The sequence below is a fragment of the Propioniciclava sp. LT432 genome, assembly GCF_059515965.1.
In genome coordinates, this window is the sequence record NZ_JCAKNE010000027.1 from 1 (window position 1) to 57,671 (window position 57,671).

General features: G+C 70.6%; 47 protein-coding genes, 1 tRNA gene and 1 other RNA gene (1 of these 49 running past the window's edge). 14 read left to right on the top strand and 35 right to left on the bottom strand.

Going from position 1 to position 57,671, the window contains the following annotated elements:
- Positions 1 to 174: 174 nt before the first annotated feature.
- From istA to AC5YDV_RS15055, 3 genes are all read left to right on the top strand, one after another.
- Positions 175 to 1,713 carry an IS21 family transposase gene (istA, locus tag AC5YDV_RS15045; RefSeq protein ID WP_496181550.1) on the top strand — a complete coding sequence of 513 codons (1,539 nt, stop codon included), beginning with the start codon at positions 175 to 177 and terminating at the stop codon, positions 1,711 to 1,713.
- Positions 1,710 to 2,453, top strand: a complete 744-nt coding sequence (locus AC5YDV_RS15050; RefSeq protein WP_496181551.1) for an ATP-binding protein — start codon at positions 1,710 to 1,712, stop codon at positions 2,451 to 2,453. Before istA ends, AC5YDV_RS15050 begins: the two co-directional genes overlap by 4 nt.
- Before the next feature lie 309 nt (positions 2,454 to 2,762).
- Positions 2,763 to 3,509: an aspartate/glutamate racemase family protein gene (locus tag AC5YDV_RS15055; protein WP_496184293.1), complete on the top strand. Its 747-nt coding sequence runs from the start codon at positions 2,763 to 2,765 to the stop codon at positions 3,507 to 3,509.
- Between the two features lie 147 nt (positions 3,510 to 3,656).
- Here AC5YDV_RS15055 and nudC read toward each other — a convergent pair whose 3' ends face one another.
- Genes nudC through AC5YDV_RS15070 form a run of 3 tightly spaced genes read right to left on the bottom strand, consistent with a single transcriptional unit; the run spans position 3,657 to position 10,745 of the window.
- On the bottom strand, positions 3,657 to 4,523 hold the full coding sequence (gene nudC, locus AC5YDV_RS15060) for an NAD(+) diphosphatase (RefSeq protein ID WP_496192516.1): 867 nt from the start codon (positions 4,521 to 4,523) through the stop codon (positions 3,657 to 3,659).
- Positions 4,524 to 4,528: 5 nt separating this feature from the next.
- The gene (locus AC5YDV_RS15065; RefSeq protein WP_496184295.1) at positions 4,529 to 7,675 is read right to left on the bottom strand and encodes an ATP-dependent helicase; all 3,147 of its coding nucleotides are present in this window, start codon (positions 7,673 to 7,675) and stop codon (positions 4,529 to 4,531) included.
- 1 nt (position 7,676) lies between these two features.
- Positions 7,677 to 10,745 carry an ATP-dependent helicase gene (locus AC5YDV_RS15070; protein ID WP_496184296.1) on the bottom strand — a complete coding sequence of 1,023 codons (3,069 nt, stop codon included), beginning with the start codon at positions 10,743 to 10,745 and terminating at the stop codon, positions 7,677 to 7,679.
- A gap of 60 nt (positions 10,746 to 10,805) precedes the next feature.
- On the opposite strand from AC5YDV_RS15070, the gene ligD reads away from it, so the two are divergent.
- The 3 genes from ligD (at position 10,806) to AC5YDV_RS15085 (ending at position 13,801) form a co-directional block, all read left to right on the top strand.
- A complete protein-coding gene (gene ligD, locus AC5YDV_RS15075; protein WP_496184297.1) occupies positions 10,806 to 11,717 on the top strand; it encodes a non-homologous end-joining DNA ligase in 912 nt (303 codons plus the stop codon).
- A gap of 103 nt (positions 11,718 to 11,820) precedes the next feature.
- Complete coding sequence (locus AC5YDV_RS15080; RefSeq protein ID WP_496184298.1) at positions 11,821 to 12,051, top strand: DUF3107 domain-containing protein; 231 nt, start codon at positions 11,821 to 11,823, stop codon at positions 12,049 to 12,051.
- A 127-nt stretch (positions 12,052 to 12,178) separates the two neighbouring features.
- Positions 12,179 to 13,801 carry a DEAD/DEAH box helicase gene (locus tag AC5YDV_RS15085; RefSeq protein WP_496184343.1) on the top strand — a complete coding sequence of 541 codons (1,623 nt, stop codon included), beginning with the start codon at positions 12,179 to 12,181 and terminating at the stop codon, positions 13,799 to 13,801.
- A 58-nt stretch (positions 13,802 to 13,859) separates the two neighbouring features.
- Here the strand turns inward: AC5YDV_RS15085 and AC5YDV_RS15090 are convergent, their stop codons facing one another.
- The 5 genes from AC5YDV_RS15090 to AC5YDV_RS15110 all read right to left on the bottom strand — a co-directional run bounded on the left by AC5YDV_RS15090 (position 13,860) and on the right by AC5YDV_RS15110 (position 22,253).
- Entirely contained in the window at positions 13,860 to 14,405 is a 546-nt protein-coding gene (locus tag AC5YDV_RS15090; RefSeq protein WP_496184299.1) for a DinB family protein, read from the bottom strand.
- Positions 14,406 to 14,469: 64 nt separating this feature from the next.
- Complete coding sequence (locus AC5YDV_RS15095; protein ID WP_496184300.1) at positions 14,470 to 15,339, bottom strand: hypothetical protein; 870 nt, start codon at positions 15,337 to 15,339, stop codon at positions 14,470 to 14,472.
- Entirely contained in the window at positions 15,339 to 16,481 is a 1,143-nt protein-coding gene (gene trpS / locus AC5YDV_RS15100) for a tryptophan--tRNA ligase (protein WP_496184301.1), read from the bottom strand. The genes AC5YDV_RS15095 and trpS overlap by 1 nt, the downstream gene beginning before the upstream one ends.
- Positions 16,482 to 16,631: 150 nt before the next feature.
- Entirely contained in the window at positions 16,632 to 17,480 is an 849-nt protein-coding gene (locus AC5YDV_RS15105) for a PHP domain-containing protein (protein ID WP_496184302.1), read from the bottom strand.
- A 12-nt stretch (positions 17,481 to 17,492) separates the two neighbouring features.
- On the bottom strand, positions 17,493 to 22,253 hold the full coding sequence (locus tag AC5YDV_RS15110; protein ID WP_496184303.1) for an NAD-glutamate dehydrogenase: 4,761 nt from the start codon (positions 22,251 to 22,253) through the stop codon (positions 17,493 to 17,495).
- A gap of 114 nt (positions 22,254 to 22,367) precedes the next feature.
- Here AC5YDV_RS15110 and AC5YDV_RS15115 point away from each other — a divergent pair, with 114 nt between their 5' ends.
- Positions 22,368 to 22,838 (top strand): DUF2505 domain-containing protein, encoded by a 471-nt coding sequence (locus AC5YDV_RS15115; RefSeq protein ID WP_496184304.1) that lies wholly within the window; start codon positions 22,368 to 22,370, stop codon positions 22,836 to 22,838.
- Positions 22,839 to 22,864: 26 nt separating this feature from the next.
- On the opposite strand, the gene pruA is transcribed toward AC5YDV_RS15115, so the two are convergent.
- The 3 genes from pruA to AC5YDV_RS15130 all read right to left on the bottom strand — a co-directional run bounded on the left by pruA (position 22,865) and on the right by AC5YDV_RS15130 (position 25,925).
- Positions 22,865 to 24,466: an L-glutamate gamma-semialdehyde dehydrogenase gene (gene pruA, locus AC5YDV_RS15120; protein WP_496192517.1), complete on the bottom strand. Its 1,602-nt coding sequence runs from the start codon at positions 24,464 to 24,466 to the stop codon at positions 22,865 to 22,867.
- A 155-nt stretch (positions 24,467 to 24,621) separates the two neighbouring features.
- Positions 24,622 to 25,461 carry a non-homologous end joining protein Ku gene (gene ku, locus AC5YDV_RS15125; protein ID WP_496184306.1) on the bottom strand — a complete coding sequence of 280 codons (840 nt, stop codon included), beginning with the start codon at positions 25,459 to 25,461 and terminating at the stop codon, positions 24,622 to 24,624.
- Positions 25,462 to 25,466: 5 nt separating this feature from the next.
- Complete coding sequence (locus AC5YDV_RS15130) at positions 25,467 to 25,925, bottom strand: DUF6912 family protein (RefSeq protein ID WP_496184307.1); 459 nt, start codon at positions 25,923 to 25,925, stop codon at positions 25,467 to 25,469.
- 81 nt (positions 25,926 to 26,006) lie between these two features.
- On the opposite strand from AC5YDV_RS15130, the gene AC5YDV_RS15135 reads away from it, so the two are divergent.
- Positions 26,007 to 26,492: an Rv3235 family protein gene (locus tag AC5YDV_RS15135; RefSeq protein WP_496184308.1), complete on the top strand. Its 486-nt coding sequence runs from the start codon at positions 26,007 to 26,009 to the stop codon at positions 26,490 to 26,492.
- Between the two features lie 28 nt (positions 26,493 to 26,520).
- Here the strand turns inward: AC5YDV_RS15135 and secA are convergent, their stop codons facing one another.
- The 10 genes from secA to AC5YDV_RS15185 all read right to left on the bottom strand — a co-directional run bounded on the left by secA (position 26,521) and on the right by AC5YDV_RS15185 (position 37,621).
- Entirely contained in the window at positions 26,521 to 29,193 is a 2,673-nt protein-coding gene (secA, locus tag AC5YDV_RS15140; protein WP_496192518.1) for a preprotein translocase subunit SecA, read from the bottom strand.
- Between the two features lie 78 nt (positions 29,194 to 29,271).
- On the bottom strand, positions 29,272 to 30,474 hold the full coding sequence (locus AC5YDV_RS15145; protein ID WP_496184309.1) for a winged helix-turn-helix domain-containing protein: 1,203 nt from the start codon (positions 30,472 to 30,474) through the stop codon (positions 29,272 to 29,274).
- A gap of 40 nt (positions 30,475 to 30,514) precedes the next feature.
- Positions 30,515 to 31,120: a ribosome hibernation-promoting factor, HPF/YfiA family gene (gene hpf, locus AC5YDV_RS15150; RefSeq protein ID WP_496184310.1), complete on the bottom strand. Its 606-nt coding sequence runs from the start codon at positions 31,118 to 31,120 to the stop codon at positions 30,515 to 30,517.
- Between the two features lie 164 nt (positions 31,121 to 31,284).
- Positions 31,285 to 31,983, bottom strand: coding sequence for a ComF family protein (locus tag AC5YDV_RS15155; protein ID WP_496184311.1), 699 nt, complete (start codon positions 31,981 to 31,983; stop codon positions 31,285 to 31,287).
- Positions 31,984 to 32,007: 24 nt separating this feature from the next.
- Positions 32,008 to 33,711 carry an LpqB family beta-propeller domain-containing protein gene (locus AC5YDV_RS15160; protein ID WP_496184312.1) on the bottom strand — a complete coding sequence of 568 codons (1,704 nt, stop codon included), beginning with the start codon at positions 33,709 to 33,711 and terminating at the stop codon, positions 32,008 to 32,010.
- Entirely contained in the window at positions 33,708 to 35,261 is a 1,554-nt protein-coding gene (gene mtrB / locus AC5YDV_RS15165) for an MtrAB system histidine kinase MtrB (protein ID WP_496184313.1), read from the bottom strand. Before mtrB ends, AC5YDV_RS15160 begins: the two co-directional genes overlap by 4 nt.
- Positions 35,258 to 35,962 (bottom strand): MtrAB system response regulator MtrA, encoded by a 705-nt coding sequence (mtrA, locus tag AC5YDV_RS15170; protein ID WP_496184314.1) that lies wholly within the window; start codon positions 35,960 to 35,962, stop codon positions 35,258 to 35,260. The genes mtrB and mtrA overlap by 4 nt, the downstream gene beginning before the upstream one ends.
- A 10-nt stretch (positions 35,963 to 35,972) precedes the next feature.
- Entirely contained in the window at positions 35,973 to 36,548 is a 576-nt protein-coding gene (locus AC5YDV_RS15175) for a YqgE/AlgH family protein (RefSeq protein ID WP_496184315.1), read from the bottom strand.
- A 67-nt stretch (positions 36,549 to 36,615) separates the two neighbouring features.
- Positions 36,616 to 36,985: a transfer-messenger RNA gene (gene ssrA, locus AC5YDV_RS15180) on the bottom strand.
- 69 nt (positions 36,986 to 37,054) lie between these two features.
- Positions 37,055 to 37,621 carry a DUF1707 domain-containing protein gene (locus tag AC5YDV_RS15185; RefSeq protein ID WP_496184316.1) on the bottom strand — a complete coding sequence of 189 codons (567 nt, stop codon included), beginning with the start codon at positions 37,619 to 37,621 and terminating at the stop codon, positions 37,055 to 37,057.
- Positions 37,622 to 37,703: 82 nt separating this feature from the next.
- Here AC5YDV_RS15185 and AC5YDV_RS15190 point away from each other — a divergent pair, with 82 nt between their 5' ends.
- Entirely contained in the window at positions 37,704 to 38,072 is a 369-nt protein-coding gene (locus tag AC5YDV_RS15190) for an FKBP-type peptidyl-prolyl cis-trans isomerase (RefSeq protein ID WP_496184317.1), read from the top strand.
- 123 nt (positions 38,073 to 38,195) lie between these two features.
- Here AC5YDV_RS15190 and AC5YDV_RS15195 read toward each other — a convergent pair whose 3' ends face one another.
- The 11 genes from AC5YDV_RS15195 to AC5YDV_RS15245 form a co-directional block, all read right to left on the bottom strand.
- Positions 38,196 to 40,052: a DUF2207 domain-containing protein gene (locus AC5YDV_RS15195; RefSeq protein ID WP_496184318.1), complete on the bottom strand. Its 1,857-nt coding sequence runs from the start codon at positions 40,050 to 40,052 to the stop codon at positions 38,196 to 38,198.
- A 1-nt stretch (position 40,053) separates the two neighbouring features.
- On the bottom strand, positions 40,054 to 40,527 hold the full coding sequence (smpB, locus tag AC5YDV_RS15200) for an SsrA-binding protein SmpB (RefSeq protein ID WP_496184319.1): 474 nt from the start codon (positions 40,525 to 40,527) through the stop codon (positions 40,054 to 40,056).
- A 74-nt stretch (positions 40,528 to 40,601) separates the two neighbouring features.
- Positions 40,602 to 42,068: a peptidoglycan DD-metalloendopeptidase family protein gene (locus tag AC5YDV_RS15205; protein WP_496184320.1), complete on the bottom strand. Its 1,467-nt coding sequence runs from the start codon at positions 42,066 to 42,068 to the stop codon at positions 40,602 to 40,604.
- 87 nt (positions 42,069 to 42,155) lie between these two features.
- Positions 42,156 to 43,058 carry a permease-like cell division protein FtsX gene (gene ftsX, locus AC5YDV_RS15210; protein WP_496184321.1) on the bottom strand — a complete coding sequence of 301 codons (903 nt, stop codon included), beginning with the start codon at positions 43,056 to 43,058 and terminating at the stop codon, positions 42,156 to 42,158.
- Positions 43,059 to 43,077: 19 nt separating this feature from the next.
- Positions 43,078 to 43,764 carry a cell division ATP-binding protein FtsE gene (gene ftsE / locus AC5YDV_RS15215; protein WP_496184322.1) on the bottom strand — a complete coding sequence of 229 codons (687 nt, stop codon included), beginning with the start codon at positions 43,762 to 43,764 and terminating at the stop codon, positions 43,078 to 43,080.
- Between the two features lie 108 nt (positions 43,765 to 43,872).
- Positions 43,873 to 44,991 carry a peptide chain release factor 2 gene (gene prfB, locus AC5YDV_RS15220; protein ID WP_496184323.1) on the bottom strand — a complete coding sequence of 373 codons (1,119 nt, stop codon included), beginning with the start codon at positions 44,989 to 44,991 and terminating at the stop codon, positions 43,873 to 43,875.
- 74 nt (positions 44,992 to 45,065) lie between these two features.
- Positions 45,066 to 45,138 (bottom strand) — tRNA-Val (locus tag AC5YDV_RS15225).
- A gap of 62 nt (positions 45,139 to 45,200) precedes the next feature.
- Complete coding sequence (locus AC5YDV_RS15230) at positions 45,201 to 46,427, bottom strand: MFS transporter (RefSeq protein WP_496184324.1); 1,227 nt, start codon at positions 46,425 to 46,427, stop codon at positions 45,201 to 45,203.
- Between the two features lie 168 nt (positions 46,428 to 46,595).
- A complete protein-coding gene (locus AC5YDV_RS15235) occupies positions 46,596 to 47,015 on the bottom strand; it encodes a DUF3052 domain-containing protein (RefSeq protein ID WP_496184325.1) in 420 nt (139 codons plus the stop codon).
- Between the two features lie 142 nt (positions 47,016 to 47,157).
- The gene (gene aceE / locus AC5YDV_RS15240) at positions 47,158 to 49,920 is read right to left on the bottom strand and encodes a pyruvate dehydrogenase (acetyl-transferring), homodimeric type (protein WP_496184326.1); all 2,763 of its coding nucleotides are present in this window, start codon (positions 49,918 to 49,920) and stop codon (positions 47,158 to 47,160) included.
- Between the two features lie 106 nt (positions 49,921 to 50,026).
- The gene (locus AC5YDV_RS15245) at positions 50,027 to 51,058 is read right to left on the bottom strand and encodes a PHP domain-containing protein (RefSeq protein ID WP_496184327.1); all 1,032 of its coding nucleotides are present in this window, start codon (positions 51,056 to 51,058) and stop codon (positions 50,027 to 50,029) included.
- Between the two features lie 110 nt (positions 51,059 to 51,168).
- On the opposite strand from AC5YDV_RS15245, the gene AC5YDV_RS15250 reads away from it, so the two are divergent.
- The 5 genes from AC5YDV_RS15250 (at position 51,169) to fabF (ending at position 55,982) form a co-directional block, all read left to right on the top strand.
- Positions 51,169 to 52,299: a PucR family transcriptional regulator gene (locus tag AC5YDV_RS15250; protein WP_496184345.1), complete on the top strand. Its 1,131-nt coding sequence runs from the start codon at positions 51,169 to 51,171 to the stop codon at positions 52,297 to 52,299.
- A 109-nt stretch (positions 52,300 to 52,408) separates the two neighbouring features.
- On the top strand, positions 52,409 to 53,353 hold the full coding sequence (locus AC5YDV_RS15255) for an ACP S-malonyltransferase (protein WP_496184328.1): 945 nt from the start codon (positions 52,409 to 52,411) through the stop codon (positions 53,351 to 53,353).
- 1 nt (position 53,354) lies between these two features.
- Entirely contained in the window at positions 53,355 to 54,347 is a 993-nt protein-coding gene (locus AC5YDV_RS15260; RefSeq protein ID WP_496184329.1) for a beta-ketoacyl-ACP synthase III, read from the top strand.
- Positions 54,348 to 54,407: 60 nt separating this feature from the next.
- The gene (locus tag AC5YDV_RS15265; protein WP_182818293.1) at positions 54,408 to 54,650 is read left to right on the top strand and encodes an acyl carrier protein; all 243 of its coding nucleotides are present in this window, start codon (positions 54,408 to 54,410) and stop codon (positions 54,648 to 54,650) included.
- Between the two features lie 75 nt (positions 54,651 to 54,725).
- Positions 54,726 to 55,982, top strand: coding sequence for a beta-ketoacyl-ACP synthase II (gene fabF, locus AC5YDV_RS15270; protein ID WP_496184330.1), 1,257 nt, complete (start codon positions 54,726 to 54,728; stop codon positions 55,980 to 55,982).
- 9 nt (positions 55,983 to 55,991) lie between these two features.
- On the opposite strand, the gene AC5YDV_RS15275 is transcribed toward fabF, so the two are convergent.
- The 3 genes from AC5YDV_RS15275 to recN form a co-directional block, all read right to left on the bottom strand.
- Positions 55,992 to 56,816: a PfkB family carbohydrate kinase gene (locus tag AC5YDV_RS15275; protein ID WP_496184331.1), complete on the bottom strand. Its 825-nt coding sequence runs from the start codon at positions 56,814 to 56,816 to the stop codon at positions 55,992 to 55,994.
- Positions 56,817 to 56,903: 87 nt separating this feature from the next.
- A complete protein-coding gene (locus AC5YDV_RS15280) occupies positions 56,904 to 57,401 on the bottom strand; it encodes a DUF3145 domain-containing protein (RefSeq protein ID WP_496184332.1) in 498 nt (165 codons plus the stop codon).
- Between the two features lie 132 nt (positions 57,402 to 57,533).
- Positions 57,534 to 57,671 carry the 3' portion of a DNA repair protein RecN gene (gene recN, locus AC5YDV_RS15285; RefSeq protein WP_496184333.1) on the bottom strand. Its footprint extends 1,548 nt past the window's final position, so the window shows 138 of its 1,686 coding nt (coding positions 1,549-1,686); its start codon lies beyond the right edge, outside the window — the gene reads right to left on this strand; it ends in the stop codon at positions 57,534 to 57,536.

Sequence of the window (57,671 nt, forward strand, 5' to 3'; positions counted from 1 at the left end):
TGCATATTGCGCTCGGTGAGGGCCGGTGTTCCGTTGTGGGGTGAGCCAGTGGTCCGGTGGGCGGTGAGCCACGGCGACGGGGCGCGGTGGACCGTGGCGGCGCTCGGGTTTTCGTGTGGGACGTTCGTCGCGCCGTGCCGTTGGGGTACGGCGTGACGAGAGGAAGTCGCCTTCATGGTCGACTACAAACAGATCCTTCGGCTGCGAGCTGAGGGGGTCAGTCAGCGTGGGATCGCGGACGTGTTGGGGTGTTCCCGTAACACGGTGGCGGCGGTGTTCACTGCGGCGGACTCGGCGGGGGTCGGGTTCGAGCAGGTGACGGACCTCGGGGCTGACGAGGTCCGCCGGCTGTTGCTGCCCGAACCGGCCAAGCCGGACTCGGACCGGGCCACACCAGACTTCGAGCACGTGCACCGGGAGCTGGGACGGCCGTCGGTGACGCTGCTGGTGTTGTGGAACGAGTACGTGGCCAACTGCCGCGCCACCGGCGAGGTGCCCTACCAGTACTCGTTCTTCAACGAACAGTACCGGCGGTGGGCGAAGGCCACCGGCGCGTCGATGCGGATCCAGCGCAACCCGGGCGAGTCGATCGAGGTCGACTGGGCCGGGGACCCGATGGCCTACGCCGACCCGCTGACCGGCGAACCACGACAGGGGTGGGTGTTCGTGGCCGCACTGTCGTATTCGGCCTACACGTATGTGGAGGCGTTCCCGGACATGACGCTCGGGTCGTGGATCGACGCGCACGTGCACGCCCTGGAGGATTTCGGGGGTGCTGCCCGGCTCCTGGTGCCGGACAACCTGCGGACCGGGGTGTCCCGGTCGGACCGCTACGAGCCGGCGTTGAACCCCGCCTATGCCCGGTTGGCCGAGCATTACGGCACCGCGGTCATCCCGGCCAGGGTGAAACGTCCCCGCGACAAGGCAGTGGTCGAAGGGAGCGTCCGGTTCGTCGCGGGGCAGGTCGCGGCGGTGCTCCGCAATCGGCAGTTCGTCGGGTTGGCCGAGTTGAACGAGGCCATCTTCGCCGAAGTCGCTGCCATCAACGCGCGTCCGTTCCAGAAGCGGGAGGACTCCCGGCAGATCGTGTTCGAACGCGACGAGAAGCCACTGTTGCAACCGCTGCCGCCGGTCCGGTTCGAGTTGGCCGAGCTCCGCAAGGCCAAGGTCGGCCCGAACTACCACGTCCAGGTCGACAAGAACTTCTACTCCGTCCCTTCCCGGTTGATCGGCCAATCCCTGGATGTGCGCCTCACCACGAGCATCGTGGAGGTCTTCGACGGGATCGAGCGGGTCGCGTCCCACCCCCGCTTCCAAGGGGTGTCGGGCCGGTATGCGACCCTGCCGGCCCACATGCCCGCCACCCACCGCAGCCGACTGGTCGACTGGACGCCGGAACGATTCGAGCAGTGGGCCGCCACGGTGGGCCCGAACACCCAAGCGGCGATCGGGGCGATCCTGGCGTCCCGCCAGATCGTCGAGCAGTCCTACCGGTCCTGTCTGGGGGTGATGTCGCTGGCCACCAAGCCCGGCGGCATGGCCCGCCTGGAGGACACCTGCACGCGGGCGTTGGCGGCCACCCCCGCCCCCTCCTACACGCTCATCAAGAAGCTGTGGACCGGCTGGACCCCACCCACCCAAGCCCCGCCGGCCCCCTCCCTGGGCGACGCCGGCTATGTCCGCGGCAGCGACTACTACGGGAGCCGAGCATGATCGATGTGGAAACCCTCACCCGCTTGAAGACGATGCGATTGTCCGGGATGGCCGAGTACTTCGAGAACCTCGCCGACACCACGACCGCCGCCACCCTGACCGGTCCAGAGTTGGTCAAACAGGCCGTCGACTGGGAATACGAGAGACGCCGCGACAGCAAGCTGCACCGGCTCCGCCGCCAAGCCTGCCTCGCCCAACCCGCCGCCGACCTGACCGACCTGAAAGCCATGCCCGGCCGCAGCATGGACCTCGAGCTGATCCACCGGCTCGCGGTCGGCGCCTACCTGGTCAAGCACCAAGACGTCATCCTGCAAGGACCCACCGGCGCGGGGAAGACCTACGTCGCCTGCGCGCTGGGGAACAAGGCCTGCCAGCAGTACCGCAAGGTGCTCTACCTGCCCGCCGGGGAACTGTTCGACCGGATCACCATCGCCGAACGGACCGGGGACAAGAAGCGCTGCCTCGACACCCTGGTCAACGTCGAGTTGTTGATCATCGATGACTGGTTCCTCACCCCGCCCACCCGGGTCCAGGTCCAGCAGTTGCACACCCTGATCGACCGACGACACAAGACCGCCTCCACGATCTACTGCTCCCAGCTACCACCGGGCCAGTGGCACGACCGGATGGAAGAGAAGATCCTCGCCGACGCCATCGTCGACCGGATCACCACCAACGCGCACGCCACCGTCCTGGACTGTGACGACTCCCTGCGCAAACACTTCACTCACCTGCAGTAACCACAGCGCTGGGGCGGCCCAAGCGGCCGCCCCAGCACCATGGCAACCCATCCCGTCGACGTGGCCCACCGATCCCCGGAACACTGGCTCACCCCCCAGCGGAACACCGGCCCTCAGCAAGCGCAATATCCAGCAGGGCTCGATCGATGTCCGCCCTGGGGTCGTTCCAAGGTCGCGTGAGTCCGCAAGTGGCCCACAAAGACACGACCTCGGCGTGGAGGTTCTCAGGCAGTGCAGTGACAAGCATGCAGCCATCCTGCCGTGAAGCCTTCGGGAGCTCTCGAGCCGGGGACCCCTACTGTGGTCATCGTGAGGAGACTGGGCCTGCTGGGCGGGATGTCGTGGGAGTCGTCGATCGAGTACGAGCGCGTCATCAACGAACTCGTGCGTGATCGCCTCGGAGGGGTCGCCTCAGCGGACCTGCTCATCCGCTCATTCAACTTCGCCGACATCGAGGCACTGCAGCAGGCCGGTCGCTGGGATGACGCGGCTCGCCTGCTCGCGGACGCCGCGGTGAACCTCGTCGCGGGTGGCGCAGAGGCCATTGTCCTGTGCACCAACACGATGCACCGTCTGGCTGACCAGGTGCAGGCGGCGGCAGGAGTGCCACTCATCCACATCGCGGATGCGACCGCCACGGCCGTCACGTCAGCTGGCGTCCAGGTGGTCGCGCTGTTGGGCACCCGCTACACGATGGAGCAGGAGTTCTACGTCGGCCGTCTCCGCGAGCGATTCGGACTGACGGTCCTGGTGCCCGACGAGCCGGGTCGGACGCTGGTCCACGATGTGATCTACGACGAACTGGTGCGCGGCCTCATCAACCCGGCGTCGAAGAAGGCCTACCTCGACGTCATCGACGACCTCACCCAGAGGGGCGCGCAGGGCGTCATCGCGGGGTGCACCGAGATCGAGTTGCTCATCCACCAGTCCGACCTCACGGTTCCCCTCTTCCCGACCGCCCGGCTCCATGCCGAGGCCGCCGTCCGATTCGCGCTCACCGGCTCCGCTGACGCGGTGACCCACCCGCGGACTGGGTCTGGGCCATCCACCACGTGACCCGCTGATGGGTCCAGCCCCTCTCCTTCGCGCAGCGCCAAGTTTCTCAAACGGCGGGTCGACCGAGGCCCGGCATGCCACGCGCTGGCGACGTGGCGACCTCGTCACCCTGGCCGGTGGCGTTGGTCAACCGCCGAGCCCGTCGACTCAGACGTCGAGGGTCCCCGCCCGCCACGAGCTGATCATGCGGGAAGCGATCGATGACTTCATCGGCAGGGTCAGTTCGCCGGCATCCACGAGGCTCTCGACCTCGCTCGGCGTGTAGAAGTTCGCCCACTCGATCTCGGTGGCGTCCACCCGCAACTCGGAGCCGACGGCCCGGGCGACGAACCCGAGCATCAGCGAGCGCGGGAACGGCCACGGTTGGCTCCCGACATAGCGCAGGGTCGAGAGTTCGAGGCCCGATTCCTCGCGCATCTCCCGGTGGACGGCCATCTCCAGGGACTCCCCCGCCTCGACGAAGCCGGCCAGGATCGACACCCGGGTGCGGTCCCATCCCGCGTGGTGGCCGAGCAGCAGGCGATTCCGGTCGTCCAGGATGGCCACGATGACAGCCGGGTCGGTGCGCGGGAATCGCTGGCGATCGCAGCCCGGGCACCAGCGCATGTGGCCACCCTCGCGCACCTGCGTCCGCGTGCCGCACTGCCCGCAGTAGGGCGCCACCCGATGCCAGTTGACCAGGGCCACGGCGGTGGTGGCGATGTCGGCCTCCGTCTCTGCCAGGACTCCGCCCAACTGGCGCAGGGACGCCGACGGCCCCCCAGGCGTCGACTCCACGGCGAACCACGGTTCACCGTCGACCGCGCCGATCAGGTAGTGGTGCTCGGGGTCGTGGGGGCCGCCCGGCGTGATCCAGCGCAACGCCTCCCCCGTGTCGTCGGAGGAGACGTTCGAGCGATCGTCGACGCCGATCACGCGCGCCGACGGGTGGTTCCACAACGCGGCGATCGACGCCTCGTCGACGCGCCCGTCGAGAAACCGATCCAGCCGACTGTGCGACACCCAAGGCTCCATGGGGCTCAACCTAGCGACCCGGCCGCCAACCTGCCCACCAAAGACTCCAGTCCTTCGCGGTCGGGCAGCCCGACCGGACGGATCACCCTCCCCGTCGCGACGTCGTGGAACGCGGCGTCCACCTCGTCGACCGCCACCCCGGTCAGTTCGGCCCACGCCAGCCGATAGACGGCCAACTGCAGCGGATGGGGCCGGCCGCGTCCGGTCTTCCAGTCGACCACCTCGGGGCGTCCGCGATCGGTGAACACCGCATCGATGCGTCCCCGCACCACCTGTCCGGCGAGGAACAACGAGAAGGGCACCTCGGTGGCGTGGGGCGTCCGGTCGGCGAAGGGGCCCGATTCGAACGCCGACACCAGCCGCTGCAACTCTGAGTCGGATTCCACCTCGTCGTCCGGCTCGACCAGCAGCGTGGGCGCGGCGGTGAACCGACGCTCCAGCCACGCGTGGAACAGCTCACCAACCCGGGCGGCTCGTCGGGGCGGGGTGGGCATCGGACGGGCCAGCCCGGCGAGGTAGTTCTCGGCATCGTCCTCCAAGGCGATGAGGGCGGTCGCCGAGAGGTACGGAGGCAGCGCCAGCCCCGCGTGCACGCGCCGGAGGGACGCCTCGGCCAGCAGTTGGTCCGCCGCCGCGTCCCACGTCGCGACCGTGGCCACCTCGTCGAGGAGCAGGGGCGCGTCCTGGGCCGCATCTCCTCGAGCACGCGTCACGGCCTCGGCCGCCTCCAGTCGTCGGGCGCGAGCCGCCGCGTCCACGGGCGCCGGCCACGGGAAGCCCTGGTCCTGCCGCAGCAGCGGGTTCTCGGCGGACACCTCCTCGTGCGTCACCCCCGCGGCGAAGCGCTCCAGCGTGCGCAGGTACGGAGAGGCCGCACGGGGCTTCTTGAGGTCGCTCCAGGCGTGCGTCGTCGCGACGAGGTGCTGGCGCGCGCGCGTGACGGCGACGTAGGCGAGCCGGTCGTCGCCGCGGCGCGCCTCGGTCTTGAGTGCCTCCGCGTACTGCTTCGTGGCAGCGTCGGTCACGTCGGCCAACTGCGGCACGTTGGCCGCGTCCCCCCGCAGGTCCGCGGGCAGGACGGCCGACGCGCTCAGCCAGTTGCCCTGGATCCGGTCCGACGGGAACACCTTGTCGGCCAGGGCCGGGAGGTAGACGTGCTCCCACTCGAGCCCCTTGGACTTGTGGATCGTCAACAGCTTCACCGAGTCGGACGCCGTGGGCACGGCCTGCTCCAGGCCCACGCCGCGATCCTCCTCGGCGGCCAGCCACGCCAGCAATCCGGTCAGGGACCCATCGCCGTCGACGTCGGAGTAGCCGGCGACCTGCGCGACGAACGCGTCCAGTTGGCGCGTTCCGCCGGGGCCGCGCAGGGCGAGCTCGACCTCGAGGCCGAGCATGGTGATCACGCGGCGGACGAGGTCGTTGACCGGCCCGCCGGCGTGCGGGCGCAGGGCCGCGAACTCGGCGGCGCAGGCGGCCATCCGACGCCGGCCCTCGGCGGTGTACGGCCCCTCCCCCGGGTCGGCCAGGGCCTCGGCGAGGCTGGGAGCGTGCGCGGCCTCGGTGGTGTCGATGATGCGGGCGATCTCCTCGGCCGCGGGCACCTCGTCCCAGCTCGGCACACCGGCCAACTCGCGCGCACGGCGTCCGAGCGCGGCCAGGTCGGACGGGCCGATGGCCCACCGGGGGCCCGTGAGCACGCGCACCAGGTCGGGATTGGCGGTCGCGTCCCCCAGCACACGCAGGACGGCGACCACATCGGCCACCTCGGGAACGGCCAGCAGACCGTCCAGTCCCACGATCTCGACGGGAATGCCCCGGGCCGACAATTCGGCGTACAGCGGTCGGATGTGGGCGTTGCGCCGCGCCAGCACGGCGATGTCCGACCAGCGCGGCGCCCGTCCGGAGTCGTGCGTGGCCGCGATGTCGTCGGCGACCCAGGTGACCTCTTTCGGCCAGGTGTCGAACGTGGTCACGCGGATGTCCCCCGGCGGGGTTCCGGGGGGTGCGACGAGGTCGGTGTCGATGCCGTCCCACTGCAGTTCCTCGTCGGCGCGCAGCGGCGCCGACAGGGCGTTGGCAGCGTCGAGGATCTGCTGCCCCGAGCGCCGGTTCACGGTGAGCGCGAACGCCTTCGCCGGGCTGCCGTCGGCCCGGGGGAACTGGTCGGCGAAGGTGATGATGTTCGCCGCTGCGGCACCGCGCCACCCGTAGATGGCCTGGCACGGGTCGCCCACCGCGGTGACGGGGTGCCCCCGGCCCGAGGCGGCGTCCGGCCCGGAGAACAACGCGCGCAGGAGCTCGGCCTGGGCGCTCGAGGTGTCCTGGTACTCGTCCAGCAGGACAACGGCGAACTGCTCGCGCAACAGCTTCGGCACCGCGGGCACGCGGCGCGCGAGTTCGGCCGCCACGCCCATCTGGTCGGCGAACTCCACGGCCCCCAGTTCGCGCTTGAGCCGCTGGTAGCCGTCGACGAGCCCGGCGACCTCGACCCGCTCGGCGGCAGCGGCGGCTGCCCGCTTGAGCGAGGCGTAGAGCTCCTTGGTGCGAGACCGGGGCGACTGCTCCACCTCGGAGAGGAACTCGTGGGTGTGCTCGAGGATCGCGCCGGCGGGAACCAGGTGCGAGGACAAGTCCCCGTCGAGGGCCAGCACCTTGTCCGTCACCGATTCGGGCCGCAGGCGGGCGAGTTGCTCGAAGGGCCCGGGGGCAGCGGCCACCACGCGCGAGGCGATGCGGAACCGCGCCGCGCCCGTGAGCATGCGAGCGTCGCCCTCCACGCCGATCCGTAGGCCATGGTCGGCGACGAGCCGGGCCGCGAAGGCGTCGTAGGTCATGATCAGCTGCTCGCCGGCGTCGTCGAAACCGTCGGTGTCGACTACCCCCGCCCTGGCCAGCGCCTCACGGACACGCGAACTGAGCTCGGCGGCCGCCTTGCGGGTGAAGGTCAGGCCCAGCACCTGTTCGGGACGCACCTGACCCGTGCCCACCAGCCACACCACCCGCGCCGCCATGACGGTCGTCTTGCCGGAGCCGGCACCGGCGATGATGACACCCGGCGCCAGGGGTGCCGTGATGGCCGTGAGCTGCTGCTGCGAGAACGGGATGCCGAGCGCCTCGGAGACCTGCCGCGGATCAGTGAACAGCGTCACGTCAGACCACCTGTCCGCTGCGGGCCGGGCAGCTCGACCGGACGGCGCACCACTGGCAGTGGCTGCCGGGGCGGGCGACGAAGGCTCCGCTCGCGAGGACCCGGCGGGCCTGGGCGACCCGGTGGTGCACCCAGGTGGGGTGCTCCAGCTCCGCCGGGTCGTCGCCGAGGTGCGGCTTCTCGGTCAGCGACGGCTGCCGGAAGTCCTTGGGCCAGCCCGGGGTGGAGTCATGGCGGAGGTACACGAGGCTGGCGCCGGCCGAGTGGGCGCTCGGGGCGTGCTCGTCGAACCCGCCCGACTCGATCGCGAGTTGGTACACACCCAACTGCGGCGAGGCCGCCGCCTCGGCCTGCGTCGGGAGTGACCGTCCGGTCTTGAAGTCGACCACCCGGAGGTCGCCCGTGGGCGTCCGCTCCAATCGGTCGACCTTGCCGGCCAGGACGACCGTCTCGCCGTCTACCTCCACGCTGGCCCGGAACGGAACCTCGACGCCCACCACGTCCGCATGCTCATGCCCGGCCTGCCAGGCGACGAAGCGCTCCACCGCGGCGTCCGCCTCGGCCCGCTCGGAGGCGGACAGCCAGGCCGCGGGGAACGGGATGCCCGCCCACACCTCGTCCAGCAGTTCGGACGCCCCGGCCTGCGTCAGCTCGCCGGTCGCGGCCCGCTCGGCGACGGCGTGGATGACCGACCCGAGGATCGTCGTGCTGCTGCGCGGCGGCTCGGCCTTCACGTCGCGGTTGAGGAAGTACTGCCGGGGGCACGTCAGGACGGACTCCAGTTGGCTGGGACTGAGCCGAATGACGTCACCGGCGGGGGCCACGCGGCTCGTCGGCTCGAGCAGCCCCCACCACCGGGCTGGATGGGCATCCGGCACGAGGGGACGCCCCTCACCGTCCGTCGCGTCGGCCAGCCGGGCCAGCCGTGCCGCGGCGGCCTCGCGCAGGCCGGGCGAGGCCTCGGCGTCCTGCGCGGTGCGGCGGAGTTCCGCCACCAGGGCCCGCAGCGTGTGCAGCCGGACGGGTGACTCCATGACGTGACGGACCGGCAGGCCGAGCTCGGCCAGGAACCGCGAGGGACGATCCTCCTCACCCTCGGTGCCCTCCACGGCGGTGACCAGGAGCCGCCCCTGGCCCCGCGAGCACGCGAGGAGGAACAGCCGGCGCTCGTTGGCGACCAACTCGCGCGTGACCACGCCCTCGCCCAGACCGGCCGAGGTCAGCCGCTGGGCGTCGAACACCGACCCGCGACGCCGTACGTCAGGCCACACGCCTTCCTGGACGCCGGCCACGACGGTGAAGGCCCAGTGCCGTCCCTTAGCCCGATGCGCCGTCAGCACCCGGACGCCGCGCCCCGCCACAGCCGATTCGCGCTGGCTGTCGGCCGGGATCTGTTGCTGGGCGACCTCGGCGAGGAACCACCGGACGCCCTCGGCCCCAGGGGGAGCAGCTGACTCGTGTGCCAGCTGGAACAGCGCCACGATGGCGTCCAGGTCTCGGTTCGCCCGCGCGGCGCCGTCACCCGGCCGCAGTGCCTCGGCCCGCAGGCGGGCCGGCCAGTCGGTGCCCGACCACAGCTCCCACAACACCTCGTCGGGCCGCGCCCCGCCGGCCACCTTGGCCGTGGTCGCTGCGAGCAGGTCGCGGCGTCGCGCCAGCTCGTCCATGCCCTCGGGGACCTGCCGCAGGCCGGCCAGCGCCTCCGCGACCAGGGTCGGGGCGGGGGTGCCGCCCGTGGTGTCGTCGGCACCGCGCAGCAGCCGCCCGAGCGTGCGGATCGATACGGCGTCGAACCCACCCCACCCCGACAGCAACAGGCGGTGGGCCTCGTCGGCATCCGGCACCCCACCGCGCCCGGCGACGTCCAGCGCCAACAGCAGGGGCCGGACCGCCAGCTCCGAGGCCAGGCCGATCTCGTCGCCGGCCACCTCCACCGGGATGCCCGCGTCGGCCAGGGCCCGGGCCAACGGAGGGATCTGCCGGCGCCCGGAACGCACGAGCACCGCCATCTCACCCCACGGCAACCCGTCGTCGAGGTGGGCGGCCCGGAGCTCGCCGGCGATGTGCCGTGCCTGGGTCGCCTCGTCGGGGAACGTGCACACCTGCACCCGGCCCTGACTGCCCGGCCGGGGCGCGCGATACGCCTGCGCGTCCGTCACCTCAACGGCCGGAGCGCCGAGCCGCCTCGCCACGGACGCCAGCGCCGCGGTTTGGGCCTCGCCCTGGCCCCACGCGTCCGCGAGGACCGAGACGGCCGGCGTCACGGCCGGGCCGGCGAACAGGCGGAGGAACTCGTTGGCCGCGCGCGGGTGCGCGCCGCGGAACCGGTAGATCGACGTGTCGGGATCGGCCAGCGCCACGACGGGCATGCCGTCGGGGACCAAGCCGCGGACGAGCGCGATCTGGGCCGGGTCGAGCTCGCACCAGTCGTCGACGTAGACGGCCCCGAACTGCCGCCGCACGGAGGTCACCACCTCGTCACGCGCCAGCAGGATGCGCGTCCGGTGGACGAGTTCGGCGTAGTCGAGGGCCCCCTCGGCGTCCAACACGTCCAGGTATTCCGCCAAGTACTCCCCGAGCGCCACCCAGCCGGGTTCACCAGCGGCGGCGCCGGCGTCCGCCACCTGGTCGGGATCGAGGCCCAACTGACGCGCACGGGCGAGCACCGCCCGCACCTGCTGGGCGAAGGCACGGGTGCCCACGGCGGCCTCGAGCTCGTCGGGCCACAGCCCGTGCCAGCCGCGGAGCAGTTCGCGGATGCGGAACTCCTGCGCCGGTGCCGTGAGGAGCGTCGGTAGGGCGTCGTCCTCATCGGCCCAGCGGCGCAGCAGGGCGAGGCAGAACGCGTGGATGGTCATCACCTGCGGCGCGAGGGTGGTGCGCCCACCCAGCCGCACGATGTGGTCACGCAGCTCGGACGCAGACTGCCGACTCGCCGCGAACACCAACGCGGGCGCGGCACCGGACGCGATGCGCGCGGCCACCGCCTCGGCCACCAACGTCGTCTTGCCGGTGCCCGCCGCCCCCAGGACGAGCACCGGACCGGCCGCGTCGGCCACCACGTTTCCCATGCGCCCCATCCCAGCACACGCCCCCGACACTTTCGCCACGGTCCCCGCTACCGTGGTCGCATGGCCGACGTGTTGACCGAGGTGGAGGGCCGCTCGCTCAAGCTGTCCAACCTCGACAAGGTGCTCTACCCGAGCGGCTTCACCAAGGGCGAGGTGATCGCGTACTACCACGCGATCTCCCCCGTCATGCTGCCCCACCTGGCCGGACGCCCCGTCACCCGCATCCGCTTCCCCAACGGGACGGACCAGCCGAGCTTCTTCGAGAAGAACATCCCCAACGGGACGCCCGAGTGGGTCCGCACGCACCACGTCGTCGGCTCCAGCGAGGACATCCTCTTCCCCATCGTCGATGGGCTGCCGACCCTCATCTGGCTGGCCAACCTCGCCGCCCTCGAACTGCACACCCACCAATGGCGGGTCGCGGACGACAGCGACCGCACGACCATCGACGAGGACCTGTCGGTCGACCAACTCGTCATCGACCTCGACCCCGGCCCCGGCGTCGACATGCCCCTCATCGCCACCGCCGCCCTGCTCATCGCGGGCGAACTCGGGGACTCGGGCCTGGTGACGTACCCCAAGACGTCCGGCAGCAAGGGGCTGCAGGTCTACGCCCCCCTCGAACCGACCGCGGTCGGCCCCGTGCTGGCCTGGGTGCGTGCCTTCGGCGAGCGCCTCGTCGAGCTGCACCCGCAGCTGTTCGTCACCGAGGTCGCCAAGGCTGCACGCCCCGGGAAGATCCTCGTGGACGTGAACCAGAACCTGCCCGGCCGCACCACGGTGACCCCGTACTCGTTGCGCGCGAAGGAGGCCCCGACCGTGTCCACGCCCCTGCGTTGGGACGAGGTCGAGGCAGCGGTCGGTGGCGCGCCGCTGCGCTTCACCTCCGCTGACGTGCTGGCCCGCGTCGAGCAGCACGGCGACCTGTTCGAGCCAGTGCTCACCGGACGCCGCGGGCGGCTGCCCGCCTGACCCCGCGAGCAGTCGGGACCCCGTTCGCCCCGCGCGAAGAGCCCCGGGTTCTGTCCGATGCCCGGGTAGGGTGACGGACGCACCAACAGACAAGGGGAGCCAGATGGAAGTCAAGGTCGGCATCAACCACGTCGCGCGCGAGGTCAGCGTCGAGACGAACACCCCCGCCGCTGAGGTCGAGGCCGCCCTCACGGCGGCTCTCACCGCCAACGGCGTCTTCACGCTCACCGACGAGAAGGGCCGCAAGGTCCTCATCCCGGCGGCCCAGGTCGCCTACGTCGACCTGGGGACGGAGAGCCCCCGAACCGTTGGGTTCGGCGCTCTCATCGACTGAGCGCTACGATGGGCGGGTACGCACGGCACCTGTGCGTCCCCGCCGCCTGAGCGCACCCATGTGCGTCGCGCCTTCGCAGCGGGTGATGATGCCCGGCCTCGCGGCCGGAAAGTAGTGAGGCACGACGCTGACCGAGACGACTGACCTGCCCGTGCAGGCTGATGACACCGCCGACGAGACCACCCAAGAGACGACCGCCAAGCCCACCTTCGCCGACCTCGGCGTCCGTGCGGAGATCGTGGAGTCCCTGGCCCGCAAGGGCATCGTCCACCCGTTCCCGATCCAGGCGATGAGCCTCCCGATCGCGATGAGCGGCACCGACATGATCGGCCAGGCCCGAACGGGCACCGGCAAGACGCTCGCCTTCGGCATCAGCCTGCTGGAGCGCATCGTGGTCCCGACCGATGAGGGTTACGCCGACCTCGCGCACCCCGGCAAGCCCCAGGCCCTGGTCATGACCCCGACCCGCGAGCTCGCGCTGCAGATCACGGGCGACCTCGAGGACGCGTCGCAGGTCCGCAGGGCCCGTATCCTCACCGTCTACGGCGGCGTCGGCTACGAGTCCCAACTGGAGACGCTCGAGACGGGCGTCGACGTGGTGGTCGGCACGCCCGGCCGCCTGCTCGACCTGGCCAACCGCCGCAACCTCGACCTCGCCCACGTGAAGATCCTGGTCCTGGACGAGGCCGACGAGATGCTCGACCTGGGCTTCCTGCCGGACGTGGAGCGCCTCGTCTCCCGCACGCCGGCCTCGCGACAGACGCTGCTGTTCTCGGCCACGATGCCGTCCGCCATCATGAGCCTGTCGCGCAGCCACCTGACCCAGCCGGTCAACATCCGTGCCGAGGCGCACGACGCCGAGATGACCGTGCCGAGCACCACGCAGTTCGTCTACCAGGCGCACGACCTCGACAAGCCCGAGATCGTCGCGCGGATCATCCAGGCCGACCACGGCGGCAAGGTCATGATCTTCACCCGCACCAAGCGCGCGGCCCAGCGCCTCGCCGACGACCTGGAGGAGCGCGGCTTCTCGGCCACGAGCATCCACGGCGACCTGTCGCAGGTGCTGCGCGAGAAGGCGCTCACCAAGTTCCGTGAGGACCGGGTGAAGGTGCTCGTGGCCACGGACGTCGCGGCCCGCGGCATCGACGTCACCGACATCACCCACGTCATCAACTACGAGTGCCCCGACGATGACAAGACCTACGTGCACCGCATCGGCCGGACGGGTCGCGCCGGCGCCAAGGGCGTCGCGGTCACCTTGGTCGACTGGCAGGACATCACCCGCTGGAAGGTCATCAACAAGACCCTCGACCTGAACCATCCGGAGCCGCCGGAGACCTACTCGACGAGCCCGCACCTGTTCGCCGACCTGAACATCCCCGAGGGCACCAAGAGCCGCCTCCGCGACCCGAAGCCCCGCGAGGAGGAGCCGCGGGAGCGTGCCCCGCGTCGTCCCCGCGAGGAGCGTCCGCGCCGCGAGCGTACCCGCCGCCGCCTCCGCAACGGCGAGCCCCTCGAGGGCGATGTCACCGAGTCCGCCGCGACCGGCCAGGCAGCGACCGAGGCGCCGGTCGCTAGCGCGGAGGTCCCCCCGGCGGGCAAGGGCGCCGACTCAGGTGCCCCCGACGACCCCGGCTCCCACGCGCCCCGCCGCCGTCGGCGCCGTGGCGGTCGTGGACGTGGCCGTGGTGAGGGAGCAGCCGTCGAGGCGGGAGTGCCCGAGGCGTCCGCCGCCAGCGAGGACTGACCCTTTCCGCCCCCCGGCGGGCCCATGACCGCGCGCGGTCGGGCCCGTCAGGAACGCCCTACTCCCCCACCACTCCGTCGATGGCCTGCCGCATCAGGTCCGCGTGCCCGTTGTGGCGCGCGTACTCCTCGATCATGTGCACCAGCACCCAGCGCAGGCTCACCCGCTCGTTCCCGCGCACGTACACCTGGTCGAGGACGGTGTCCCCGTGGTCGGCGACCTCCTCGGAGATGATGGCTCGGGAGCGGTGGGCCGCCTCCTCCCAGAGGCGGCGCAGCCCGTCCCCGGCGTCCGCCCCGGCGCTGCTCCAGTCCCAATCGGGGTCGGCGCTCCAGTCGGCGGTGTCGAACGGTGGGTTCGGCGCCGTCCCGCCCACGACCACACCGAACCAGTGGTCCTCCACGAAGGCGAGGTGCTTGAGCAGCCCGCCGAGCGTCATCGTCGTGGGTGGCACCGCGCGGGACAACGCCGCGTCGTCGAGACCCCGGGTCTTCCACGCCAGCGTCGCGCGATGGAACTCCAAGAAGCCCACGAGCGTGTCCCGCTCCCCGGCCACGCAGGGTGGCTCGGGCCGTCCGTGCTCGTCGATGATCGGGTCGGTCACCCCAGCATGCTAGGGCAGCCACCAGGCCGGGGACGCTCCCGGCCCCGGCGACACCCGGGTCGGATCAGAACCGGTCCGGCTCCTCGGCGTTGAACAGGATCGGGCGCTGGCCGTCGACCCCGACGACGAGGCGATCGAAACCGGCCCCCGTCGACGTCTTCACGGTCGTGGTGTGCGGCCCGAACAACGACGCCACCTGGGTGGCCGGGTCGGCCGAGCGCTTGCGGTCCTGACGCAGCCAACGGCGTCCGGACGCCGTCAGGGCCAACGTGGTGGACTCCCGCACCACCAACTGCACGCCCTCGCCGGCGGCGTTGGTGCCGTAGTCCAGCAGGATGGCGCTGACGAGGCCCGGGTAACCGAACTCCACGCGCTCCCGGGTGACCGGCTGTCGACCCGACGTCTCAACCACGACGGACGCCGCACGCGCGGCCTCGGCCTCGACGGAGGCCCAGTGCTCCTCGCTGAGCGTGACGCCCGCGAAGCCGGCTGGTTCGACGCGCTCGCGCAGCTCCGTCACCAAGCGATCGGCGTCGGCCTCGGCGAACCCGCTGAAGGCGTCCTGTTCGGGGAGGCCCCCGGCGCCCCGCACGGCCACCACCGGGACGCGCTGGCCGCCGACCTGCCCGATCCCCACGTCCAGGACGTCCGACCACGCCCGGCGCAGCCCCATGATCGTCCCGTAGCCGTGGCCGTCCACGCGCAGGAGGCCCTGACCGAGTCCCTCCACCGCGAGCACGACCGCCATGACGAGGAACGGCAGGGCGATGAACACCAACACGCCCGAATCCACCTGCGGCGCGCGGACGAAGCCGACGATGGCCGCGACCGTGAGTGCACCGAACACCAGGACGCCGACGAGTGCCCAGAAGCCACGGCGTCCGGTGCTGCGGGAGACGATCCACGTCGGCTCGTGCGTGGTGGTGGCGGCCATCAGTAGATCATCCCCATGGCCTCGCGCACCTCGGCCAGGGTCACGTCCGCCACGGCGTTGGCGCGCTCGTTGCCCTCGCGCAGCACCGACTCGATGTGGCCGGGATCGGCCTCCAACTCCTTGCGCCGCGCCCGCACCGGTGCCAGCTTCTCGTTCAGCACCTCGGTCAGATACTTCTTCAGGCCGCCGCCACCGCCGTCGCCGATCTCCTCGGCGATCGCCACCGGGTCCCGGTCCGCGCACAACCCCGCCAGCGTGAGCAGGTTGGAGACCTCGGGCCGGTTGGCCGGGTCGAAGGTGATGTGCCGGTCGGAGTCCGTGACCGCGCGCTTGATGACCTTCGCGGTTTCATCCGCCGTCATGCGCAACTCGATCGTGTTGCCCTTGGACTTCGACATCTTCGTGCCATCCATGCCGAGGATCAGCGACCCGGAGCTGAGGAGCGCCTCGGCCTGCGGGAAGATCGGACGCGCCGGGTCCACACGGCCGTAGCGCTCGTCGAAGCGGCGGGCGATGACGCGGGTCTGCTCCAGGTGCGGGAGCTGGTCCTTGCCGACGGGCACGAGGTTGGCCCTGCAGAACAGGATGTCCGCGGCCTGGTGCACCGGGTAGGTCAGCAGGAGTCCGGACATGGGGCGTCCGGCGGTGGCCTCGTGCTCGGCCTTCACGGTCGGGTTGCGGTACAGCTCGGAGTCGGTGACCACCGAGAGGAACGGCAGCATCAACTGGTTCAACGCCGGGATCGACGAGTGCGTGAAGATCGTCGTCCGCGTCGGGTCGATTCCGACCGACAGGTAGTCGGTGACCAGCGAGAGGACCCGCTCCCGGATGGGACCCGTCGCGTCGCGGTCGGTGATGACCTGGTAGTCCGCGACGAGGACGAACGTCTCGACGCCGGCGTCCTGCAGGCGGACGCGGTTGAGGATCGAGCCGAAGTAGTGGCCGATGTGGAGGTGACCGGTGGGCCGGTCGCCGGTGAGCATGCGGAACTGCGACGGGTCCTTCGCGATCTGGGCCTCGATGGCCCGGCTGCGCTCCTCCGATCGGCGCAGGGACGCCTCCGACGTGGACGCCGCGAGGGCGTCCGCAGCGTCGGCGTCGACCTCGGCGATCTCGGACTCCCGGGTGGCCGGCTCAGTCATGGGTTCTCCTTCGTGTGTTCGGTCCCACGAGCGCGCAAAACGGCCGTCCGCAGGACGGCCGTGATGGTGGGCAGGGATCGGGGCCGTCGTTACGGCCGCCACCAACTCCCGTGCTCCATGGCAGGCAGTCTATCGCGCGCAGCAGGGGCCTCAGGCACGCCCACCTCGGGCGCGGATGCGGTCCAGGATCTCCTGGTGGACCTCCGGGTCGGTCAGGCCGGCCCCCAGGGGGTTGCGGGTCTTGCCGAGCCCGTGGTGGTCGGACGAGCCCGTGGTGAGCAGGCCCAGCCGGCCGGCCACCTTCCGCAGGTCGGCGCGGGTCTCGTCGTCGTGGTCCGGGTGGTCGACCTCGACACCGTCGAGGTGGTACTCGTGGACGAGTTCGGCGAGGTAGGACTCCGGGAGGTCGTGGCGGCGCCCCCGGCCCCACGGATGCGCCAGCACCGCGACCCCCCGGGCGCGCTGCACGAGCTCGATCGCGCGGGTGAGCTCGGTGCTGTAGCGGTCCACGTACGCCGGGCCACCGTCGTACAGCCAGTGTCGGAATGCCTCGTCCCGCGTCGCGACGTAGCCCTTGGCCACCAGGGCGTCGGCGATGTGTGGACGGCCGAGGGAGGTGCCGGAGGCGTGCTCGAGGACGTCGGCCACCGTCAGCGGCATGCCGAGTTCGGTCAGCTTGGCGACCATGCCCGGCACGCGGTCCGAGCGGCCGACGCGGACGCGGGCCAGTTCGTCCAGGAGTTCCTCGTCCTGCGGGTCGCACCCGTAGGCGACCAGGTGCACGGACTTCCCGTCCTTCTGCGTGGAGAACTCCATGCCGGCGAGCACGCCGATGCCCGCGGCGTCCGCCGCCAGCTTGGCCTCCCGCAGACCGTCGAAGGTGTCGTGGTCGGTCAGGCCGACGACGTCCAGACCGGCCTCCGCGGCCTTGCGGACGAGTTGCGTGGGCGTGTCGGTGCCATCGGAGACGAGGGTGTGGGTGTGCAGGTCGATCCGCATCGCTCCATTCAACTACACCAGCAACGCCCGGATCGCCCGCAGTGCCACCGACATGCGGGCCAGCGTGGACTCCTCCCGCACGATCTCCGTCAACTGGGCCGCCTCGTGCTGGAGCCCGCCCGCGGCGTCCACCCACGCGTCCAGCGCGGCTTGGCCGCTCGTCCCGGCGGGGGCCGCCTGCAGGACCGCTGCGACGAGGTCCGCGTGCAGCGTGCTCAGGTCGTCCCGGAGCGCGGCGCGCGCCATGGTGTCCCACTGGCTGGTGCGCGGCAATTCGCTGACGCGCTCGACGATCCTGTCCAGCCCCAGCTTGCCGGCGAGGCCGAAGTAGACCCTCTCGACCTCCTCGAGCGGCCGCCCCAGGCGCGCCGACAGGTCCGCGATGCTGAGCGCGATGTGCAGGAAGGGGGCCAGCGCCGACGTCCGGGCCAACTCCTCGGGCACGCCCGCCTCGCGCAGCAGGGCGGCCTTCTCCTCGATGCGCTGCTTCTGCAGCGCGGTGGCGAACTGGCCGAAGTGACGGCTCACCACCGCCACCGGTTCGGTGAACGCGGCCGCCTCCCCCTTGATGTCCAGCTCACCGCGCCGGTTGTGCAGCAGCCACCGCGTGGCTCGTTCGATCAGCTGCTGGAGCGCGACGCGGATGGTCAACTCCACGTCGGCCGGGAGGCCCAACCCGGGCAGGGCCAGCTCGTGCCGGGCGATGCCGAAGATGGTCCGGGCGGCCAGTTGCGCCCGGATGATGGCGGTGACGGTGGACGACGTCTCACTCGCGAGCCGGCTGAAGGCCGTGATTCCCTGCGAGTTCACGAAGCGGTTGACCGTCACCATCGTCACGATCTCCCTCCGCAGCGGATGCGCCTGCAGGGCGTCGGCGAAGCGGTCGGCCCGCAACGGCTTCGGGAAGTACGTCACGAGCCTGTCCGCGAGATAGGGGTCGTCCGGGAGCGGCGACTCCACCACCAACCGCTCGAGGTGGATCTTCGTCCACGCGAGCAACGAGGCCAGCTCCGGGCGCGTCAGCCTCCGCCCCTCGGCGATGCGGGAGGCCATCTCCCGGCGGCTCGGGAGCGCCTCCAACCCGCGGTCCAGCAGGCCGATCTCCTCCAGGGACCGCATCCATGCCTCATGGGCGGCGGCCATGCCGTCCACCTGGGCCTGCTCGGTCGAGAGCGCCAGGTTCTGGTCGATGTTGTGGGTGATCACCAGTTGGGCGACCTCGTCGGTCAGGCCGGCCAGCAGCTCGCCGCGTTCCTCGGCGCCGAGTCGCCCGGCGGCCACTTCGGGCTGGAGGAGCACCTTGATGTTGACCTCGTGGTCGGAGGTGTCGACGCCCGCGGAGTTGTCGATGAAGTCGGTGTTGATCCGCCCGCCGTTCCTGGCGAACTCGATGCGGCCGAGCTGCGTCCACCCCAGGTTGCCGCCCTCGCCCGCCACCCTCGCGCGCACCTCGGCGCCGTTGACTCGGAGGGCGTCGTTGGCCTTGTCCCCGACGTGGGCGTGGGTCTCGTCGGTCCCCTTGACGTAGGTGCCGATGCCCCCGTTCCACAGCAGGTCGACCGGAGCGCGCAGGATCGCGTGGATCAACTCGTTGGGGGTCATCGCCCGGACGTGATCCTCCAGCCCCAGCGCCGCCCGCACCTGGGGCGTGATGGTGATGGACTTCGCCGTCCGAGAGTGGACGCCGCCGCCTGGGGAGATCAACTCCTCGTCGTAGTCGGTCCACGACGAGCGGGGCAGCTCGAAGAGTCGCTTGCGTTCGGCCCAGGAGGTCGCCGGGTCCGGATCCGGGTCGAGGAAGATGTGGACGTGGTTGAAGGCAGCCACCAGGCGGGTGTGCTTCGACAGGAGCATGCCGTTGCCGAACACGTCGCCGGCCATGTCGCCGATGCCCACACAGGTGAAGTCCTCGGACTGGCAGTCGATGCCGAGCTCGTAGAAGTGCCGCTTGACCGATTCCCAGGCACCACGCGCCGTGATGCCCATGCCCTTGTGGTCGTAGCCGACCGAGCCGCCGGAGGCGAAGGCGTCCCCCAGCCAGAATCCCCGCTCCACAGAGATGCGGTTGGCGATGTCGGAGAAGGAGGCGGTGCCCTTGTCGGCCGCCACGACGAGGTAGGTGTCGTCGCCGTCGTGCCGGACGACGTCCGGCGGCGGGACGACCCGGCCGTCCACGAGGTTGTCGGTGAGCGACAGCAGCGACGAGATGAACATCTCGTAGCAGGCGACGCCCTCGGCCAGCCACGCGGCCCGGTCGACGCGGGGATCGGGCAGGTTGTTCGGGACGAAGCCGCCCTTGGCGCCCACCGGGACGATGACGGTGTTCTTCACCATCTGGGCCTTCACCAGGCCGAGCACCTCGGTGCGGAAGTCCTCCGCGCGGTCCGACCAGCGCAGGCCGCCGCGGGCGACCTTGCCGTAGCGCAGGTGCACGCCCTGGACGCGCGGGCTGTACACGAAGATCTCGTGGGCGGGTCTCGGTTCGGGCAGGAGGGGGAGTTCGGTCGGGGCGATCTTGAAGGCCAGTGCCGGACGATCGGCGGCGAACGCGTTGGTGCGCTTGATGGCCTGCAGGACAGCGATGAACATGCGCAGGATGCGGTCCTGGTCGAGGCTCTCCACGGCGTCCAGGGTCCTGAGGATGTCGGCCATCGTGCTGCCGGCGTCCTCGTCGCGGGCCTCGAGGCTGAGGCCCTCGTCGGGACGGAAGCGCGACTCGAAGGCCCGGACGAGCGCGGCCGTGATCGTCGGGTTCGCGTTGAGGGCCGCGGCCACGTAGGGCTGGCTGTAGGGAATGCCCGCCTGCTGGAGGTAGCGGGCGATGCCACGCAGCCACGTCACCTGCTCCCAGGTCAGTCCGGCAGTCATGACGAGGCGGTTGAGCTTCCCGGCGTGGGCGCGCCCCGTGTAGGTCGCCTCGAACGCCTCCGCGAACCGGGCACGGTCGTGCGGTTGCCAGTCGGCCAGGGTCTGGCCGCTCGGCAGGTGGAACCCGAAGTCGTAGACGAAGACCGGCTCGCCGCGCAGGTCCCACATGAAGGGACGTTCGTCGATGACGGTGACGCCCAAGGCGTCCAGGTGGGGCATGACGCGCGAGAGCGACATGATCGACTTCGTGAGCACCTTGAACCGCAGGTCGGCGTCATCGTCCTCGGCGTCCGGCTTGAACAGCGCGAAGCGCAGGTCGTCGGGACCGGCGAGCGTGTTGGCGAGGTGCAGGTCGGCCAGCGCCTGCTTCGGGGTGTAGGCGGCCTTGTACGCCTCTCCGAACTCGACCCCGCGCTGCTCGGCGGGCAGCGTTTCCGCCACGTCGTTGAAATCGTCGTCCCAGTTGCGGCTGGCCTTGACGACGTCCGCCTCCAGTGCGGCCCAGTCGACGTCCGGCTCGGTGTCGTCGGGCAGGCGGAGGACGAGAAGCAGCCGTGCCATCTGGCTCTCGTTGACCAGCGCGCGGAACTCGACCGACTCGGCCCCGAGGCGTTCCCCCAGCAGGCGGGTGATGCGCTCGCGGGTGATCGTGCGGTAGCGATCCCGGGGCACATAGACGAAGCAGGACCAGAACCGGCCGTGCGGCGCACGCTGCACGATGAGTCGGGCGTGGCGTTGCTCCTCGACGCCCGCGATGCGGCGCACCAGCCCGGCGAGGTCGTCGACGGTGTCCGCGAACCAGTTGTCGCGGGGCAGGGACGCCATGGCCTCGCGGGCGAGCTCACCGTTGTGCGAGGACGGATCGAGGTCCAGGGCCTCCCAGACCCACGTGGCCTTGTCCTTCACGAGGGGGATCGACTCGACCGGCTCCGAGTAGGCGCGCGAGGACCACAGGCCCAGGAAGCGCCGCTCCCCCACCAGCACCCCGTCGGGCGAATAGCTGCGCACGGACACGTAGTCGAGATTGCCGGCGCGGTGGACCGGCGAGCGACGCGAGTCCTTGGTGACGACCATCACCTCGGGATGGGCGGTGATCTGCGTCGCGTGGAACGGGTCGGGACCCGCGTCCCTGAGCAGGCCCAGCCCGGTGCCGGGCACGGCGGTGAACGTGTCGCCCTCGACCGTGTACTCGCGGTAGCCGAACAGGTCGAAGTGGTCGTCGGCCATCCAGCGCAGCAGACCGGCGATGCGGTGCACCCAGGCCTGCTCGGTCGGCTGTGGCGCGGTCTCGACGAACGTGATCGCCTCCGACAGCCTCCGGCGCAGGGCGTCCGAGTCGTCGTGGATGTCCCGCAGGTCGGCCAACCCGGCCGTCAGCACCTCGCGGGAGGCACCGGTCAGGTCGTCCGCGGCCGTGCCCAGCGGCGGGTACGCCTCCACCGTCAGCCAGGACTCCAACTCGCCCGGTTCCGAGTGCGGGCCCACGCCGGTGAGCAGGCCCGACCCATCGCGCTGCACGGACAGGATGGGGTGCCGGATGGTCCGGACCGTCCATCCCAGCTCCATGAGCTCCATGATCACGGTGTCGACGATGAACGGACGGTCGTCGGTGACCACCTGGATGACCGTCGACCCACCGGCGCTCCAGCCGTCGGCGTCCTCCTGGGGGGTCGCGATGCCGAGCAGGTCCTCCCGGGGGCGTCGGACGCGTCCGAGTTGCAGGTGGGAGTCGGCCAGTCGGGCGGCGTGGGCGAGTGAGGCCACATCATCCACGCCAACCGCGTCCTGGCCGTAGTAGGCCGCCACGAACGCGTGGGCGGGGACGGGACGGTCGGGGCGGTCGATGCCGGTGAGCTCGTCCGCCACGGTGGCGAAGTACTGGGTCATCGTGACATCGCGTGCCATGCAGCCGCTCCTTTGCGTAGCCTCGCGCCAGCCTATCGGGCGGCCCGCTTCCCCACGAGGGGCGGCCCCGCCACAACTTCGTGCCGATGAGGGACAGCCGCAATAATCGAGGGCATGCAGCTCACCAGCCGTCATGTCTTCCCGGCCGCACCCACCGACGTGTTCAGCATGTTCACCGACGAGGGCTTCCTCCGCCACGCGGCGGACCGCCTGGGCACCCCGGACGCCCGGGTGGCCGCCTCCGGCACCCGCACCGCGGTGGAGGTCACCGTCGAGTCGCCGGCCGAGGTGAGGGCCTTCATCGGCGCCACGCTGCGGGTCGTCCTCGACGTCGACTGGGGTCAGGAGAGCTCCGGCGGTGGACGCACGGGGACCTTCACGATGACGATCCCGGGCACGCCGGTGGCGGTGGAGGGTACGACGCTGCTCGCGCCCGCGGGGTCCGGCACCGAGTTGACCTACGACGGGGAGCTGACCGTCAAGGTGCCCCTCATCGGTGGCCGCATCGAGAAGGAGGCCGCCCCCGCGATCCTGGAGGCCCTGGACGACCAGGCTCGCGTGGGCCGGGAGTGGCTCGCCCGCTGACGCCCCGCCGCCAGCCGCCGGCGATCTCAGAGCATGTGCGGGTAGCCCGTCGCGGTCGGCGGGACCAAGGTTTCCTTGATCGCCCGGGGGGACGCCCAGCGGATCAGGTTCCACATCGAGCCGGCCTTGTCGTTCGTGCCGGACGCACGCGCTCCACCGAACGGCTGCTGTCCGACCACGGCTCCGGTCGGCTTGTCGTTGATGTAGAAGTTGCCCGCCGTGAACCGCAACCCGGTCAGGGCCGCCTGGACGGCAGTCCGGTCGGTGGCGAAGATCGACCCGGTCAACGCGTACGGCGCCGCGGAGTCCACCAGGTCGATCACCTGCTCGAAGTCATCATCCTCATACACGTGCACGCCCAGGATCGGACCGAAGTACTCGGTGCAGAAGATGTCCGACAGGGGGTCCGTGCCGACCACGATCGTCGGCCGCACGTACCAGCCGGTCGCGTCGTCGTACGTGCCGCCGGCGATGACGTCCATCGTGGGGTCGGCGTGGCAGGCGTCGATCACGCCGGCGAGCTTGTCGAAGGCCCGCTTGTCGATCACGGCCGAGGTGAAGTTCGCCAGGTCACGCACGTCTCCCACCGCCAGCGCCTCGGTCTGCCGCACGAGTTCGTCCTTGACCTGCTCCCAGATCGACCGCGGGAGGTAAGCCCGCGACGCCGCCGAGCACTTCTGGCCCGAGTACTCGAACGCCCCCCGCACCAACGCGGTCACCAACGCCACCGGATCAGCCGACGGGTGCGCCAGCACGAAGTCCTTCCCGCCGGTCTCCCCCACCAGGCGCGGGTACCCGCGATAGCCGGCGATGTTGGCGCCCACCTGCTGCCACAGGCCCTGGAACACGGCGGTCGACCCGGTGAAGTGGATCCCGGCCAGGTGCGGGTCGGACAGGGCCACGTCCGAGATCTCCTTGCCGTGCCCGGGCAGCATGTTGATCACACCCGGCGGCATGCCCGCCTTCTGGAGCACCTCGGCGAAGACGTGCGCCGCGAACGACTGCGTCAACGCCGGCTTCCACAACACCGGGTTGCCCATCAACGCCGCCGACGTCGGCAGGTTGCCCGCGATCGCGGTGAAGTTGAACGGCGTGATCGCGTAGACGAACCCCTCCAGGGGGCGGTACTCCATCCGGTTCCACACCCCGGGCGTACTGATCGGCTGCTCGGCCATGATCTGTTGCGCGTAGGCCACGTTGAACCGCAGGAAGTCGATCAATTCGCACGCCGCGTCGATCTCGGCCTGCTGCACCGTCTTGCCCTGCCCCAGCATCGTCGCGGCGTTCATCGTCGCGCGGTACGGTCCCGCGATCAGGTCCGCCGCCCGCAGGAAGATCGCCGCCTTCTCGTCGAACGGCAACGCCGCCCACGCCGGGGCGGCCGTCAACGCCGCGTCGATGGCCGCCCGCGCGTCCTCGGCACCCGCCTGCTGCACCGTGCCCAACACGTGCCGGTGGTCCGACGGCATCGTCACCTCGAACGAGTCCTCACCCGTCCCCGGACGCCACTCACCACCGATCCACGCGTCCAACGCCATCGGCCCCGCCCCCGCCATCTCGGCCAGGCGCACCTCCAACTCGGCCCTCTCGCGCGAGCCGGGGGCGTGACCAAGAACGGGCTCGTTCACGGGTCGGGGAACCGATGTCTGCGCATCCATGCCCGGAAGGATAGCTGCCGCACAGTGCCACCGGCAGCGAACGCAGCGACAGATGCTTGCGACGTTCGTCAGTCAGCCACTGAATCCTGCCGCAAAGCCCCCGCGCATCGATGAAAACCCGAACCTCAGCCTGCCTTCTTGACCTTCTTCGCGGGCTCGTCGGCACCCTTGGCCGCCGCCTCGCGCCTCTTCTTGGCCGCCTCGACGGACGCCTTGAGCGCGGCCACCAGGTCGACGACGTCGCCGGCACCCTCGGCCTGCTCCTCGGACGCCGTGGGTGCGGGCGCCTCTCCCAGCTTCGCCGCGACCACGGCCTCGAGCGCCTCCCGGTAGGTGTCGGTGAACTGCGTGGGGTCGTAGGGAGCGGTCAGCTGCTCGATGAACATGCCGGCCATGTCGACCTCGCCCTTCGACGCCTTGATCTCGTCCGACGGTGCGGCGAACGCACCATCGCGGAGCTCGTCCGGCCACAGCAGCGTGTGGAGGACCAGCAGGCCGTCCACGGCCCGGATGAGCGCGAGGGACTCACGGGAGCGCAACGCGACCTTCACCACGGCGACCTTCTTGGCCTTCTTCAGCGCCTCGCGCAGGAGCACATAGGGCTTCGCGCCCGGCCCCTCGGCCTCCAGGAAGTAGGACTTGTTGTAGGCCGTCGGGTCGATCTCGTCCAGCTCGACGAACTGGACGATCTCCACCTGCTTGGCGGTGGGCAACGGCAGGTCGTCGAAGTCGGACGCCTCGAGCACGACCAGGCGTCCATCCGCTGCCTCATACCCCTTCGCGATCTCCGCGTAGGGGATCTCCTGGCCGCACACCTCGCAGACGCGCTTGTACTTGATGCGCCCGCCGTCGGCGGGGTGCACCTGCCGGAACGTGACGTCCTTCTCCTCGGTGGCCGAGTACAGCTTCACCGGGATCGTGACGAGGCCGAACGAGACGGCGCCCTTCCACAAGCTACGAGGCATGTTCCCTAGTGTGACAGGCGTTCCCATTCGGAGGAACCGTGCCACAGCAGCTCGGTACCGCGCAGCAGGTCGCTGACGGCGTCCGTCTCCCAGGCACGGTCCAAGGTGGTCTCACCGATCTCGGCCCTAGCAGCGGCGGCCCGGGCGGCGCCGTCCTCGTCGTCGGTGAACAGGCTCTCGACGAACCTCCAGGGGACGTTGTCGGCCACCACGGCGCCGAACTCGGCCGGCTCCGCCCCGGAGGCGTCCGTGTCGCAGACCGCCACGAGGCGGACGCCGTGGGCCAGGAGGCCGGCGACGCCCGCGATCTCGAGCAGTGTCAGGTCCGCGTCCTCACTGTCGGGGGAGGAGAGGCCGAAGGACTCCAAGAACAGCGGCGTGCCGGCGTACCCGACCACGTCGCGTTTACCGGACCTGGCCCACTCGGCCAGGTCGGCCGGGGAAAGGGGGACGAACACGAGCATGGGCCCAGCATGGCATGAGTTGTCCACAAGCAGAGGTCGGAATGCTGGTCCCGGACCCGCCGCCACCCGCACAGTGGGTGCATGCCCACCCCCGTCGCCGTCCTTCCCGCCCCCCGCACCCGGCCCCACGTCGTGGCCCTCGCGTTCCCGTCCGACGCCGGGGTGCCACCCCAGTCACCGCTGCCGGAGGACGAGATCACCGCCGTGGCGGTCCCCGTCGTCGATGTTTCGCCGGACGCGGACCGGGTCGCCAGAACCATCACCCGGGCCCTCGCCGAGTCGCTGGCCGGACGGCGTCCGCTCGCCCAACTGCGTCCCCTCCTGGCGCCGCGTGTCGCCCTGCTCATGGAGCACCTCGTCCGGGCCGGGGCCGCCAGTGGGATGCGTCTCGTCGGCGTCCGACTGCAGAGCCCACGAGACGGCGTCGTCGAGGCGTCGGCGCGGCTGGCGTCCGCCACCCGGTGCGCGGCGCTCGCCGTCCGCATCGAACGGCGCACCACCCGCTGGGCCGTCACCACGCTGGAGGCGGCACTGGCCGCGGACGGGCGCGTGCCCGCCCGCTCGTGAGCGGACGGGCACATGCGGATGGGTCGCGCTACTTGCGCTTGTTGTTGGCGCGACGCTGCCGGCGGTTCGTCGGAGCCGGCTCCTCGGGCTCGGCCTCGACCACGTCCGGGTCACCGTGCACCTCCACGTTCCCGTCCTCGGTGGGGCCGGAGTACGTCAGCTGAGCCGCCGCCGCCACGTCGACGGGGGCGCCCGTGGCATCGCGGACGACGCCGACCTGCGGCGTGACGTTGACCTCGAGGTTGAACACGTAGCCGATGGACTCCTCCAGGAAGGCATCCATCATGGCGTTGAACATGTCGCCGCCCTCGCGCTGGTACTCCACGAGCGGGTCGCGCTGCGCCATCGACCGCAGGCCGATGCCCTCGCGCAGGTAGTCCATCTCGTAGAGGTGCTCGCGCCACTTGCGGTCCAGCACGCTGAGCACGACGCGGCGCTCGACCTCGCGCATGACCTCGTCCCCCAGCTGCTCCTCGCGGGCGTCGTAGGCGCGGGAGACGTCGGCGACGAAGTCGGACACCAGCTCGTCGGACGTCATGTCGGCATCGTGGTAGTCGGCCATGTCGAGGCCCACGGGGTAGAGCGTGCGCAACTGCGCCCACAGGGCGTCGAGGTCCCAGTCCTCCGCGAAGCCCTGGGTGTGCTCCCGGACGACCTGCTCGACGACCTTCGCCGCCGCGACGCGGAGCTGCTCGTCCACATCGGCGCCCTCGAGCACGCGCCGACGGTCGCCGTAGATCGTGTGACGCTGACGGTTCATCACGTCGTCGTACTTGAGGACGTTCTTGCGCATCTCGAAGTTCTGGCTCTCGACCATCTCCTGCGCGCTGGCCACCGAGTTGGTGACCTGCTTGTTCTCGATCGGCACGTCGTCCGGCACGTTGAGGACGAGGAGGACGCGCTCGATCAGGTCGGCCTTGAACAGGCGCATCAGGTCGTCCTGCAGCGAGAGGTAGAACCGTGACTCGCCCGGGTCGCCCTGGCGGCCAGATCGACCGCGGAGCTGGTTGTCGATGCGTCGGCTCTCGTGGCGCTCCGAACCGACGACGTACAGGCCGCCCCGCTCGACGACCTCCTCGTGCTCGGCGTTGGTCTGCTCCTCGACCTTGGGATAGAGCTCCGCCCAGGCCGCCTCGTACTCGTCCGGGTTCTCGACCGGGTCGAGGCCCCTCTCCCGGAGGGCCGCGTCGGTGAGGAACTCGGGGTTGCCGCCCAGGATGATGTCGGTGCCACGGCCGGCCATGTTGGTGGCCACGGTGACCGCACCCTTGCGTCCGGCCAGCGCAACGATCGCCGCCTCACGCGCGTGGTTCTTCGCGTTCAGCACCTCGTGCGGGACGCCCGCCTTCACCAGCCGCTTGCTGAGCACCTCGGACTTGGCCACGGAGGCCGTGCCCAGCAGCACGGGCTGCCCGGCGGCGTGCCGCTCGACCACGTCGGCGACCACGGCGTCGAACTTGGCGTCCTCGGTGCGGTAGATCAGGTCGGCCTGGTCGACGCGGATCATGGGCCGGTTCGTCGGGATCGGCAGGACGCCGAGGCCGTAGATCTTCTGGAACTCGCTCTCCTCGGTCTTGGCCGTACCGGTCATGCCGGAGAGCTTCTCGTACATGCGGAAGTAGTTCTGCAGCGTGATGGTGGCCAGCGTCTGGAACTCCTCCTTGATCTCCACGCCCTCCTTGGCCTCCAGCGCCTGGTGCAGGCCCTCGGAGTAGCGGCGCCCGACCAGCGTGCGTCCGGTGAACTCGTCGACGATGACGACCTCTCCGTCGGGCGTGACCATGTAGTCCTTGTCGCGCTTGAACAGTTCCTTGGCGCGGATCGCGTTGTTCAGGTAGCTGATCAGGGGCGTGTTGGCCGACTCGTAGAGGTTCTCGATGCCGAGGCGGTCCTCCACGAGCGCGATGCCGGGCTCCATCACGGAGATGGTCTTCTTCTTCTCGTCGACCTCGTAGTGGGTGTCGCGGATCATCCGCTTGGCGAGGCGGGAGAACACCGGGTACCAGCGCTTGTTCTCCTCGGCCGGTCCCGAGATGATCAGCGGCGTCCGCGCCTCGTCCACGAGGATCGAGTCGACCTCGTCGACGATCGCGAAGTGGTGACCGCGCTGCACGCAGTCCTCCAACGCCAGGGCCATGTTGTCGCGCAGGTAGTCGAAGCCGAACTCGTTGTTGGTGCCGTACGTGATGTCGGCGGCGTAGGCCGCGCGGCGCTCGGCCGGGGTCATGTGCTGGAGGATCACCCCGGTGCTCAGGCCGAGGAAGTGGTGGACGCGCCCCATCTGCTCCGACTGGTACTTGGCCAGGTAGTCGTTGACCGTCACGACGTGGACGCCCTTGCCGGTCAGCGCGTTGAGGTAGGACGGCAGCGTTGCGGTCAGCGTCTTCCCCTCACCGGTCTTCATCTCGGCGATGTTGGCCAGGTGCAGCGCCGCGCCACCCATCAACTGGACGTCGAAGTGCCGCTTGCCGAGCACGCGCCGTGCGGCCTCGCGCACCGTGGCGAACGCCTCGGGCAGCAGCTGGTCGAGGGTCTCGCCGTTGGCGTAGCGCGCCTTGAACTCGTCCGTCTGGGCACGGAGTTCCTCGTCGCTCATCGCCTCGAAGTCGGGCTCGATGGAGCTCACCTGCTTGGCGATCGTCTCCAGGCGCTTGATCTGGCGCCCCTCACCCAAGTGCATCAGCTTGTCCAACAGGCCCACGTGTCTGTGCTTCCTCGTCGTCCGTTCGGCGCCGGCTCGGCACCGTCCCCCATGGTAGGGGGTCGGCCACCGTGGGGGTCACACCAGGGGTGCCAAGGTGGCGGCCAAGGTCCCCCGGGGCCCCACGGCCACAGCGCCGAGCCCGAGCCAGCCGGCCATGAGGTGCAGTTCGGACGCCAACGGCGGGGCCACCTCGTCCGCCCGGCGGCCCTCCTCCAGCCACGCCGACTGCACCATCAGGACGCCGCGGGCGCGGTCGGCCTTGAGGTCGACCCGCGCGGCCGGGGAGTCACCGAGCCAGAACAGGTACACGTAGTAGCCGTACTCGCGCTGGGGTTCGGGAACGTAGATCTCGATGCGGTAGCGCGTGCCGAACAGGTTCTCCAACCGTCGTCGCTCGAACACCGACGAGTCGAACGGGCTGACCAGCGCGTGGGCGTGCAGCGAGCGCGGCATCCGGGCCTCGTGCCACAACCAGTGCGGCCCGGTCACGCCGGCCACCTCGACCTCCTCCAACTCGCCGCGGGCCACGAGCCGCCGCACGGACGCCAGCGTCTCGGCCTTGCGCAGGTGGAAGTACTCGCTCAGCGCGGTGAGATCCGACACCCCGAGGGCTCTGGCGGCCCGGGCGACCAGGAGGTCACGGGAGGTGTCGTCGTCCGGGTCCGGGGTGGCGAGCACAGCCGGCGGCAACACCCGCTCGGTGAGGTCGTACAGCCGCTCGAAGGCAGCGTTCCGGCCCGCGACGGACAACGTCCCGACGTTGAAGAGGTGTTCCAAGACGTACTTGGCCTCCGACCAGTTCCAACCCCAGTGCACCTTCCGGCGCACCTCCTCGTTCTCGATCTGCCGCGGGGTCAGCGGACCCCGCTCGGCGACGTCGGTGAGGATGCGCTCGACCAGGTCCGGCTTGTGCTCCAGGATGCGGGTGAACCGCTCCCGCTCGCGGGTGGCGAGGGACCGCTTGCGGAGGCGCAGCGCCGGCTCCAGCGTCACGTCGACGAGGCAGGCCGCGTGTCCCCAGTACTCGAACAACCGGCGCGGCGCGCGCTGCCAGGCGCGCTCCAGCAGGGCGGGGTCGTAGGCACCCAACCGCGCGAACAGGGGCATGAGGTGGGCTCGGACGGCCACGTTGACAGAATCGATCTGGAACTCGCCGACCCGGTCGATCTCGGCCTGCACGTGCCTCATGGTCACCGTGGCCGGGCGCGGGCGTCCGAACCCCTGCGCGGCCAACGCCACGCGGCGGGCCTGCGCATGGGACAGGCGACGGCCGGGCATCAGGATCGCTCCCGATGCCCGGCCGTCCGGTGTGGTTCGGTCACGCGTCGGCGTCGACGTCCAGGTGGATCACGCCATAGTCGTAGGCCTTGCGGCGGTACACCACGCTCGGAGCGCCGGAATCGGCATCCACATACAGGAAGAAGTCGTGCCCGACGAGCTCCATCTCGTCGAGGGCCTGCGCCAGGGTGAGCGGCGTGGCGGGGAAGATCTTCTCCCGGACGACCAGCGGACCGTCACCGGTGACCTCCAGGCCGGCGATGCGGCGGACGGACGGGGCGTCCTCGGCCGGTGCCGCCGGACGCGGCGGGGGAACCTCGAGGGTGTCGGAGACACGGAGTCCGCGGTGCACCTTGCGGCGGTCCTGGGCACGGCGCAGCTGCGACTTCATCTTGTCGAGGGCGTGCTCGAACGCGATCGCCTTGTCGTCCGCGGAAGCCACGGACCGGACGACCGGGCCCTTCCCGATCAGGGTGATCTCCACCTGTGTCGCTTGGTCCGGTTGCTTGTGCTGACTCGCGGACACCTGCACCTCGACGCGCTGGACACGATCCCGGAACCTCTCGATCCCGGAGATCCGTTCGGCGACCTTGTCCTTGAATTCGTCGGTGATGCTGACGCGACGGCCGGTGACGATGACGTCCATGCCAACCTCCTTGTTCGGGTAACAAAATGGCACCGGCGCCTACTCCTGAGGGTCAGGGGCTGGCGGTTGGTGCCATGTCCCCAACCTAGCGCGGAACCGCCCGACAATCACGCGTTCCCCGCAGTTAACTTGCCGTACACACGGGAGACCACCCACCTCCTCGGTCAACGCCCACGACGCAGGGGCGTGGCCGCCACCACCGCGCACGCGGACGCCGGCGTCCCGGCCTCCCGGAGGGCGCGGCAGGCCTCCCTCAAGCTCGCCCCGGTGGTGGTGAGGTCGTCCACCACCACGCGCAGCGCGCTCCCACCGGCCTCCGCCACGCCCGAACGGCGACGCGCCACCAGGGCCCCGGTCACGTTGGTCAGCCGGTCGGCCTCTCCGAGCGTGGACTGGTCAGCCACCCTCCGCCGGTGGCTCAGGTTCGCCTCGACGCGGGTGGGCACACCGGCCCCACCCAGGGCACGCGCGGCGACTCGCGCGAGGGCGAGCGTCGTGTCCAGGCCCCGTTCGCGCACGGATCGTGGCTGGGACGGCATGGGCACGAGCACGAGCCCGCCGGGACGCGTCCCCACCGCCCGTACGGCCACGGCCACCGCCAACGCCAGCGCCTCGCCCAGCGTCGCCGACAGCCACCAGCCCGTGCGCTCCTTGTAGCCCACGATGCAGCGCTGCCACACCTCGGCGTACGCGGCGGCGGCCAGGACCGGGACGTCGCACCCGGAGCTCGCCACCTCGAACGGCTCGGCACCGGCGAGCAGGAGGCTGCACGCGCGACAGAGACCGGCGCAGGGCGTCCGGCACCCGGGGCAGGCTGCCCCCAGCAACAGGGACGCGGCGGCGTCCACGAACGGTCGCGGCACGCCGGGGACACTAGGCGCCGCCCGTCAGGGGTAGAACACCGACGCGAGCTCGACGTCGTGCTGCGACCACCGGAGGTCGCTGTTGTAGCGCCACACCTTGCCGTCGACCGTCCGTACCATCGGCGGGACACCGGGGGCGACCGCCAGTTCGACCAGGTCGCTCGCCTCCGTGGGCCCGATCGGGACGATGGTGGCACCGTCCTGGGCGACCGCCTGCACCGTGCTGGTCCGGCCGTCCTTGACGAGGACGAGCAGTGAGTCCGCTCCGCGCCAGCCGACGTCCAGCGGAATGAGTTGGGCGACGGACGTCGTGGCGACGCGCAACTCGCGCCAGCCCTCGACCGCCACCTCCCCCTGGCCGCGGACGACGCGGCCGAGGCCCACGGACCGTTGCCCGCCGGGTCGCTCGACCAGCATCGCGATCCGGGCTCCGTCAGGGGCCACGCGGAACGTGCTCACGCGCCCCTCCCCCAGCCCCTCGACGCGCACGGGCGCCCAAGAACCACCCTCGACCGGCACCCGGCCCAACTCCCCGGCGTCGTTGTCGACCCAGAGGTCGCCCAGCCGGTCGAACTGCGGTCGACCGAAGCCGGTGGAGGAACCGACCTGCGTGACGACCGACTCCCCCAGCGGGGTGACCACGAGGGCGCCGCGGTCGGCGCTGACCGCCGCCGCCATGAGAGCGTCCGACCGGACGGCGGCGAGACTCACGTCGGTCACTCCCGGCGCGACAGGCAGGTGCTCGATGCCGCCCGCCCCCTCCACGACACGGACGACCTGCCCGCCGGCCACGGCGAACAACTGGCGGCTGCCTTGGCGCGCCGTGGGGTCGGCCTCGGGGAACCCGCCGACCGGGACGTCGGTCCCGTACGGCTCGACCGACCAGGGGTCGTTCTCCCCCCATCCCACGGTGACGGCCACGATCGACTCGAACGACCGGTAGCTCCAGGCGAGCTGGGTCGCGAGCGCCACCCGCTGGGCCTGCGTCAGGTCGCGTCCGGTCCGGCGGAGGCGGACCTGCGCCACCCCCGTGGCCGACACGACCACCCGTTCGAGGGCGATCCCCTCCAGGGGTGGCTCGACCGCGCCGGACAGCCACTCCGTGGCCCCGCCGACCACCGCCTCGGCCGCCCGCTCGTAGGCGCCGGCGCCTCGTGGGAAGTACCGGGGATCGGGCACGAGCCACCGTCCCCCCGGGGCCCAGAAGTACGGCGTGACGCGCGTGAAGGCACTGGTGAACAGGTACTCGGAGACGAGCAGCCCCTCGGGGGGCGACCCGATCCGCCATTGGCCGTCCTCGTCACGGAGGAGTCCGAAGTCGTGGTCGAGCGATTCCATCGACTGCCGGTAGGAGCCCGCCGAGTCGAGGGTGCCGACGACCGGGGCACGGAGCATCGCGCCCTCGTCGGTCGCGACGACCGGGTTGCCCTCGGCGTAGATGCGGACGCCGGCCTCCGGCTGCCACCGCTCGGACGCCTCGGGCGTCAGGTAGGTCCGGGCGACGGCGTAGTCGGGCTGCGAGGACGCCATCGCGTGGAGGAAGCCCTCGACGACCGTGATGGGCGACGCATTCCGACCCGGCGGCGCGGGAGCGATCACCACCCCGGGATTGAGCCTCCCCGGCGTGGCCTGCACCTGCGTCACCGGGCCCGTGGTGGGGACGCCACTGCACCCGGTCGCCACGAGGGCCAGCACGACGAGCACCACGACGAGGGGCGCGCGGTTCATGAGGACCTCCACTCGTCGGGCACCACGGGCAGGGGCGACTCCAGAGCCGCCACCCCGGGCTCCACGGGTAGCGTCAGGCGGAACTGGGCACCGTGCCCCGGGCGACCCCACGCGTTGAGCCAGCCCCCGTGCAACTGGGCGTCCTCCAGGGCGATCGAGAGCCCGAGTCCCGAGCCGCCCACCGTCCTCTGACGTGACGTGTCCGCCCGCCAGAACCGGGTGAACACCTGGTGCGCCTGCGCAGCGCTGAAGCCGACACCGTGGTCGCGGATCGTCACGGCGACGGCTTCGGCGTTGGCTGCGACGGTGAGGACGACGTCATGCCCCTCGCCGTGCTCGATGGCGTTGCTGAGCAGATTGCTGACGATGCGGCGGACGCGCCTCGGGTCGACCCGGCACCGGACGGCATCCGGCGCGCGGAGGACCAAAGACGTGGCGTACGCGTCGGCCAAGGGTTGCTGCGCGGCGATCTCGGTGGCGACGAGCTGCACCAGGTCGACGTCGTCGACCTGCAGCTCCGCGGCTCCCGCGTCGAAGCGGCTGATCTCCAGCAACTCGGTGAGCAGGTGCTCGAAGCGGTCCAGCTCCCCCTTCAGCAACTCGGTCGAACGCCGGGTCACCACGTCGAAACCGTCCCGGCCGTCGTAGAGGACGTCCGCCGCCATCCGGACGGTCGTGAGCGGGGTCCGCAGTTCGTGGCTGACGTCGGAGACGAACTGGCGCTGGACCAACGACAGGTTCTCCAGCTGCTGGATCTTGCGGCCGAGCTCGTCGGCCATGTGGTTCATGGACCGGCTCAGGCCGGCCAGGTCGTCCGACCCCCGGATCATCATGCGCTCGTCGAGGTGCCCCGCCGCGATGCGCTCGGACGTCTCGCGCGCCGCCCGGATCGGACGGAGCGCCTGCAGTGAGATCAGGTACATGAGCCCGGTCATCAGGGGGAGGAAGACCGCGGCCGCGAGCAGGGCCGACCGTTGGACGACCTCCAGCGTCTTCTGCTCCTGGTCCATGCCGAACAGGAAGTACACCGGGTAGCGGCCCGACCCCGGGGCGAGCAGGGCCCCGCCGACGACGAGGCCGGCCCGCGGCGTCCGACCGTCGGTGAACGAGATCGAGGTGGGTGTGGTGAAGAGGCCCTCCCCGCCGGCGCCGACGGCCTCGCGGATGGCCGAGGGCACCGACGACACCGAGACTCCCGCCGACGTGATGTCGGAGACGGGCCCCGAGATCACCAGGTCGTATTGGTCCCCCACATTGCCCCGGCTCGCCACGTCGCGCGCCAGCCGGGTGAGGTGCTCGTTCACGGTGGACGTCCGCAGGTCGGCGTCCCGCAGCGAGGCCTGCATGCCCTCCAGCACCGCGGACGCCTCGGACACCGACTGGTCCGTCTTCGCCTCGAGGATGCCGCGGGTCGACTGGTCGACGAGCAACCATCCGGTCACGCCGAACACCGCCAGGGCGGCCAGCACGCTGTTCGTGACGACGCGGAACGACAGCGACCGCGCCCACCAGCGGGCCGGGTACCCGAGCACGCGGCCCAGCCGGCTCATGGTGAGGTGGGCGTCGTCCCCGCGCGGTAGCCGATGCCCCGGACGGTCACGATGATCTCGGGGTGCTCGGGGTCGCGCTCGATCTTGCTGCGGAGCCGCTGGACGTGGACGTTGACCAACCGGGTGTCACCGGGGTGCCTGTACCCCCAGACCTCCTGGAGGAGCAACTCGCGGGTGAACGCCTGGCGCGGCTTCCGCGCGAGGGCCAGCAGCAGGTCGAACTCGAGCGGCGTGAGCGAGATCACCTCGTCCCCGCGGTGGACGGTGTGGGCGTCCACGTCGATCACGATGTCGCCGAGGCGCAGGACGACCGGGTCGTCCCCGGGTGGGAGGGAGCGGCGGAGGCGGGTCTTGACGCGCGCGAGCAGCTCCTGGGTCTTGAACGGCTTGGCCACGTAGTCGTCGGCGCCCGACTCCAGGCCCTCGACGACGTCGGACGTGTCGGACTTCGCGGTGAGCATGACGATGGGGACGTCGGACTCGGCCCGCAGGTCGCGGCACACGTCCACCCCGTCGCGGCCGGGCAGCATGAGGTCGAGCAGCACGAGGTCGGGGCGGAACCGGCGGAACTCGTCCACCGCCTCGTCACCACGGCCCACCCAGGCCGTCTCGAACCCGGAGGCCTGCAGGACGATCTGCAGCATCTCGGCCAGGGCCACGTCGTCATCGACCACGAGCACCTTGCTCCCCGTCAGACTCATCGTTACCCCCTCAGTTCAGTTCCGGCGTGGGCGTCCATGTTGACAACCAGCCTAGTTCCCCGCCCTGTCGAGCCAACACGCGCCGCCACAACGTCTCCGGATCGGGGTCGAAGACGTCCGCGTGACGGGCCGGCACCGGGTGCCACATTCCCTGCGCGACCTCCCCGTGCAGTTGACCGGGGGCCCAGCCCGCGTAGCCCGCGAAGATCCGCAGGTCGCTGTACGCACCCGCCGCCAGTTCGATGGGTGTCTCCAGGTGGAGCAGCCCCACACGGTCGAAGAGGCGCCGCCACCCCGGCGGTTCCTCGGTCGGGTGGGCCGGCGTGGCGAGGCAGATCGCCCCCTCCTGGGAGACGGGCCCGCCGTCGAAGAGGCGATGGGGCCAACTGGTCAAGCCCTCCCAGCCGGGCAGCACGCTGGCGAGATCCACACCGGTGTAGGAGTTCAGCACCACCCCGAGCGCGCCCGAACCGTCGACGTCGAGCAACAGGACGACGGATCCGTCGAAGACACCGTCGGTCAGCTCGACACCGGCGACGAGCAGCGTGCCTGGCTGCAACGGTGCGGCTACGAAGTCGGCGTCCACTTCTGCATCATGGCATAGAAACGCCGCGGTCCCGGCTCATTCGAGCCGGGGCCGCGGCGGTCGAAAAGGGTGGAGGTGGCGGGAGTCGAACCCGCGTCCTCGAGAGGCGAACCAGGTCTTCTCCGGGCGCAGCCGACGGTGTCGTTCTACTCGGCCCCCGTGCTCGTCATCGGCACGTCACGGACAGGCCCAGCCCTGGTTGAGTCCCGATCGTCCGCCACGGCGTCAGACGACCAGCAAGCCTTCTGGATGAGGCCAGGATCCGGGTCGAAGGCTAACCCGGGCTGACCCTTCGATCACTGATCAGGCAGCGAGAGCGAAGTCTGCGCGAGTGTTTTCGGCAGTTGTTGGTTTCCAGCGTTCGTTTACGAGATGTCGCTGGCTCCTCGGCCCGCTTCTCCTGGGACTACCGTCCCAAGTCGAAACCAGTCACCCCCTGTTGAGTTGTACCTCCCGGAAGGACCGGGAGCATCTCAGCATACGCGATGCGCACGCCTCATGCCATGTCAACGCCCATCGGTGCGCAAAGCTTCCAGCCGGATGACGCGCATCACCGGATTGCTGAACGGCTGCCCGGACAGGACACGCGCGCCGCTCATGATGGTGAGGACCATCCATCCGACCCAGCCCAGCGCCATGATGGGACCGAGGACCGCCTCGGGCAGGAGGAACGCGCCCACGATCGCCGTCACCAGGCAGGCGACGCCGGCGACGAGCTGGAAGTTGAAGGCCTTGGCCGCCTCCCGCCGCGCGGGCGTCCCGGGCGTCGCCAGGGCGTACGCGACCAAGGGCCCGAAGATCCACGTGAACAGCGACGACAGGTGCGCCAAGCCGCCCAGGATCGTGGCCTGCGGCCCGCGGGCGAGCCCCGGAGCGGGGGCCGTGCGCACGGGGAGGCCGGCGGTGCCGGCGTCCAACTCACGGCGGGTCCGCGCCGACATCACCATCCCCAGTCGCTGGTCGAGTTCGAACTCGTTGAGGCGCCCCGTGGAGTAGGCATCCTGCAGTTGTGCCTCAGCGCGTGCGCGATCGGCGTCGCCGACCCTCAGGTCCAGCGAGTGGTGGTTGATCATGTCCCCATTGTGCGCCCCGGGACGGCGCCAGCCATCGGGCGTTCCCCGGATCGTCCCCCGCCGTCCCCGTACGCTGGAGCCCATGGACAAGCCCATCATTGAGATCCCCGACAGCGACGCCCCGACCGAGCTCGTGCTCGACGACCTCGAGGTCGGCACCGGCCCCGAGGCCGTACCCGGCAAGCAGGTGGCCGTGCACTACTCCGGTGTCGCCTGGTCGACCGGCGACGAGTTCGACAACAGCTACGACCGTGGCGAACCGCTGGTGTTCGGCCTCGGCGCGGGCCAGGTCATCCGGGGCTGGGACACCGGCATCGCCGGGATGAAGGTGGGCGGACGCCGTCGCATCACGATTCCGCCGCACCTGGGCTACGGGGCCCGCGGCGCCGGCGGCGTGATCAAGCCCAACGAGACCTTGGTGTTCGTCTGCGACCTCGTCGGCGTTCGCTGATTCCCTGTCCCTCGCTCCTGGGAGCGCCACACCTTGGGATGCCGCGGCCGTGAGCGGGATGCCCACTCAGACACCGTGGCATTCCCGGGTGTGCGGCCCGCCATCCGGGCCGGGGCCCGCGCCCTACCAGGACCCGCCGCCCCCGCCGCCGCCCCCGCCGCCGGAGAAGCCGCCGCCCCCACCGAAGGCAGAGCCGCCCCCACCGAATCCGATGTCGTTGCTGAAACTGGGCCCATGTGAGGCCACCGACGGCGCCGTGGACGTCGGGATCGCATGGTTCAGCGCGTTCAACTGCCACAACAGCAGGTTGCCGTCGAAGACGGAGGCGCCGTACCAGGACGCGTCGGGCCGCGCGATGCGGCCCAGCGCGATCGCCTCCTCACACACCCTCACCCAGCGATCCGCCAGGCCGAACAGCACGGCCCAGGGCAGGTACTTGGTGAAGATGTCCTCCCCCTCCTCGAACCTGAGCTGGTCCGCCTCGGCTGTGGCGATGTAGGTGCGGAAGCCCTCGACCTGGTCCGTCCAGGCCCGGCCCAACGCGGTGCGCTGGCCTCGCGCCATCTTGGTCTTCACCACGATCAGCGTGATCGCCAGGGCGATCGTGGCCGGCACCAGGAACCAGCCCATCCCGGCGAGCAGGCGCACGTCGAAGAAGAACACCGCGAACATGACCACCCACAGGAAGCCCAGGGTTGACCCGCTCCTGCGGCCGCGGGCGACCTGCCGGAACCACTGGTTGCCCAGGGCGACCGAGCGGGCGTCACGCTCGAGGGTGTCCGAGGCGTCCGCCAACTGACCCGCCCGGTCGAGCCGGACGGTCTGCTGGCCGCCCTGGAAGAGCTCGCCCAGCAGCAGGACGCTGGGGTCATCCAGCGCCTTGCGAGGATCGCGGAGCTCGGCCCGGGGGCTGCCCTGGGACGCAAGGGTGATGGCCCCGTGCGTGGCGAGCCCCACCAGCGTCGCCGTCAAGTGCTCCGTCCGGTAGCGGCCATCCGCCAGAAAGCCGGCGTACGTCAGGGGGAGTTTCGGCGGCGCGAAGGCGACCGGAACCGGGATGGTGGGGTCGTTGCGGACGACCCTGCTGGGCTCCCCCGCCAGCGGAACCGTGCCGGGCGGGACGCCGGCGTACCGCTCGTCGTGCCCGCGGCGGCGGTAGTAGAGCAACCCCAGGACGGGAATGCCGACCGCGGCGAGCGCTCCGGCACCCTGCATGACGCGGGTGCTTCGCATCTGGGCCGCGTCGCCGCGCTCGACACGGATCGGGGTGGCGTTGGTCACCGCAGCCGGGTCCATCTGGACGCCGATCGTCAGGAGGCTGCCGGCCGGAATGCCGTCCGCGTTGGTGAAGGTCACCTGGTCGCCGGCCACCGCCGCGCGTGTGCACTCGGTGGTGGACCGCGGTGGGCCCACGAAGCAGGTGGCCCGCTGGACCTCCCCGGGCACCGTCACCGTGACCGTCGAGGAGCGGATGGCGCCCATCGTCGACCCCGTGACGTCCCAGTAGAGCTCCGGGAGCTTCGTGGCATCGGGCGTCCGCAGCGCGCCCCGGACGTCGTAGGAGATGACGTAGGTCGCCGTGGGCGACTGGATCGTGCGGTTGGCATCCCCGATGCGGATGCGGATGGCGGCTTCACGGTCTGTGGTGGAGTAGCTGGAGACCTGCGTCGCGGTCGACACGTTGCTGGGGCTGCTGACCGTGATGTTGGTGATCTCGTAGACCATGTCCTGCTCGTCGTCGAACGGCTCGCGGGTGACGAGGTACCGCTCATACCCGTGACGTCCCGAGTTGGAGCCGAAGCGGAGGACGACGGTCTCGGTGACCTTGAGGACGCCCTCGGGCGTCACCCGGTACACGGCGTCGAAGCGGTCATAGGTGTCACCTGCCGCGTGGGCCGGGGTCGCGACCCCCGCCACCCAGGCCAGCGCGAGGAGCAGGGCCGCCAGGGCGGCCAAGCTCCGGCGCAGGGTGCCGCGCATGTCAACGACGTCGCTTGTTGCGGGTCGCCAGCGCACGCTGGGCCTCTCGGTTCGCGTCCCGCTCGGCGATGGTCTGGCGCTTGTCCCAGTCCTTCTTGCCGGTCGCCACCGCGATCTCGACCTTCGCGTACCCATCGCTGAAGTAGATCGACAGCGGCACCAGCGTGCGACCGGAGTTGGCGACCTCCTTCTCGAGCTTCGTGATCTCGCGCCGGTTCAGGAGCAGCTTGCGGGTGCGCAGCGGTCCGTGGTGGTGGGTGCCGAACTTGTACTCGGGGATGTTCACCCCGCGCAGCCACACTTCCCCGTCGTCGATCGTGGCGAACCCGTCGGTGAGCGACGCACGGCCGGCGCGCAGCGACTTCACCTCGGTGCCGAGCAGCACCAGACCGGCCTCGACACGGTCACCGATGTGGTAGTCGTGGCGGGCCTTCTTGTTCTGGGCGACGAGGATGCGTCCCTCGGGTCGCGGCATGGGCAGCGACTCCTTCCTGGTGCACGAGTGCCGCCCAGCATATCGCGGGGCGGCACTCGGGCAGGTGGCGATGATCAGGGGACGTAGCGGACCGGGTTGACCGGCACACCGTCCAGCCGCAACTCGAAGTGCAGGTGGGGAGTCGTGGACAGGCCCGTGTTCCCGACGTAGCCGATGAGCTGGCCCCGCTCCACCCTCTGGCCGACCCGCACGACGATGCGTGACTGGTGCGCATAGCCCGTCGTGACGTACTTGCCGTCGATGAGGTCACCGTGCCCGAGGAGCACGAAGTTGCCGAAGCCACCGTTCGGCCCCGCCTGCATGACCTTGCCCGCCTGTGCGGCGTAGATCGGCGTGCCCGTGCGTGCCCCCAGGTCCACCCCGTTGTGCGGACGCCAGTACTTGAGGATGGGGTGGAACCGCAGACCGAAAGCTGACCCGTAGTTCGCGTCCACGGGGCGCATGAAGCCGTGGGAGGACAGCCTTGGCCCGGCGGGGGACGATTCCCGGCTCTTCGATGGAGCGGCCGAGAGCTGCTGGGCCTGCTGCGCCTCACGTGCCGCCTGATCGGCCGCCCGCTGCTTGGCCGCGGCGTCGGCGGCGCGCCGGCGTTCGGCGGCCTCCGCCTCCTGCTGCAGGCGCCGGGCTTCGGCGGCCTTGCGCGCCGCCTCCTCGGCGGCCCTGCGGCGGGCCTCCTCCTCCGCCTTCCGACGGGCCTCCTCCTCGGCGCGGATCCGTTGGATCTCCGCCTTGATCTGGGCCTGGAGCCGCTGTTCGTCGGCCTGGAGGGACTGGTAGCTCGCCTCCTCTGCGGCCAGCTGCGATTGCGCGGCGGCCCGGGCGGCCTCGTTCGCCGCCACGAGGCGGGCGACGGTGGCGCGCTGCACCTGGGCCCTGCGCTCGAGCTCGGCGATCCTAGCGACGGAGCGCTCGGACTCCGCCTTCTCGGCGGCGACGCGGGCCTCGACCTCGGCCTGCGCCCGCCGAGCGGCCTCGAGCTCGTCGCGGACCGCATCCAAGCGCGCCTTCTCGGCGGCCTGGGTGTCGAAGACGGTGATGTTCCACTGCAGCCGCTGGCTCATCTCGGCCGGGGTCTCGGAACCGAGGAGGACGCTCAGCCCCTGCAGGTCGGTCTGCTGCTGGAAGGACTCGCGGGCGGCCTGCCCGATGAGGGCGACCTGGTCGGCGACCTCCTGCTCGGCCTTCGCCACGCGCTCCTTGGCGGCCTCCAATTCAGCACGGGCGTCAGCCAATTCCTGCGCGATTCGCGCGTCATTCTCGCGTGCATTCTGCAATTCGACGGAAATGTCGGCCAGAGCGGCCTGCGCTTGTGCGAGTTCATTTTGTGAATCAAGGAGCACCTGGGTGGCTGAATTCAAGTTCTGCTGTGATTCCTCGACGCTACCGCGCGCTTCATTTCGCTTCGCCTGCGTGTCCTGCAGTCCGCTCCTCAGGTCGGACAGCGTGTCGGCGCCGGCGATCGGCGCGACCAGCGCAACCGAGAGGGTCGCAGCCGCGAACGCGGCCGCCACTCGACGCACCACCGGCCCCTGGGGGCGGCGCTTGTCTCCGTGGACGTGAATCACAAGATCTCCCAACGATCGCCTGGGCGAGCGTCGGGAGGAGGGCTACACCCTCAGGAACCGACGCGTCGCGACCAACGTGGGGATCATAGAGAGGGCGATGGCCACCGCCACAAGCCAAACCATCGCAATTCCGACGTGCTCCCAGCCGATCCACGTGAATCCCTGAAGGGCAGGTTTAGCCTTTTCCACGATCGCGAACTGTTGGATCGCCGCCAAGGTGCCGCACGCCAGGGCGGCTCCGCCCAGTGCGACGAGCAGGCTCTCCATGAGGAACGGCAGCATGATGTAGGCGTTGGAGGCGCCGACCAGCCGCATGATGCCGATCTCCCGCCGACGGGTGAAGACGGCCATTCGGATCGTGTTGGCGATCTGCAGGGCCGCGGCCAGCAGCAACAACCCGGAGGCTCCGATGGCCAGCCACCGCCCCCAGTTGAGCCACTCGAACAGGGGATCCAGGAATTGGCGCAGGTCCTGGACATTCTGGACGCCCGGCATCATGCTCGCCTCGGCGACGACCTTCTGATATTCCTCAGGATTCACCAGCTTGATTCTGAACAGATCCTGCATGTCCTCAGCCTTCATCGAGGCCAGGACGGGGGAACCCGCATAGGTCTGCTGGAATTCGGCGAAGACTTCCTCCTGGCCCTGGTAGTACACCTCGGCCACCTCGGGGTTGCTCCCGAGCGCGGCGCGGATGCCGTCGCGTTGGGCGTCCGTCGTGCCCTGCCCGGGCGTGCAGTTCTGGCCCTGGGTGGCGGGCGTGCACAGGAAGATGTTGAGCTCGATGCGGTCGTACCAGCGGCCCTTGATGAGGTCGACCTGCTGGGTGACGAGCACGCCGAGTCCGAAGAGGGTCAGCGAGACCCACATCGTGACGAGCACGGCGACGTTCATGCTCGCGTTGCGGCGGAGTCCCGAGACGAGTTCGGTCAGTGCATGGCGCATGGTGGTTCCTCCTCCCCGATCACTGGTAGCCGTAGACGCCCTGCGCCTGGTCGCGGATGAGCTCGCCGTTGCTGAGCTCGATCACGCGCCGGCGCATCTGGTCGACCATGGTCGCGTCGTGGGTGGCCATCAGGACGGTCGTGCCGGAACGGTTGATCTCGTCCATCAATTTCATGATGCCGACCGACGTGGTCGGGTCCAGGTTTCCGGTCGGCTCGTCGGCCAGGAGGATCCTGGGCCTGTTCACGACGGCCCGGGCCAACGCTGCCCGCTGTTGCTCGCCCCCGGACAGCTCCTCGGGCAGCCGGTCGGCCTTGTCGGCCAGGCCCACGAGCTCCAGGGTCTCCGGGACGGCACGGCGGATCTCGCGGCCGGGGCGTCCGATGACCTGGAGGGCGAAGGCGACGTTCTCGTGGACGGTCTTGCCCGGCAGCAGTCGGAAGTCCTGGAAGACGGTGCCGATGCCGCGCCGGAGCCTGGGGATGCGCCAGCGGGCCATCCGGCCCACGTCACGTCCATTGACGACGACCTGGCCGGACGTGGCGCGGATCTCGCGCAGCACCAGCCGCAGGAAGGTGGACTTGCCGGAACCGGACGGGCCGACCAGAAAGACGAACTCGCCGTCCTCGATCGTCGCCGACACGGAACTCAACGCGGGCGACTTCTGCCCCGGATATGACTTGCTGACGTCGGAGAAGGTGATCACAGGTGGGTCCCGGCCGGGTTCGACAATGGGAAGTTCCCTGAGAGTTCTCAGGCCGACCTTGGTTCAGCGTAGGCGACCCGGACGCCGTGGCGACGGCACCACGCCGCCTCACGCGTGGGGGTCGGTCTCCTGCTGCATGCGCCACCGGATGCCGGCATCGATGAACCCGTCGATGTCGCCGTCGAAGACGGCATCGGGGTTGCCGACCTCATGGTTGGTGCGCAGGTCCTTGACCATCTGGTACGGGTTCAGGACGTAGGAGCGCATCTGGTCGCCCCACGACGCCTTGATGTCGCCGGCGAGCTCCTTCTTCTTCGCGTCCTCCTCCTGCTTCTTCAGCAGCATGAGGCGCGACTGCAGGACCCGCATGGCCGCGGCCCGGTTCTGGATCTGGCTCTTCTCGTCCTGCATGGACACGACAAGGCCCGTGGGCAGGTGGGTGATGCGGACGGCGGAGTCGGTCGTGTTGACCGACTGGCCGCCGGGGCCCGACGAGCGGAACACGTCGACGCGGATGTCGGACTCGGGCACATCGATGTGGTCGGTCGGCTCGATGAGCGGGATGACCTCGACCGCGGCGAACGACGTCTGGCGACGTCCCTGGTTGTCGAAGGGGCTGATGCGGACGAGGCGGTGCGTACCGCCCTCGACCGACAGCGTGCCGTAGGCGAACGGTGCGCTCACCTCGAAGGTGACCGACTTCAGGCCCGCCTCCTCGGCGTAGCTGGTGTCCAGGACCTTCGTGGAGTAGCCGTGTCGCTCGGCCCACCGCAGGTACATGCGCAGCAACATCTCGGCGAAGTCCGCCGCGTCGACACCGCCGGCGCCCGAGCGGATCGTGACGACGGCGTCCCGCTCGTCGTACTCGCCCGACAGCAGGGTGCGGATCTCGAGTGCGGCAATCTCGTCCTTCAACACCCCCAACTCGCGCTCGGACTCCGCGCGGGAGGCCTCGTCGTCCTCCTCGGCGGCCAGCTCGAACATCAGCGGAAGGTCGTCGAGGCGACCGCGCAGCTTCTCGAGGCGCTCCACCTCGGACTGAAGGCGCGAGAGTCGCGACGTGACCCGCTGCGCGTTCTCCTGGTCGTCCCACAGGTCCGGCGCGGCGACCTCCTGCTGGAGGGTGGCGATCTCGGCGCGCTTGGCGTCCGGGTCGACGACGGCCTCGATGCTGCTCAGGGCGCGGTCGAGGTCGGCGATCTCCGAGTGAATGTCAATGGCTGCCACGAGGAGCCACTCTACCGCCTGCGGCGTCCTCTCCCGATCCGCCGGGCCGCGCCGACGGTGCCCGTGGCGTCCGGTGGGCGCAGAGGGACTCGAACCCCCGACAACTTCCTTGTAAGGGAAGGGCTCTACCAACTGAGCTATGCGCCCGGTGCAGGGGCCATTGTGACAGGCTCGGCGGCTGCCGCGCCTCAGTGGATCACCAGACGGCGTCAGTGGACCGGGTCGAGGTCCCCCGCCGTGCGGCGCGTCGTCCGGGCGATCCAGCCGAGGACCGCCGCCGGCACGACGAGCAACCCGGCCCCCAGCGCGAGCCCGCCGTAGCCGAAGGCCGCGAGGAGCACACCGGCCAGCAACGCCGCGGCCGCTCCCCCGTAGTTCATCAGCGCGTCGGTGGCACCCTGCAGGGGGACGCGCACCTCACCCGAGTCGACTCCGGCCAGCAGGACCGAGGCCGAGATGACGGACGCCGACCAGCCCAGCCCCAGGAGGACCAGCGCCACGAGGACCGCGGGAAGGGACCCGGGCGCCACGAAGGCCAACCCGGCGGCGACCCCGAGGCCGATGAGCCCGCCGAGGGCCACGCGCATCGGGCCGATCCGGTCCGCGAGCGCGCCGAACACCGGGCTCAGGGCGTACATCCCGAGGATGTGCAGGCTGATCACCAGACCGATCACACCCAAGCCGTGCCCGGCTTGGCCGAGGTGCACCGGGGTCATGGACATGATGCCCACCATGACCGCGTGCGCGATGACGATCAGCGCGACGGCGAAGCGGGCGACAGGATGGGCGGCCGCCCAACGCAATGCCTGCAGCGCCGAGATGGTCGAGGCCGGGCGAGCGGCCGCGGACACCCGGGGCGAACGCCGGGCGAACAGGACGAGGATCGACGCGCCGGCCAGCAGGAACCCCGTCAGGGAGAACAGGTAGGGACCCGCCAGTCGCGGCAGGCCCAGCGAGCCGCCCAGTGCGCCGCCTGCGGCGCTGAGGTTGGGGCCGGTGACCGATCCGATGGTGGTGGCCCACATGACGATCGACATCCAGGTGCCGCGACGTTCGGGCCCCGCCAACTCGGACGCCGCGTAGCGGGTCTGCAGGTTGGTGGCCTGTGCCGCACCGAAGGCCAACAGGCCCAGGAACAGGACCGGGAGCGACCCGAGTGCCGCCCCGGCGATGACGACGGCCGCGCCGATCAGGGCGACGGCGTAGCCCAGCGTCAGGGCGTGCCGGCGGCCGCGGCGAGCCGCGAGTGTGGCCAGGGGCACCGCGAGGATGCCGGCCCCGAGCACGCTGAGCGCCTGGCCGATGCCGGCGAAGGCGGTCGAGCTGAGGCTGACCACGAGCAGCGACCCGACGGCGATGCCGGACGCCACACCCACCCCGCCGAGGATGTTGGAGAGAATGAGCGCGACGAAAGAGCGCTTGGAGGTTTCAGGCACCGGTACATCATAGCGGCCATACCCCCGGGGGTATAACTCCGGCGTGCTGTCGCCCGAGTCGCCGCTGAGCCAATGAGCGCCGAGGAGGCCCACCATGCACCACCACCTGCTGCTCGTACACATGACCGAGGGGTCCCGCGACGCGGGACCCCTCCGGTGCGCCCGGTGTCAGCGCTTGCCGGCGCGGGGGCGGACGATCCGCTGGGCCTGCCACTCCTTGGAGACCGAGGCGGGACTGGCGAGGACGAGTCCCGCCGTGGCGGTGCCCTCCGCGATGTCGGCCGGGTCGACGTACCCGTCCCGACCGATCTTCGGAGTCATCAGCCAGATGTGGCCGGTGCCCGAGAGGTCGCGCAGGGCGTCGACGAGGCCATCGCCCACATCACCGTCCTCCTCGCGCCACCACAGCAGCACCGCGTCCACCGCCTCGAGGGGATCCTCGACCAGATCCGCGTCGATCGCGTCCATGATGTCGTCGCGGACGACCTCGTCCACATCGGTGTCCCAACCCAGCTCCTGGACGACCTGACCGGGCTCCAGGCCCATGGCCGCTGCTGTGACACCACCCTGCTTACCGGGCACCGGCATGCTGCCCAACGTAGGACACCCCCTCATCGACGAAATGACTGGCTCTAGCGTGCCAGACGACGGCGAAGCGCGCGAGGTACCACGTGAATCGTGGTCCCCCGCGCGCTTCGTGTGCTGGAGCCTCCGGGAGTACCAGAAGCGATCAGGACTCGCCGCCGGCGTTGCCGGACGTGCCGGCGGTGACGTCGAGCAGGCGGTACTTCTCGGCGGCCTGGCCGGGCCACGCCGGGTCGACCTCGCCGCGGGCGGCGAGCATCTGCAGGGCCTTCACGACCATCGACGGACCGTCGATGTGGAAGAACCGGCGGGCGGCCGCGCGCGTGTCGGAGAAGCCGAAGCCGTCCGCACCGAGCGAGGCGAAGTCACCGGGCACCCACTGGGCGATCTGGTCCTGGACCGCCTTCATGTAGTCCGAGGTGGCGACGACGGGCCCGACCGTGTCCTTGAGCTTCTGGACGATCCACGGCTCGGCCTGCTCCTCGTTCGGCCGCAGGAACTTCGCCTCGTCGATGCGCATGGCCTCGCGACGCAACTCGGTCCAGGACGTGACCGACCAGACGTCCGCCACGATGCCCCAGTCGTCGTGCAGGAGCTGCTGCGCCTCGAGCGCCCACGGCACACCGACGCCCGACGCGAGCAACTGGACCTGGCGGGCGTCGCTGTTGACACCTTCCCAGCTGCCCTTGGCGAGCAGGTACATGCCCTTCTTGATGCCCTCGACGTCCACGCCCTCCGGCTCGGCCGGCTGCACGAGCGGCTCGTTGTAGACCGTCAGGTAGTAGATGATGTCCTCAGGGTTGTCGCCGTACATCCGCTCGAGGCCGTCCTGCATGATGTGGGCGATCTCGTAGCTGTACGCCGGGTCGTAGTGGACCACGGCCGGGTTGGTCGAGGCCAGCAGCGGGCTGTGACCGTCCATGTGCTGGGTGCCCTCACCGGTCAGCGTCGTGCGGCCCGCGGTCGCGCCGATCATGAAGCCGCGGGACAGCTGGTCCGCCGCCGCCCAGATGGCGTCGCCGGTGCGCTGGAAGCCGAACATCGAGTAGAAGATGTAGATCGGCACCATGTGGATGCCGTGCGTGGCGTAGGACGACCCGACCGCGGTGAAGGACGCCATCGACCCGGCCTCGTTGATGCCGGTGTGGATGATCTGGCCGTCCTTGGCCTCGCGGTAGGACAGCATCAGGTCGTGGTCCACCGGCGTGTAGTTCTGGCCGTGTGGGTTGTAGATCTTGATGGTCGGGAACAGCGAGTCCATGCCGAACGTGCGGGCCTCGTCCGGGATGATCGGCACGACGTGCGCGCCGAACTCCTTGTCGCGCAGCAGGTCCTTCAGCAGGCGGACCCAGGCCATGGTCGTGGCGACCTCCTGACGACCCGACCCCTTCTTCACCGAGTCGTACGCCTTGGCGTCCGGCAGCTTGAGGGGCTTGGGGTTGTTGCGGCGATGCGGCACGGGACCCCCCAGGGCGCGTCGACGCTCGAGCGCGTACGCGATGCGTTCGTCGGAGGCGCCCGGGCGGACGTACGGCGGCTGGTACGGGTCGGCCTCGAGCTGGGCGTCCGTGATCGGCATGTCGAGCCGGTCGCGGAACTGCTTGAGGTCGTCGAGGGCCAGCTTCTTCATCTGGTGGGTCGCGTTGCGCCCGGCGAAGTGCTGGCCGAGGAAGTAGCCCTTGATGGTGTGGGCGAGGATGACCGTCGGGGCGCCGGTGAACTTCGTCGCGGCGTCGTAGGCGGCATAGACCTTCTGGTAGTCGTGGCCACCGCGGGTCAGGTTCCAGATGCGCTCCGGCTCCCAGCCCTCGACCATCTTGGCCGTGCGCGGGTCGCGCGCGAAGAAGTGGTCGCGAACGTAGGCACCGTCGTTGGCCTTGAACGTCTGGTAGTCACCGTCGGAGGTGGCGTTCATGACGTTGACCAGGGCGCCGTCCTTGTCTGCGGCCAACAGCGGATCCCAGCCGCGACCCCAGACCACCTTGATGACGTTCCAGCCGGCGCCGCGGAAGAAGCTCTCGAGCTCCTGCATGATCTTGCCGTTGCCGCGGACCGGGCCGTCGAGGCGCTGCAGGTTGCAGTTGACGACGAAGGTCAGGTTGTCGAGCTCCTCGTACGCGGCCAACTGAAGGGCACCGCGGCTCTCGACCTCGTCCATCTCGCCGTCGCCGAGGAACGCCCACACACGCTGCTGGGACGTGTCCTTGATGCCACGGTTGTGCAGGTACTTGTTGAACTGCGCCTGCCAGACGGCGTTGATCGGGCCCAGGCCCATCGACACGGTCGGGAACTCCCAGAAGTCGGGCATCTGGCGGGGGTGCGGGTACGACGGCAGGGCGCGGACGCGGCCGTCGACGACGTGGCTCTTCTCCTGGCGGAAACCGTCCAGGTCGGCCTCGTCCAGACGCCCCTCGAGGAACGCACGCGCGTACGGGCCGGGGCTCGCGTGGCCCTGGAAGAAGACCTGGTCCCCGCCGCCCGGGTGGTCCTTGCCACGGAAGAAGTGGTTGAAGCCCACCTCGTAGAGCGTCGCCGAGGAGGCGAAGGTCGAGATGTGGCCGCCGACGCCGACGCCGGGGCGCTGGGCGCGGTGCACCATCACGGCGGCGTTCCAGCGCAGCAGGCGACGGAACTTGCGCTCCAGGTCGTTGTCGCCGGGGTACCACGGCTCGGCCTCGGCCGGGATCGTGTTGACGTAGTCGGTCGCCGTCAGCGACGGGACGCCGAGGTGTCGCTCGCGCGAGCGCTCCAGCAGCTTGAGCATGATGTAGCGAGCGCGGTTGCGACCCTGCTCATCGATGAGTCCGTCGAGGGATTCCAGCCACTCGGCGGTCTCCTCGGAGTCGATGTCCGGCAGGTTCGTGGGCAGGCCGTTCAGGATGGGGCCCGCGTTGTCGCGAGTTGTCACGAAAGGTGTCCTTTCTCAGACCGTCAAGGCAGGCGGGCAAACGCTGCTCCGCCGGGACTCGTTGCCCGATCCTAGCTGTCCGCGCCGGACCGCCCCACTCCTCGCCTCACCGGGCCGTCCACTCCAGGACGCGATCGACCGGCCAGCAGGTCACGATCCGATCGGGCCCCAACCCGGCGGAGGCGGCGCGGGCGGCCCCGTACTCGCTGAAACCGAGCTGTCCGGGGGCGTGGGCGTCCGTGTTGACGGTGACGAGGCAACCCATGTCAACCGCCAGCGCGAGGAGGTCATCCGGGGGATCCTGACGCTCCGGCCGCGAGTTGATCTCGACGGCCACGTCGAACTGGCGGCAGGCCTCGAAGACGACCTCGGCGTCGAACGTGCTCTGCTTCCGGACCCCCCGGTCCCCCTGCACCAGGCGTCCGGTGCAGTGCCCCAGCACGTTGGTGCGCGGGTTCGCGATGGCGGCGACCATTCGCGCGGTCATGGCGTCGGCGTCCATGGCGAGCTTGGAGTGGACACTGGCCACCACGACGTCGAGCGGGTCGAGCGCCTCCGGCTCGCCATCGAGGGAGCCGTCCTCCAAGATGTCCACCTCGGCGCCGGCGAGCACGCGGAACGTCTCGGCTCCCTGGGCCTGACGGAGCGCCTCGTTGAGCGCCACGATGTGCGCGCGCTGCTGCCGCCGGCGTTCTGTCGACAGGCCGTTGGCCACGCGCAGCCGCGGGCTGTGGTCGGTGATCGCCAGCCACTCCCGCCCCAGGCGCACGGCCTCCACGGCCATCTCCTCCAGCGGGCTCGAACCGTCCGACCACTCGGTGTGGGTGTGCAGGTCCCCCCTGATGTGGGCCAGCAGCGGGTTGGGCCCGTCGACGAGCGGCCCGTCGGACGCCTGGAGCTCTGCGAGGTAGTCGGGCGTCCGCCCCGCCTGCGACTGGGCGATGACCTTCGCGGACGTGGCCCCGATGCCCGGCAGGCTCAGCCAGGCGCGGGTGGCCTCCACACGCTCGCGCTCGTCCCGCGACAATGCCGCCAGCGCGTCCGCCGCCCTCCGGAACGCCTGGGCACGCCGGGCCTGCCCGCCATGGCGGTCCAGCAGCCGGGCGATCTCGCGCAGGTCGAGGATCGGATCGCGCATGAACCGCACCCTACGCCGACCCCACGACGGTAGGGTCGGGGGACGAGCAGGAGGTGCTGATGCGCCAGGAAGCACCCGACTGGATGCCGGGTCCCCGGAGCCGGGCGGCGATGGCCAAACGGCTCGCGGGTACGTCCGCGAGGATGACCACGGCGGCGCTGGCCGAGATCACCCGCCGGTACCCGTGGTTCTCCGACCTGGACGCCGACAACCGATCATCCGTCACGCTGGTCGTCCGTGCCGGCGTGGACGGATTCGTCAACTGGTTCGCGGGCACCAGCACATCGGCCGAACAGCGCAACATCTTCGCCGCCGCGCCGCGTTCGCTCACGACCCGCCTCGCGCTCCAACAGACCGTGGACCTCATCCGCACCACCGTCGAGACGGTCGAGGCGCAGATCAACACCGAACTGCCCCGCTCCGACCGCCAGGCTCTCACGATGGCCGTCCTGGCGTACAGCCGCGAGATCGCCTTCGACGCCGCCGAGGTGTACGCCCGCGCCGCCGAGACCCGGGGTGCCTGGGACGCCCGCCTCGAGGCCCTCGTCATGGACGCCGTCGTCCGCGGCGACGCCGACGAGTCGGTGGTCTCCCGTGCTTCCACCCTGGGGTGGCACTCCCCCGCCGGCCTCTGCGTCGTCATCGGCGACCTCCCCCGGGTGGACGCCTCCCTGCGCGAGCTGCGCCTGACCGCGGCCAAGGGCGGTCTGGACGTGCTGGCCTCCGCCCAGGGACCCCGCCTCGTGGTGCTCCTGGGCGGTGACTTCGAGACCGAGGACGAGGCCCTGGGGCACGTGGCGCGGTTGGTGGACTCCTTCGGCGAGGGACCGGTGGTCGTCGGACCGGTCGTGACCGACTTGGTGGAGGCCGTGGTCAGCGCACGCGCCGCGACGTCCGGGCGCCGTGCGGCCCCCGCCTGGGTGGACGCACCGCGTCCGGTGTCGGCACGGGCCCTGCTGCCCGAGCGCGCCCTGGCCGGCGACGGCCACGCCCGACGTGAACTCGCGCACGACATCTTCGCGCCGCTCGCGGCGCACTCCGGCGACCTCATCGTGACGCTCGAGGCCTACTGGGCCTCGGGGACCTCGATCGAGGCGACGGCGCGGCGTTTGTTCATCCACCCCAACACGGTCCGCTACCGCCTCGCGCGCATCGAGGACCTGACGGGCTACGCCCCGAACGATCCGCGGGGCGCGTACGTGCTGCGCCTCGCCGGGACGTTGGGGCGGCTGCTCGACTGAGGCGCCCTCCCCCCTGCGGCGGGCTTTGTGGGAAACCCACAAAAGCCCTCCCGAAACACTGTGTGGCAATCGGACGCCCCAACTCGGCCGCGCCGACAAGATGGAACACGTGCTAGCCATCGTCGCGCCCGGACAGGGCGCCCAGACCCCCGGGTTCCTCGCCGCCTGGCTCGAGGACGCCCACGTCGCCGCCCGCGTGCGGGAACTGTCGGACGTCGTCGGGCTCGACCTCGTCCACTACGGCACCGAAGCGGACGCGGAGACCATCAAGGACACGGCCGTGGCCCAGCCGCTGCTGGTGGCCGCCGGGCTCCTCGCCGGGGAGGCCCTCACCGGCGGCCTCCCGTTCACCGGGGTCGACGTCCTGGCCGGACACAGCGTGGGAGAGGTCACCGCGGCCGCTGCCGCCGGCGTCCTGACCGCAAGCGACGCGATGGTCTTCGTCCGGGAGCGCGCCAACGGCATGGCCGAGGCGTCCGCCCTGCGCCCCACCACCATGGCAGCGGTCGTCCGCGGCGAGCGCGACGAGGTCCTGGCCGCCATCGAGGCCGTCGGGGCGACCGCGGCGAACAACAACGGACCGGGGCAGATCGTCGCTGCAGGGACGGTCGAGCAGATCGACACCCTCAAGGAGAACCCGCCCGCCAAGGCCCGCGTCATCGGCCTGGCCGTCGCCGGCGCGTTCCACACCGAGCACATGGAGCCGGGTCGGGTTCGTGTCGAGGCCGTGTCCTCCGGCATGACCCCGCGCGACCCGCACACCAGGCTGCTCTCCAACCGCGACGGTGCCACTGTGGCGAGCGGCGAGGAGTACTTGGAGCGACTCGTCTCGCAGGTGACCTCACCGGTCCGATGGGACCTGTGCATGGAATCCCTGGCGGACCTGGGCGTGACGGGCATCCTGGAGCTGCCCCCGGCCGGCACGCTGACCGGCATCGCCAAGCGCAACTTGCCCGGTGTCGAGCTCTTCAACCTGAACACACCCGACCAGCTGGAGGAGGCACGCGCGTTCTGCGCCCGCCACGCCGGCATTCGTCCGACCGAGGAGAACTGACATGCCGATCAAGGCCAGCACCGGCGCCGCGTACTCGCGCATCGAGGGGATCGGCGCAGCCATCCCGTCCCGCGTCGTCGACAACGAGGAGATGACGACGTTCATCGAGACCTCGGACGAGTGGATCCAGCAGCGCACCGGCATCGTCGAACGGCGCTGGGCGGGCGAGGACGAGACGGTCGAATCGCTCAGCATCACGGCCGCCCAGAACGCGATGGCCAACGCCGGCGTCGAGGCGACCGACATCGACGCCGTCATCATCTCGACCGTCACGCACCTCCTCCAGACCCCGTCGCTGGCCGCCATCGTGGCCGCCAAGCTCGGCACCGACGGCGCCGCCGCGTTCGACATCTCCGCCGCCTGCGCGGGCTTCTCGTACGGGCTCGCCCAGGCCGACTCGCTCGTCCGCACCGGCGCCGCCCGTCGAGTGCTCGTGATCGGCGCCGAGACGCTGTCGCGCATCACCGACGTGCACGACCGCGCGACGGCGTTCCTGTTCGCCGACGGGGCGGGGGCGGCGGTCGTCGGCCCCTCCGACGTGCCGACCATGGGTCCCGTGATCTGGGGTTCGGACGGCAACCAGGCCGACGTCATCAACATGACCCATCCCTGGCCCGAGGCCGTCGAGGCCGGCGAGCAGAGCCACATCACGATGCAGGGCCAAGCGGTCTTCCGTTGGGCGACCGGCTTCATCGCCGATGCCGCCCGCCGCACGCTCGAGGCGTCCGGCCTCACCCCCGACGAGCTCGACCTCTTCGTGCCGCACCAGGCCAACAACCGGATCACCGACTCGATGCTGCGCCACCTCAAGCTGCCCGAGACCGTGACCGTCGGCCGCACGATCAGCCACTTCGGCAACAACTCGGCGGCATCGATCCCGATCGCGCTGTCCACGATGATCGCCAACGGCGAGGCCAAGTCGGGCGACACCTGCCTGATCATCGGCTTCGGGGCCGGGCTGGTGTACGCCGGCCAGGTCATCACCATCCCCTGACCACCTGATTTTCCCGGTCGCCCCGACCGGGTGGGAAACCCAACCACAAGGAGAAGAAACATGGCCACCACCGAAGAGATCCGCGCCCAGCTGGCCGAGCTCGTCAACGAGGTCGCCGGCGTGCCCGTCGAGGACGTCCAGCTCGACAAGTCCTTCGTCGACGACCTCGACGTCGACAGCCTCGCGATGGTCGAGATCATCGTCGGCTGCGAGGAGAAGTTCGGCGTGACGATCCCCGATGAGGAGAGCAAGAACCTCAAGACCGTCGGCGACGCCGTGGCCTACATCGAGCAGCACGCCTGATCCCCTCGGACGCTCGGGCCGCCGCCTCCGGCGCCCGGGCGTCCATCCCATCACCACCACCGATAGGACACAGCTGTGAAGGAAATCGTCATCACCGGCATGGGTACCACCAGCCCTCTGGGGGGCGACCTCGCCAGCACCTGGCAGGCCATGCTCGCCGGTCGGTCCGGTGTGGTGGAGGTCACCGAGGAGTGGGCCGCCGACCTGCCCGTGCGCATCGCCGGGTACGTCAAGCAGGACCCCTCCGAGAAGATCGACCGCGTCAAGGCTCGCCGCCTCGACCGCAACGCCCAACTCGCCCTCATCGCCGCCGAGGAGGCCTGGCTCGACGCCGGTCTCGGCCTCGGAGCGGACAACACCATTGACCCGGAGCGGCTCTCGGTGGCCATCGGCACCGGCATTGGCGGCCTGCACACGCTGCTGGGCCAGTGGGACATCTACAAGGACCGCGGTCCCCGCCGTGTCACGCCCTTCACGATCCCCATGCTCATGGCGAACGCCTCCGCCGCGAACGTCGGCCTCCTCGTGAACGCCGCCGCGTCGGTCCACGCCCCCGTCTCGGCGTGCGCCTCCTCCAACGAGGCCATCTCGCTGGCCGTCGACCAGATCCGCCTGGGCCGCGCCGACGTCGTGGTGGCCGGCGGCACCGAGGCCACGATCCACCCGCTCCCCATCGGCGCCTTCGCGCAGATGCAGGCCCTCAGCAAGCGCAACGACGACCCGACCGGCGCCTCCCGCCCGTGGGACAAGGGCCGCGACGGCTTCGTCCTGTCGGAGGGGTCAGCCGTCCTCGTGCTGGAGTCCCTCGAGCACGCCCTGGCCCGCGGCGCCAGGATCTACGGCACCATCGCCGGCGCCGGCATCTCCGACGACAACCACGACATCGTCCAGCCCGAGCCCACCGGCTCCGGCCAGGCCTCGGCCATGGTGAAGGCGCTGCGCAACGCCGAGCTGCAGCCGTCGGACATCATCCACATCAACGCCCATGGGACGTCGACCCCGCAGGGGGACATGACGGAGGCGGCCTCGATCCGCAAGGCACTGGGGTCGGCTGCCGACAACGTGGTCGTCACGTCCACCAAGTCGATGACCGGTCACCTGCTGGGCGCCGCGGGCGCGCTGGAGACCATCGCGACCGTGCTGGCGCTCAAGGAGCGCCGCGTGCCGCCGACGATCAACCTGCACGACCCCGCGGACGGCCTCGACATCGACGTGGCCGCCAACGAGGTTCGCGAGCTGCCGGAGGGCCCGCTGGCAGCGCTGAACAACTCGTTCGGCTTCGGTGGTCACAACGTGGCGGTCGCGGTCACGAACGCCAACATCACGGACTGACGCGAGACCTCAGAGGCGCGGGTCGGGCTGGGCCCCGGCGTGGCGGACATTGTCCGCCGCGGCGGCCAGCGCGGCCCGCGCTGCCGTTCGCCTGTCGGCGCCCTGCACCAGGGCGGACGCCAGCGTCCCGATGAGCGCGTCCGTCGCCCCGACGGTATCCACGACCTCGTCCTCGGGCACCAGGTCGGCGGCGATGTGCTCGCCGTCCCAGTCGAGACCCTCCTTGCCGCGCAGCACCACGAGCGAGGCGGGACGAGCGCCGGACGCCTCGAGCCGGGGCAGGTCCGCCGCGGGGATCACCAGCGGGTCCGCGGCCTCGATCACGTCGGCCGGCAGGTCGGCCCACGGTGCCAGGTTCACCATCACCCGCGCCCCGTACTTCTTCGCATACCGGACCGCATCGGCCACCCGGTCGACGGGTGTCTCCAACTGGGTCAGCAGCAGGTCACCAGGGCCGAGTCCCTTGATGGGACGCAGCGGGTTCGGGCCCACCTTGGCGTTGGCACCGGGCAGCAGCACGATGGAGTTGGTACGGCCGTCGGACTGGATGATCGCGTGGCCGGTCGCCACCTGCGGGATGCGCTCGACCTGCAGCTTGATGCCCTGGGCGAACAACCGGTTGAGCGAGGCACGACCCGCGTCGTCGTCGCCGACGGCCCCCACCATGACGACCTCGCTGCCCGCGCGCCTCGCGGCAGCGGCCTGGTTCGCCCCCTTGCCGCCGGCGTACCGGGACAGGGTGTGGCCGACCACCTTCTCACCGGGTTGCGGGTAGGAGTCGACGGTGGTCTCGAGGTCGACGTTGATGGAACCGAGGACGATGACGCGGCCCATGGCCAAGTGCCTCCTTTGGCGAGTGTGACTTCATCTCACCACCAATCCACGGCGACTGCTGGAACTACCACGACAACAAGTCGTAGATCAGCCCACCTCGGTGAGCCAGCGCACCGGCTCCCCCTCGGCGGCCTGGCGGAAGACGTCCAGCTCCGCGTCCCATGCGCTGCCCAGGAGGTTGTCCAGCGCCGACCGCAGCGCCCGGTCATCCCCCCGCGACGTGACCAGGGCGTGCCGGATCCGGTCCTCGGGCACGAGGACGTCGCCGTGGAGACCCATGGTGGCGTGGAAGATGCCCAGCGAGGGCGTGAACGAGTACCGCTCCCCCTCCGACTCCGCCGTGGCGTGCTCGGTCACCTCGAAACGGATGCGCGGCCAGCGCTTGAGCGCACTGGCGAGGCGGGTGGCGGTGCCGACCGGCCCTCGCCAGACGTACTCCATGCGATAGGCCGCCCGCTCAGCCGGTTGGGGCTGCCAGTCGAAGGAAACAGGTACGCCGAGGACGCCGCCGACCGCCCACTCCACGTGCGGGCACATCGGCGACGGTGCGGACAGGACCTGAAGGACCCCGTTCGTCGTTGTCATGGCGCTCCCTCTCCTGGTCTGAAGTGCTGCCTTCCCCTGCATCACCTCGAACCAGCGCGGAATCACGCCGTTGTGTTTCATTGTGCACCCTCGGTCAAGTCGGGGTGGGGTCCAGCCGGGACCCGACCTCCGTCAGACCCGCGACGCCTCGGCCAACAGTTCGGTGGCGTGGGCGCGTGCGGCGTCCGTGCCCTCCAAGCCCGCCATCATGCGGGCGAGTTCGTCGACGCGCTCCTCCGCAGCCACCTCGCGGACGCCGGACGTCGTCAC

Bases quoted from the DNA above. Each gene is read 5' to 3' on its own strand.
- istA (WP_496181550.1), top strand. From the start codon at position 175: ATGGTCGACTACAAACAGATCCTTCGGCTGCGAGCTGAGGGGGTCAGT.
- AC5YDV_RS15050 (WP_496181551.1), top strand. From the start codon at position 1,710: ATGATCGATGTGGAAACCCTCACCCGCTTGAAGACGATGCGATTGTCC.
- nudC (WP_496192516.1), bottom strand. From the start codon at position 4,523: ATGGAGCCTTGGGTGTCGCACAGTCGGCTGGATCGGTTTCTCGACGGG.
- AC5YDV_RS15070 (WP_496184296.1), bottom strand. From the start codon at position 10,745: ATGGGAAACGTGGTGGCCGACGCGGCCGGTCCGGTGCTCGTCCTGGGG.
- ligD (WP_496184297.1), top strand. From the start codon at position 10,806: ATGGCCGACGTGTTGACCGAGGTGGAGGGCCGCTCGCTCAAGCTGTCC.
- AC5YDV_RS15080 (WP_496184298.1), top strand. From the start codon at position 11,821: ATGGAAGTCAAGGTCGGCATCAACCACGTCGCGCGCGAGGTCAGCGTC.
- AC5YDV_RS15095 (WP_496184300.1), bottom strand. From the start codon at position 15,339: ATGGCCGCCACCACCACGCACGAGCCGACGTGGATCGTCTCCCGCAGC.
- trpS (WP_496184301.1), bottom strand. From the start codon at position 16,481: ATGACTGAGCCGGCCACCCGGGAGTCCGAGATCGCCGAGGTCGACGCC.
- AC5YDV_RS15105 (WP_496184302.1), bottom strand. From the start codon at position 17,480: ATGCGGATCGACCTGCACACCCACACCCTCGTCTCCGATGGCACCGAC.
- AC5YDV_RS15110 (WP_496184303.1), bottom strand. From the start codon at position 22,253: ATGGCACGCGATGTCACGATGACCCAGTACTTCGCCACCGTGGCGGAC.
- AC5YDV_RS15115 (WP_496184304.1), top strand. From the start codon at position 22,368: ATGCAGCTCACCAGCCGTCATGTCTTCCCGGCCGCACCCACCGACGTG.
- ku (WP_496184306.1), bottom strand. From the start codon at position 25,461: ATGCCTCGTAGCTTGTGGAAGGGCGCCGTCTCGTTCGGCCTCGTCACG.
- AC5YDV_RS15130 (WP_496184307.1), bottom strand. From the start codon at position 25,925: ATGCTCGTGTTCGTCCCCCTTTCCCCGGCCGACCTGGCCGAGTGGGCC.
- AC5YDV_RS15135 (WP_496184308.1), top strand. From the start codon at position 26,007: ATGCCCACCCCCGTCGCCGTCCTTCCCGCCCCCCGCACCCGGCCCCAC.
- AC5YDV_RS15145 (WP_496184309.1), bottom strand. From the start codon at position 30,474: ATGCCCGGCCGTCGCCTGTCCCATGCGCAGGCCCGCCGCGTGGCGTTG.
- hpf (WP_496184310.1), bottom strand. From the start codon at position 31,120: ATGGACGTCATCGTCACCGGCCGTCGCGTCAGCATCACCGACGAATTC.
- AC5YDV_RS15160 (WP_496184312.1), bottom strand. From the start codon at position 33,711: ATGAACCGCGCGCCCCTCGTCGTGGTGCTCGTCGTGCTGGCCCTCGTG.
- mtrB (WP_496184313.1), bottom strand. From the start codon at position 35,261: ATGAGCCGGCTGGGCCGCGTGCTCGGGTACCCGGCCCGCTGGTGGGCG.
- mtrA (WP_496184314.1), bottom strand. From the start codon at position 35,962: ATGAGTCTGACGGGGAGCAAGGTGCTCGTGGTCGATGACGACGTGGCC.
- AC5YDV_RS15185 (WP_496184316.1), bottom strand. From the start codon at position 37,621: ATGATCAACCACCACTCGCTGGACCTGAGGGTCGGCGACGCCGATCGC.
- AC5YDV_RS15190 (WP_496184317.1), top strand. From the start codon at position 37,704: ATGGACAAGCCCATCATTGAGATCCCCGACAGCGACGCCCCGACCGAG.
- AC5YDV_RS15195 (WP_496184318.1), bottom strand. From the start codon at position 40,052: ATGCGCGGCACCCTGCGCCGGAGCTTGGCCGCCCTGGCGGCCCTGCTC.
- smpB (WP_496184319.1), bottom strand. From the start codon at position 40,527: ATGCCGCGACCCGAGGGACGCATCCTCGTCGCCCAGAACAAGAAGGCC.
- ftsX (WP_496184321.1), bottom strand. From the start codon at position 43,058: ATGCGCCATGCACTGACCGAACTCGTCTCGGGACTCCGCCGCAACGCG.
- AC5YDV_RS15235 (WP_496184325.1), bottom strand. From the start codon at position 47,015: ATGCCGGTGCCCGGTAAGCAGGGTGGTGTCACAGCAGCGGCCATGGGC.
- AC5YDV_RS15245 (WP_496184327.1), bottom strand. From the start codon at position 51,058: ATGCGCGATCCGATCCTCGACCTGCGCGAGATCGCCCGGCTGCTGGAC.
- AC5YDV_RS15250 (WP_496184345.1), top strand. From the start codon at position 51,169: ATGGCCAAACGGCTCGCGGGTACGTCCGCGAGGATGACCACGGCGGCG.
- AC5YDV_RS15260 (WP_496184329.1), top strand. From the start codon at position 53,355: ATGCCGATCAAGGCCAGCACCGGCGCCGCGTACTCGCGCATCGAGGGG.
- AC5YDV_RS15265 (WP_182818293.1), top strand. From the start codon at position 54,408: ATGGCCACCACCGAAGAGATCCGCGCCCAGCTGGCCGAGCTCGTCAAC.
- AC5YDV_RS15275 (WP_496184331.1), bottom strand. From the start codon at position 56,816: ATGGGCCGCGTCATCGTCCTCGGTTCCATCAACGTCGACCTCGAGACC.
- AC5YDV_RS15280 (WP_496184332.1), bottom strand. From the start codon at position 57,401: ATGACAACGACGAACGGGGTCCTTCAGGTCCTGTCCGCACCGTCGCCG.